Raw genomic sequence first — 49167 nt, forward strand, 5'->3', positions numbered from 1 at the left:
TTGAAAAGGTCGCCGAGGTCGAGCAGGTCCTGTTGAACAGACATAAAAAATCCGATGCCAGAGGTCTGGCATCGGATTTTCGGATAAGCCCGGCTTTGACTCAAATGCTTAAGTGAACAGCATTACGCAGTGATGCGGGCCTTTTTTTGTCTGCTGATTTTTGTGGTGTGCTTGAGGGCCTCTTCGCGAGCAAGCCCGCTCCCACATTGGAATGCATTCCCCCTGTGGGAGCGGGCTTGCTCGCGAAGGGGCCAGCACAAACAACACCTTTTACCGGCTGGAAACCCGATAAACCCGCTCTTCAAGCCGCGTAACACCGCTTTCCAGGAACTTCCAGCTTTCGCCCAGAACGTCCTGGTCCTCCAGAATCTTCAACTCCCACGAAGCACCGAACAACCGCTGCACTTCGTCATCCAGCACTGCAAAGGGCGGTCCCTCCATTTGCGCCTGGTCGTAATCCAGGGTAATCAGCAGCCCCAGCGAATCCTTCGGCACAATCCGCTTCAGATGCTCGGCGTATTGCTCCCGCATCTTCGGTGGCAAGGCGATCAACGCAGCGCGGTCGTACAGCGCACTGCAATCGGCGACATCGCCGGCCGTCAACGCGAAGAAATCACCACACCAGATCTCGATCGAGCCCGCCCGATAGACGGTGAAGGGGCCTTGGTCGCTGACGTCCGGATCAAATTGATGCTCGTGGAAAAAGTCTTCCACCGCTTTTTCCGACAACTCGACGCCCAGCACCTCGTGACCGCATTTCGCCAGCCACAGCAGATCCAGGCTTTTGCCACATAGCGGCACCAGTACGCGCGCCCCCTCTTCCAGGCCCAGCTGCGGCCAGTACCGTTGCAGATATGGATTCACTTCCGGCAGGTGGAAGCCGATCTGATTCGACGTCCACCGCTTGTGCCAAAACTCCGGCTGCATAATTAATCCCGAAAATTCGATCAAAAGACCCTAAAACTTATATTAGATTTAGATCAATGATCTGACTGAAGATGATGCCATCTTACCCCTCAGGAGCTCATTCATGTTCCCCAGCCTGTACATATCCCATGGCTCGCCCATGTTGGCACTGGAACCGGGCGCCAGCGGGCCCGCCCTCGCTCGCCTGGCTGCAGAATTGCCGAAACCCAACGCCATCGTAATTGTATCTGCGCATTGGGAAAGCAATGAGTTACTGGTCAGCGGCAATCCCCAGCCTGAAACCTGGCATGACTTCGGCGGCTTTCCGCAGGCGCTATTCGACGTGCAATACCCGGCGCCCGGCAATCCACAATTGGCCGCAGAGGTTGTCGAACTGCTGAAGAGCGATGGCCTGCCCGCACGCATCGACGCCGAACGGCCGTTCGACCATGGTGTCTGGGTGCCCTTGTCATTGATGTATCCACAAGCCGACATCCCCGTGGTGCAAGTTTCGCTACCCACCCGCGGCGGCCCGGCCCTGCAAACCCGCGTCGGTCATGCCTTGGCCAGTCTGCGCGAACACGGCGTGCTGCTGATCGGTTCCGGGAGCATCACCCACAACCTGCGCGAACTGGACTGGCACGCAGGCCCGGAAAGCGTCGAACCCTGGGCCCAGGCATTTCGTGACTGGATGATCGAAAAACTCGCTGCCAACGACGAAACCGCGTTGCACGATTACCGTCAGCAAGCACCGAATGCCGTACGCAACCATCCAAGTGATGAACATTTGTTGCCTTTGTATTTTGCCCACGGCGCCGGAGGACATTTCAGCGTGGCCCACAAGGGATTCACCATGGGGGCCTTGGGCATGGACATATACCGCTTCGGATAACGTAAAAACTCACAGTGTGTGGCGGCCAGGTTCAGACGACATCGACCCCGACATGAATCGCATCGTGCCGCCAAAACTCCAGATCACAATCGATCAACCGCTCATGTTGATCGTAATTGACCCGAGCTATGCGCAACCCAGGACTCCCCACCGACACCCGTAAAGCCGCCGCCGCATCCACCGACAACGCCGTTGGCACAATCTCGAAACGCACCCGCCCATAGTGCAAGTCGTAATGCCGCGCATACAGCTCGGTAATCGACTGATTCAAATCGAAATCCAGAATCCCCGGAAAAAACTGCGGATTCAAATAGTGCTCCACATACAACACCAGCCGCTCATCAATCCGCCGTGCCCGGCAAATCTGAATCACGCTGGACAACGCCGGCAACTGCAACCAGGCACAGACCGCTGCCGACGCCGGTTGCAACCGCGCTGAAATCACCTCGGTGGACGGCACTCGCCCCTGTGCACTGACCATTGCGTGAAAGTGACTGCGCTGCATCAGGTTGTAGGCCAGTCGCGGTGGCGACACGAACCAGCCACGGCGCTCCTCCCGATAAATCTGCCCCTGGGCTTCCAACTGTAACAACGCTTCACGCACGGTGATCCGCGTGGTCCCGAACAACTCACTGAGCTTGCGCTCGGCCGGCAGTTTGCTCCCGGGCGCCAACAGGCCATGGTCGAGCTGTTCCTGCAGAACCTGCCCGATGGCTGTCACCGCTTTGGTTGTCTCGATGCGCATCAACGTTACCTATCTGGACTAGACCAGCACTGTTTCGGGGCGGAACCGCGATTCAAATCGGTTCCCTCAACTCCCGACAAGCCTAGGCACTGCACATGACTGACAGATGACAAAGCCGCCGAACGGTTGATCCAGACGCCTGCAATTTCACGGCCAAGTCCTTTTATATCAGCCTTTTAGCCATGGTCTACGCTTACTCCGAAGCCTGAGCATTGCAGCTCAAAAAATATAGGCCGACCAGTCGTCGACATCAAAATGTCATCAGAGGCGCCTAAATTGGCTCAGGTATTGCTGACCTAGACCAACACAACCGCAATCGCAGCGTTGAAAACGCCCAAAGGAGCTTCGGATGAAACAGCTTTTCCTGGCCTCACTGTTAGGCTCGACCATTGCCATGTGCACCGCCGCGATGGCGGCTGATACCGATTTGAAAACCCTGGAAGCCGCGGCCAAAGCGGAAGGTGAGGTCAACAGCGTCGGCATGCCCGACAACTGGGCCAACTGGAAAGGCACCTGGGATGACCTGGCCAAGAACTACGGCCTGAAACACATCGACACCGACATGAGCTCGGCCCAGGAAATCGCCAAGTTCGCCGCTGAAAAAGACAACGCCACTGCCGATATCGGTGATGTCGGTGCCGCGTTCGGTCCGATCTCGGTGAAGCAAGGCGTTGTACAACCTTACAAGCCAAGCACCTGGGATCAGATCCCGAGCTGGGCAAAGGATAAGGACGGCAACTGGGCGCTCGCCTACACCGGCACCATCGCGTTCATCGTCAACAAAAAGTTGCTGCACGGCTCCGACGCTCCGACCAAATGGGCTGACCTCAAGGACGGCAAATACAAAGTGTCCATCGGTGATGTGAGCACCGCGGCCCAAGCCGCCAACGGTGTTCTGGCTGCCGCGCTCGCCAACGGCGGCAATGAGAAAAACCTCCAGCCAGCGCTGGATCTGTTTTCCGAGATCGCCAAGCAAGGCCGCCTGTCGATGGCCAACCCGACAATTGCCACCATGGAAAAGGGTGAAATCGAAGTCGGCGTGGTCTGGGACTTCAACGGCCTGAGCTACAAGGCCAAAATGGCCAACCCGGATGACTACACCGTGCTGATTCCATCCGATGGTTCGGTGATCTCCGGTTACACCACCATCATCAACAAGTACGCCAAGCACCCGAACGCCGCCAAACTGGCCCGCGAATACATCTTCAGCGACGCCGGCCAGATCAATCTGGCGCGCGGCAACGCCCGTCCGATCCGCGCCGAGCATCTGACCCTGCCGCCTGAGGTTCAGGCCCAGTTGCTGCCTAACGAGCAGTACAAAAAGGTCACGCCGATCAAAGACGCCGACGCATGGGAAAAGACCTCCAAAGCCCTTCCTCAGAAGTGGCAGGAAGAAGTCATCGTCAATATGAAGCAATGATGCAACCCTCGTAGGAGCAAGGCTCGCCCGCGATGGCTTCACCTCGGTCACCAGACAGACCGGGTTGCCTGCATCGCGAGCAAGCTTTGCTCCTACAGGTGTTTCGAATTTCTGTTTAGCGGAGTTCCAGCCCTATGAAGCACAACGTCATCCTTGTCGTGCTCGACGGCCTCAATTACGAGGTCGCCCGTCACGCCATGGGGCACCTGCAGGCTTACGTTGGCGCAGGACGCGCGGCGCTCTACAAACTGGAGTGCGAACTGCCTGCCCTGTCCCGACCACTTTACGAGTGCATCCTGACCGGCGTCACGCCGATCGACAGTGGCATCGTTCACAACAACGTCTCGCGCCTGTCCAACCAGCGCAGCATCTATCACTACGCCAGCGATGCCGGCCTTGTAACCGCGGCCGCGGCCTATCACTGGGTCAGTGAGCTGTATAACCGTTCGCCGTTTGTGGCCGCGCGGGATCGACACACCGACGCCCCGAACCTGCCAATCCAGCACGGTCATTTCTACTGGAGCGATCACTACCCGGACTCGCACCTGTTCGCCGACGCCGAAAACCTGCGCCTGCGTCATGCGCCGAACTTTTTACTGGTCCACCCCATGAACATCGACGACGCCGGGCACAAGCACGGCCTCGACACCCCGCAATACCGCAACAGCGCCCGTTTCGCCGACATTTTTCTGGCCGACTATCTGCAAACCTGGCTTGACGGCGGGTATCAGGTGCTGGTGACCGCCGACCATGGCATGAACAACGATCGCTCCCACAACGGCCTGCTGCCGGAAGAACGCGAGGTGCCGCTGTTCGTCCTCGGCGATGCCTTCAGCTTCAATGCCAACGCCGCACCGAAACAGACTGAAATCTGCGGCACCGTCTGCGAACTATTGGGTGTGGCCCACGACAAACCTGTGTGCCGGGAGCTGCTCAAGTGAACACCATGACGCGCGGAAAATGGCTGGCAGCCTTGTGTCTGGTGCCTTTTGCACTGTTCTTTATTGTGTTCCAGATCGCCCCGCTGTCCTGGGTGATGATCAACAGCCTGCAATCGGAAGAGTTCGGCTGGGGCATTGCCAATTTCACCAGGATCTTCAATTCGAAGTTCTATCTGCAGGCGATCCAGTTCAGCCTCGAGATCAGCTTCTGGTCCAGCGCGTTCGGGATCATCATCGCGGTGCTCGGCGCCTACTCCCTGCGCCGGGTCGACTCGAAGCTGCGCAACTTCGTCAACGCCTTTGCCAACATGACCAGCAACTTTTCCGGCGTGCCTTTGGCCTTCGCGTTCATCATTCTGCTGGGCTTCAACGGCAGCTTCACCATCATGCTCAAGCAGGCCGGGATCATTCAGGACTTCAACCTGTATTCGAAAACCGGGCTGATCATTCTCTATACCTACTTCCAGATTCCGCTGGGCGTTCTGCTGCTCTACCCGGCCTTTGATGCCCTGCGCGAAGACTGGCGTGAATCCGCCTCGCTGCTCGGCGCCAACGGCTGGCAGTACTGGCGGCACATCGGTTTGCCAGTGCTGACCCCGGCGCTGCTCGGTACGTTTGTGATCCTGCTGGCCAACGCCCTGGGCGCGTACGCCACGGTGTATGCCCTGACCACCGGCAACTTCAACGTGCTGACAATCCGCATTGCGGCGATGGTTTCCGGCGACATTTCCCTTGATCCGAACCTCGCCAGTGCCCTGGCTGTGGTGCTGGTGGCGTTGATGACCCTGGTGACCATCGTGCATCAGCTGCTGTTGAAGAGGAGCTACCATGTCTCGCGCTGAACTGGGCCCCGTCGGCATCTACCACCGGGTGGTGGTGTATTTGCTGTTTGGCATACTGTTGCTGCCGTTGCTCGGGACGCTGATCTACTCGATCTCCAGCAGTTGGTCGGCGACCATTATGCCCAGCGGCTTCACCGTTAAATGGTACGTGGAGCTGTGGAGCGATCCGCGGTTTCTCCATTCGTTCGGCCAATCGCTGCTGGTCTGCGTCGGCGCGCTGATTCTGTCGGTGGTGCTGATTCTGCCGTTGCTGTTTGTGGTGCATTACCACTTCCCGAAACTCGATGCGCTGATGAACATCCTGATCCTGTTGCCCTTCGCGGTGCCGCCGGTGGTGTCGTCGGTGGGTCTGTTGCAGCTTTACGGTTCCGGGCCGTTCGCGATGGTCGGGACGCCGTGGATTCTGATCGGTTGCTACTTCACCGTGGCGCTGCCGTTCATGTACCGGGCAATCACCAACAACCTGCAAGCGATCAACCTGCGCGACCTGATGGACTCCGCCCAACTGCTCGGTGCCAGCACCTGGCAAGCGGCGTTCCTGGTGGTGCTGCCAAACTTGCGCAAAGGTTTGATGGTGGCGTTGCTGCTGTCGTTCTCGTTCCTGTTCGGTGAGTTCGTGTTCGCCAACATCCTCGTCGGGACCCGCTACGAAACCCTGCAGGTCTACCTCAACAACATGCGTAACAGCAGCGGCCACTTCACCAGTGCGGTGGTGATTTCCTACTTCTTCTTTGTGCTGGTTCTGACCTGGGCTGCCAATATCTTGAACAAGGACAAAAGCGAATGAGCTATGTCAGCGTCCAACACCTGCAAAAAAACTATTCAGGCACCCCTGTATTCAGCGACATCAACTGTGAAATCCATAAGGGCGAGTTCGTCACTCTCCTCGGCCCGTCCGGTTGCGGCAAGTCCACACTGCTACGTTGCATCGCCGGGCTGACCTCGGTGGATGGCGGCAAGATCCTGCTCGATGGCGCCGACCTCGTGCCATTGAGCCCGCAGAAACGCGGGATCGGCATGGTGTTCCAGAGCTACGCACTGTTTCCGAACATGACTGTTGAGCAGAACGTTGCCTTTGGTTTGCGCATGCAGAAGGTCAACGCAGACGACAGCCATAAGCGTGTTGCCGAAGTACTGAAACTGGTGGAACTCAACGATTTCGCCGCGCGTTATCCGCATCAACTGTCCGGCGGCCAATGCCAGCGAGTCGCCCTCGCCCGCTCGTTGGTGACCCGACCTCGCCTGTTGTTGCTGGATGAACCGCTGTCGGCCCTGGATGCGCGGATTCGCAAGCACTTGCGCGAACAGATCCGTCAGATCCAGCGCGAACTCGGCTTGACCACGATCTTCGTCACTCACGATCAGGAAGAAGCCCTGACCATGTCCGACCGAATTTTCTTGATGAATCAGGGAAAGATCGTACAAAGCGGCGACGCCCAGACCCTTTACACCGCACCCATCGATTTCTTTGCCGCAGGTTTCATCGGCAACTACAACCTGCTGGACGCCGACAGCGCCACAAAACTGCTGCAGCGACCGATTACCCACCGCATCGCGATTCGCCCGGAAGCCATCGAGCTGAGCCTCAACGGCGAACTCGACGCACAAATCCGCAGCCACAGCCTGTTGGGCAACGTGATTCGCTACCGGGTCGAAGCCCGGGGCGTGGAATTGGTGGTGGATGTGCTGAACCGCTCGGCGGCCGATCTGCATCCCGATGGTCAGCGTCTGGCGCTTTCCATCGATCCTACGGCCCTGTGTGAGGTAGCCTGATGACTTTGCTGATGTTGAAGAGAGAACCGCACTGATGGCCCTGGCAATTTTTGATCTGGATGAAACCCTGATCCACGGCGACTGCGCCACCCTCTGGAGCGAGCAAATGGGCCGCCTGGGTTGGGTCGATCCCGAGTCGTTCATGCGTCAGAACAACGAACTGATGGACGCCTACAGCCACGGCAAACTACGGATGGAGGAGTACATGACCTTCAGTCTGGAGCCGATGATCGGGCGCACACCCGAAGAGGTCGACCATTTGGTCGGCCCCTGGGTGGAAGACTTCATCGAGCCGATCATTTTCAGTGACGCCACCAAAGCCATTGCGGCCCATCGCAAGGCTGGCGACCGGATTTTGGTGATTTCGGCGTCGGGCACGCACCTGGTCAGGCCGATTGCCGATCGTTTGGGCATTGACGAGATTCTCGGCATCGAGCTGGAAGTTGCACACGGGGTGTATAGCGGCAACACCGTTGGCACGCTGACCTACCGCGAAGGCAAGATCACGCGTTTGCTGGAGTGGCTGGATGCGGAAGAGGAAAACCTCGAGGGCGCCAGTTTCTACTCCGACTCACGCAATGATTTGCCGTTGCTGCTGAAGGTGGATTTCCCACACGTGGTAAACCCGGATCCGGTGCTGCTTGAGCATGCCCAGAAGGCCGGCTGGCCAATCCACCTCTGGAAGTAACCGAAAATCAATTGTGGGAGCGGGCTTGCTCGCGAAAGCGGACGTACATTCAACACATTTGTTGAATGACACACCGCCTTCGCGAGCAAGCCCGCTCCCACAGGGATCAAACCAGGCTTTCGTCGATCACCAACACCAACTTTCCCGACACCTTATTAGTCGCCAACTCCGCAAACGCCGCTTCGGCGTCCTTGATCGGAAAGGTCTTGGCCAATTGCGGGCTTAAACGTCCTTCAGCAAACAACGGCCAGACATGTTGGCTGAGATCGCTGAACAGATCCGCCTTGAACTGCTCGTCGCGACTGCGCAAGGTCGAACCCAGCAATTGCACGCGCTTGGCCAGTACCTGCGCCAGATCCAGCTGCGCCTCACGACCGCCCATCAGGCCGATCAGCACCCAACGGCCATCGAGCGCCATCAGTTTCAGATTCAGCGCGGCGTAGTTGCCGCCCACCGGGTCGAGAATCACATCGAACGGCCCCAGGTCGCTCAAGCTGTCCAGATCCCCGTTGCGCACAGCCCCACCTTGGGCTCCCAGCGCTTCGCAGTAAGCCAAACGCTCGGCGGAACCGACGCTGACCCAGCACGGGTTACCAAACGCCTTGCACAGCTGAATGGCAGCTGAACCGATTCCACTTGCTCCGGCGTGCAGCAGAACTTTCTCACCCGGCTTGAGCGCAGCCAGTTGAAACAAATTTAGCCAAACGGTTGCATACACTTCTGGCAACGCTGCCGCCTCAGCCAGGGACAAACCTTCGGGAACCGGCAACACATGCCGTCCGTCGACAACTACCTCCTCGGCCATCCCGCCCCCGGCCAGCAAGGCGCAAACCCGATCCCCGACTTGCCAGGACGAGCCCGGCCCCACCTCGCTGATTACCCCCGAACACTCAAGACCCAGTACCTGACTGGCTCCCGGCGGTGGCGGATAAAGACCCGCCTTCTGTAACAAATCAGCGCGATTGAGACCCGCAGCCGCCACTCGAATCCGAACTTGTCCTACATCGCATGTAGGACTGGGCTCTTCAAGCCACTCCACTCGACCTTCAACGCCTTGCAATGCTTTCACAGTGCCTCCATAGTGAGTCTGGACTGAGCCCGTAGCTGTAGCGCCGGGCTTTCTTGCATTATGCGACCGGCCCTGGGGCCTATACGAAAGTTAGCAGGCAGTTTTCGTACAGAGCCTAGTGGTACCGGCGACTTCAAAGACGGCCTAATATGCGTGATCAATTGTCCCCGCGTCGAATCAGCATGAAGCATTTTTTCCCCAGCACCGCCCTAGCCCTATTCATTGGTATCGGTCTGTTGCCGATGTCGACCAATTCGTTTGCAGCCAATAGCTGGGACAAGCTTCAGCCTGATCGTGACGAAGTGATCGCCAGCCTGAACGTCGTCGAGTTGCTCAAGCGCCATCACTACAGCAAGCCGCCGCTCGATGACGCGCGCTCCGTGATCATCTATGACAGCTACCTCAAGCTGCTGGACCCGTCGCGCAGCTACTTCATGGCCAGCGACATTGCCGAATTCGACAAGTGGAAAACCCAGTTTGACGACTTCCTCAAAAGCGGCGACCTGAACGCCGGGTTCACCATCTACAAGCGCTACCTGGACCGCGTCAAGGCGCGTCTGGACTTCGCCCTTGCCGAGCTGAACAAAGGCGTCGACAAGATCGACTTCACCGCCAAGGAAACCTTGCTGATCGATCGCAAGGACGCCCCTTGGCTCAAGAACACTGCAGAGCTCGACGACCTGTGGCGCAAACGCGTCAAGGACGAAGTCTTGCGGCAGAAGATCGCGGGCAAGGACTCCAAACAGATTCAGGAAACCCTGACCAAGCGCTACAAGAATCAACTGGCGCGTCTGGACCAGACCCGTGCGGAAGACATCTTCCAGGCGTACATCAATACCTTCGCCATGTCCTACGACCCGCACACCAACTATCTGTCGCCGGATAACGCGGAGAACTTCGACATCAACATGAGCCTGTCCCTCGAGGGCATTGGCGCCGTGTTGCAGAGCGACAACGACCAGGTGAAAGTCGTGCGTCTGGTGCCTGCCGGCCCGGCCGACAAGACCAAACAAGTCGCACCGGCCGACAAGATCATCGGCGTTGCCCAGGGCAACAAAGAAATGGTCGACGTGGTCGGCTGGCGCCTGGACGAAGTGGTCAAGTTGATCCGCGGGCCGAAAGGCACCGTGGTGCGCCTGGAAGTGATCCCGGCCAGCAATGCGCCGAACGACCAGACCAGCAAGATCGTCCCGATCACCCGCGAAGCGGTGAAGCTTGAAGACCAGGCGGTGAAGAAGTCGGTCCTCAACCTGAAACAGGACGGCAAGGACTACAAGCTCGGCGTCATCGAGATCCCGGCCTTCTACCTGGACTTCAAGGCTTTCCGTGCTGGCGATCCGGACTACAAGAGCACCACTCGCGACGTCAAGAAACTGCTGACCGAGTTGCAGAAAGACAAGGTCGACGGCGTGGTCATCGACCTGCGCAACAACGGCGGCGGTTCCCTGCAGGAAGCTACCGAGCTGACCAGTCTGTTCATCGACAAAGGTCCGACCGTTCTCGTGCGTAATGCCGATGGCCGGGTCGATGTGCTGGAAGATGAAAACCCGGGCGCCTTCTACAAAGGGCCGATGGCGTTGCTGGTCAACCGCTTGTCTGCCTCGGCTTCGGAGATTTTTGCCGGCGCCATGCAGGACTATCACCGCGCGTTGATCATCGGCGGCCAGACCTTCGGTAAAGGCACCGTGCAGACCATTCAGCCGCTGAACCATGGCGAACTGAAACTGACCCTGGCCAAGTTCTACCGGGTTTCCGGCCAGAGCACCCAGCATCAGGGCGTACTGCCGGACATCGATTACCCGTCGATCATCGACACCAAGGAAATCGGCGAAAGCGCACTGCCTGAAGCCATGCCGTGGGACACCATCCGCGCGGCCATCAAGCCTGCGGTCGACCCGTTCAAGCCGTACATCTCGCAGCTTAAATCCGAGCATGACGTACGCTCGGCCAAAGACGCGGAGTTCGTGTTCATCCGCGACAAACTGGCCCTGGCGCAGAAACTGATGTCGGAAAAAACCGTCAGCCTCAATGAAGCCGATCGTCGTGCCCAACACGCCGATATTGAAGCCAAGCAACTTGTCATGGAAAACATCCGTCGCAAGGCCAAGGGTGAAGAGCCGCTCAAAGAACTGAAGAAAGAAGACGAAGACGCGATCGCGGCCGAGCCAGACAAGACCAAACCAGAAGACGATGCTTACCTGAGCGAGACCGGGCGGATTCTGTTGGACTACCTGAAACTCAATACCGCGGTAGCCAAGCACTAAGTTGTTACAAGCAAGATGATGGCGATTTAATGCTGTCGCTCCCCGGAGCGTCATCAAACAGTCATCATTCTGTCGTGAAATAAAGGACTGGGAGCCCTCTTAATCCAAGAGAATGCTCCCAGTCCTTTTTTTATCGCCAGAGAAAGCCATGACCACCACAGAACAGCTGAGTGCCTTGAGTTCCATACTGGCTCAAAGCGGTTTGCACAGCCTGTTCCAGCCGATCATTTCCCTCTCTGAGCGACGTATTGTCGGCTACGAAGCCCTCACCCGCGGCCCCTCCAATAGCCCGCTGCATGCCCCCCTCGCACTGTTCGCCGTGGCCCGCCAGGCCGGTCGCCTGAGCGAGCTGGAAATCGCTTGCCGTCAAAGCGCCTGCCGACGTTTCAATGATCAGCAACTGCCCGGCAAACTGTTCCTCAACGTTTCCCCTGAATCCCTGCTCGAAGCCGCCCACCAACCCGGGCGCACCCTGCAACTGCTGCAGGATTTCGGCATACCGCCGAGTCAGGTGGTGATCGAACTGACCGAACAAACCCCGACCGACGATTTCGAGCTGCTGCAAACCGCTCTGCATCACTATCGAGCGATGGGGTTTTCCATTGCTCTTGATGATCTGGGCGCAGGCTATTCTAGTTTGCGGCTGTGGTCTGAATTGCGTCCGGACTACGTGAAGATTGATCGACACTTCATCGACGGCATTCACCAGGACGCCCTCAAGCGCGAATTCGTCGGCTCGATCCTGCAAATTGCCAAGGCCTCACGGGCACAAGTGATCGCGGAAGGTATCGAGCTGCCGGAAGAACTCGCGGTGTTGACCGAGATGGGCGTCGATCTGGTTCAGGGTTATCTGCTCTGCCGCCCCCAGGAACATCCACCTCGTGATGCCCGATCCCTGATGCCCAAACGGGAGAGCACAGCGGTGGCGTTAAATGATGAAGTCAGCGACCTTAGCGCTTTGCTCAACGACCAACCGGCAGTGGGTCGCGATACCCCGACCGCCACGGTGCTGGAAGCCTTTCGCCGCCAGGCCAACCTGAACTCCCTGGCGGTACTCGACGAGCAAGGCCAGCCCTGTGGCATCGTCCACCGGCATTCGCTCTCCGATGCACTGCTCAAGCCTTTTGCCACCGACCTGTTCGCCCGCAAGCCGATCAGCCGTTTAATGAGTGATGACTTCCTCGCCGTTGAGATGAGCCAGTCGCTGCAACAAGTGAGTCGCCTGATCACCAGCCGCGCGCGACAGCGCATCGAAGAAGACTTCATCATCACTCTCAACGGCGGTTACCTGGGATTGGGCCGAGTGATCGACGTACTCAAACTGATTACTGAACTGAAGATCCAGCAAGCCCGCTACGCCAACCCGCTGACCCTGCTGCCGGGCAACGTGCCGATCCAGCAATGCCTGACGCGACTGCTGCAACAGCAACGGGAATCGGTGATCTGCTACGTGGACATCGACAGTTTCAAACCCTTCAACGACATCTACGGCTACGGCCGTGGGGACGAAGTCCTGCTATGCCTGGCGCAATGCCTGAATGATCGCGTAGACCCTTCCCGCGACTTTGTCGGCCATATCGGCGGCGATGACTTCCTGCTGGTACTCGGCCCGGAAGACTGGCGCAAACGCTTGAACCAGCTGCTGGACGACTTCCAGAGCCAGTGCAGACGCTTTTATCGCAGCGAACATCTGGAAGCCGGCTGCTTCATTGCTCCAAACCGTCAGGGCGTGCGTCAGGAGTTTGCGTTGCTGTCACTGTCGATCGGCGTGGTGCATTTACATCCACAGGCCTGTGGACAACTCGATGCAAGCCAACTGGCGGAGATGGCATCGCAGGCCAAGCATCACGCGAAGAATATGCCGGGGTATAGCGTGCATGTGATTGATAGTCTGGCGGTGCCGGGTGAGGATTTGCTCGTAGGACAGCGGTGATTGATCTGACGCCTTCGCGAGCAAGCCCGCTCCCACATTCAATCCCATTTCTTCTGGAGGAACTCGGTCAAATGTGGGAGCGGGCTTGCTCGCGAAGACGCCAGTCCTGCCAACTCAGATTGAGGGCGGTGCCTCGGAACCGCGAGCCGCCAACTCTTTCAGTTTAAGCTCGGCCAGCGGATGCCCAGCCTTCGCAGCAATCTCCCAAAACCGCGCTGCTTCAACCGCATCCGGCGCCTTGCTTGGCGTTCCGGCGAGACTGATCACGCCAACTTGATACGCCGCCTTGCCATCCCCCGCCAACGCCGCCAGGCGCAGCAATCGCACTCCCTCTTCGCGAGCCCCAAGGCCGACGCCGCGAAAGGTCAGGATGTGGCCATAGAAGCTCTGGGCGCCGACATCTCCCAGGTTCGCCATGCGTGCGAACTGGCCTTCGAGCCAGCTCCAGCCACGCGGCTGACGCATAAACCATGACCAGTGAAACAAGCGGCGAGCCAGCCAGTAGTTGGCCCGCGCCTTGAGTTTTAAAAACACTCAGGCCTCCGCAGATTCCGGGTACTCATATTCGAACACCCGCACCACTTCCGAGGCATGCCAGGACGCTGCGGCCACCCCATCGGACGGCCCGGAGAAACGCCCCAGACGCTCGACACACTCAAAGAACCCGGTACGCGGCAGGCGACTGGCGCCCTGGCTGATCACCAGCGAACTGCGCAGTGGCTGCTCGGCCTTGGCGTCCAGCGCGGCCAGATGCTCCAGGGCCGCCGTGAGGGTTAGCATGGCCGGCGTCGGCAATTGCAAACGCTCCAGCAGCGCCCGATAGGTCAAAAGATGTCGCTGACGGCGCGCCTGATCCAGTTCCCCCAGCAAACCGTCCCAATGTTGACGACTGATGCGTACGCTCACGATTCATCCCTCCACCCTGGCACCGTCAATTCCCAGGCCAGGCTGCGGCGAATCGCAGCGTCGGGCAGACGCTCGCCACTTTCGATCAAGGCCAGATAAGACGGGCTGATGCCTACCGTGCGGGCCAGCGCCTCGATGGCGATGCCCTTCCCTTCGCGCAAACTGCGTAGTTGATCCAGACCCGGAAGAATCTGGCCTGGTGTTGCCGCTTGACGCTCTGGGGCGACCCGCGGCGGTTGTTCATTGATGCCTGCTGCTTTTAGTAGAGCCTGATATTGAGCCCATGGGAGAACCGCATACTCGGGCTCTCCTTCGCGTGTAATTATCTGAATATCCATGACTACCCCGTAGGACAACAACACTTAGCGAGTCGGCACTTTTCCCTAGAAGTGTAATCCTAACAGCGGCCAAGGTCGCGGGGGTATCAATCTATGGATGAGACTGAATCAGTTCAGTTTTTTTTCGGCCCCTGAAGTTGAAGTTGTTCAGGGGAATCGGGCAGCCGCTCGACCACCGCAAGCTTTTCCGGCAACTGACGCTTGCGCCAGGCGCGGAAGGCGTTGAGTTCATCGTCGAGAACTTTCATCAGCCAGGCCAGCACCGCGATGTCATCGAGCATGCCGAACACTGGAATGAAGTCCGGAATGGCATCCAGCGGACTGAGAAAGTACATCAGGCCTGCCACCACCGATATCAGGGCTTTGGGGCTGATGGCCCGATACTCACCGCGCCAGTAAGCCAGGCAGAGTGCCTGCAACAGGCGCAGATCATCCTTGAGTTTGCCCAGCCGGTTACCCTGGCTGGCACCTTTACTGGCCACCGCAAAGAGCAAGGTCGGCAAACGTCCACGCGCGAGCAGGCGTCCGGCCAGAGGCAGGAAACGAGCGAAATTCCAAGGCGTTTTCATCATTCCTCCCACTGAAATGTTATCCACACAAATTGTGGATAACCTTGTGAACAGAGCTGCATTTCACGGCTGAAAGCCCCGTTTCATAAGGGCCCAACTCAGATCGGGCGTTTTTTACTCACATAAAAAAACCCAAGATTTCATTGACTTGGCGCTCAGGCGCGGCTAGCGCGGGCGTCCTCAATGGCTATGACTCCAGCCTACAGCATCCGTTCGCTTTGTTTACCTTTGCGGAACGCCAGATGCAACAACGCCCCGCATAAGCGAGGCGTGGTTTTTAGAGCAGACGCTGATTACTTGGTAACGGCGTCTTGTTTTGCTGGATCCTTGATCGCCAGCAGTTCCAGGTCGAATACCAGCACCGAGTTGGCTGGAATCGCCGGGCTTGGGCTTTGGGCGCCGTAGGCCAGCTCGCTAGGGATGTACAGTTTGTACTTCTCGCCAACGTGCATCAGTTGCAGGCCTTCGACCCAACCCGGAATCACGCCGCTGACCGGCAGATCGATCGGGCTGCCACGGTCGACGGAGCTGTCGAAGGTAGTGCCGTCGGTCAGCTTGCCGGTGTAGTGAACAGTCACTACGTCGGTCGGCTTAGGCTGTGCGCCATCCGCTTTCTTGACCACTTCGTATTGCAGGCCCGAAGCAGTGGTGGTGACACCGGCTTTCTTGGCGTTGTCTTCGAGGAATTTCTTGCCGGCAGCTGCCGACTCTTCGCTCATTTTGGCCATACGCTCTTCAGCACGCTTTTGCAGTGCTGCGAAGGCTTCGACCAGTTCGTCATCCTTCAGCTTCTGTTCTTTCTTGCCGACGGCATCTTCGATGCCTTGGGCTACGGCTTTGGAGTCCAGATCATCCATGCCTTCCTGAGCCAGGCTCTTGCCCATGTTCAGGCCAATCCCGTAGGAAGCTTTTTGCGCCGGGGTTTTCAGCTCTACGCTGGTCTGCGAATCACAACCCGCAAGTACCAGGCTAACCAGGGCCACCGCCGCCGCCAACCGATGCTGTTTCATGCTATTTCCTTGTTCATGCGCCTAAAGGGCAATCGAGTAAAGCCGCGAGCTTATCAGGCGGCCACGACCAATGGCTACCGGCATGAGAGCAGGAAACTTCTGATAAGTTCAGGTGTTTTAACGCATTTCGGGAATGGGAGGATGAAGCTTCTGTCATCTTGCGCCCACAGAGACCGATAGCAGAACCCCAGCATCTGGCGCAATGGCCACTTGCCGCACCTCAGGTGCTGAGGCATAAGGGAGCTTCAAATCGACAAGGATGTTTATCTTGCGCCTCTTCTTTCGCTTGCTGGTTCTGTTCGCAGTCCTGCTGGGGCTGGGCCTCGCCGTGGTTCTGTATTACGTTGCCAACCCTAAACTGCCGGCCTGGTCACCTGTGCAGCAGGTGCATTACCTGGAGCAATGGAGCGCCAGCGACCGCGAGATTTACTACTTCACGCCCCAGGGCACTCAGGTCAAAGGCTTGCGCTATGACTGGTTCAAGGCCCTCGAATTACCGTTCTCGCAACAGCGATTCGCCGCTCCCGAATACCTCGCCCGCTTCGGTTTTCTGATCGACCCCAGCCAGAGACCCACGCCGAACAACCCCGGTAATCTGCCAGTGGGCTTTGCCCGTCATCAGAACCCTGGAAGCCAGGACGAGTTTCTGGACATTACCTGCGCCGCCTGCCACACCGGCGAACTGCGCTTTAACGGCCAGGCCGTGCGCATCGATGGTGGTTCGGCGCAGCACGTTCTGCCATCCAGCGTTCCTACATTGCGCGGCGGCAGTTTCGGACAAGCGCTGGTAGCAAGTCTGACGTCGACTTACTACAACCCGTGGAAATTCGAACGTTTCGCACGCAACGTATTGGGCCAGGACTACGATGCCCGGCATCAACAACTGCGCAAAGACGTCAAAGTCTCTCTCGACACCTTCTTGAAGGTGGCCTGGAACGACACCCATCGCGGGCTCTATCCCACCGAAGAAGGCCCCGGCCGCACCGACGCTTTCGGGCGCATTGCCAACGCCAGTTTCGGCGATGCGATTTCCCCCGCCAACTACCGTGTAGCCAACGCTCCGGTCGACTATCCGCAACTGTGGGACATGTGGACCTTCGACTGGGTGCAGTGGAACGGTTCGGCGCAACAACCGATGGCCCGCAACATCGGTGAGGCCTTGGGTGTAGGTGCGACGCTGAATTTCTTCGACGCTAACGGCCAACCGCTTAAAGGAGACGCCCGTTATCCGTCCAGTGTCCGCTTGCGCGATCTGCACCTGATCGAACAAACCCTGCAACGGCTCAAACCGCCAGCCTGGCCGGAGGAACTGCTGGGCGCCATCGACAAGACCCAGGCAGCAAAAGGTCGCGAATTATTCACCGAGAACTGCGCCGGCTGCCATGTACCTCGATCGGTCCAGAGCGACGGGCGCTGGGTGCAACATTTGAAAATGCTGCCCGTGGAGTTCATCGGCACAGACCCGGGCGCGGCCAATAACATCGCCGACCATCGCTTCGATCTCACAGCCTTGCAATGGGACCCGGCAGAGCTGGCGCAACTGGATGTGCAATTGCAGCCGACGCCCACTGAATCGCTGGATTTGAGCAAACTCTCATCAGCTAAAGGGTTGGCCTACATCACCGCTTTCGTCGGAAACCGGGCCTACCGTGAAGCAAACATTCCTGCGGCCGAACGACCGGACATGGATGGCTTCGGCCTGCCGATTGGCGTGCGCGAATTGCGCGCCTACAAGGCTCGACCGTTGGCGGGAATCTGGGCCACCGCACCGTTTTTGCATAACGGTTCAGTGCCGAGCATTTATCAGTTGCTCTCGCCCCAGGATGAACGCACAACCACCTTCTACAAAGGCACTTTCGAGTACGACCCCAGGCACCTGGGTTATCGCACCGAGGCCTTCACCAATGGCTTCATGTTCGACACACGCATCACCGGCAATCACAACAGCGGCCACGAGTTCCGCGCTGGCAAGCGTGGTGACGGCGTCATCGGTCGCCTGCTGCAACCGGAAGAGCGCTGGGCGCTGCTGGAGTATCTGAAAGTGTTGGGCGGCCCGCTGGAGGCGCAATTGCCATGAGTAGACTCTGGACGCGTTTTGGCGCCTTTCTCGGCAAAACCCTGCTGTGGTCGTTGGGTCTTGGATTGCTCGGCTGGGCGCTGGCCACGGCGTGGTTCGCCTGGCAGCACAGCGGCCCGGTTTCGGCAGAAGAACTGATTCCTGATGGCGAATCAGCGATGACCCAAGACATCATCCAGACGGCCGTGCGCATCGTCGATCAGCACCGTGAAAGCACCCGCTACCTGCGCGACGCCCATGCCAAGGCCCATGGCTGCGTGAAGGCCGAGGTTCAGGTGCTGCCGGATCTGGCGGGCGAACTGCGTCAGGGTGTGTTCAGCGAACCCGGCAAAACCTGGCAAGCGACGATGCGGCTGTCCAACGGCAACGCCTACCCGCAGTTCGACAGCATCCGCGATGCACGGGGCATGGCGATCAAATTGTTCGATGTACCCGGCAAACAACTGCTGAACTCTCAGCAGAGTCGTGGCGAACAGGACTTCGTGATGTTCAACCATCCGAATTTCTTCGTCAGCGATGTCGCCGAGTATCGTCAGAATGTGTCCGCACAGGCTGACGGCAAGAAGGTGATGGCGTTCTTCCCGGGTTGGGACCCACGGACCTGGCAGGTTCGCCATCTGTTTATCGCGCTGGCGACACTTTCTCCCGCTCCGGAAAGCCCGACCCAGACGACTTACTTTTCGGTTTCGCCCTACAAATTCGGCGAAGCCAATGCCAAGTTCCGCGTCATGCCCGATCCGGCAAGCTGCCCGACTTACACCCTGCCTGCGCAAAACCAGAAGTTGCCGAACTTCCTGCGCAATGCGCTGAACCAGCAACTGTCGACCGACCGGATACCGGCCTGCTTCGTCCTGCAGATACAGCGCCAGGACCCGGCCAAGTACATGCAGATCGAAGACACGAGCATTGAGTGGCAGGAAAGCGATGCTCTGTTCGAGACCGTCGCGCGGATCAACGTACCCGCTCAGGACTTCGATACGCCTGCACTGAACGTGCAATGCGATAACCAGTCGTTCAACCCGTGGTTTGGCCTTGAGGCTCATCGCCCCATTGGCGGCATCAATCGGTTGCGCAAAGCCGTGTATGAAGCCGTGAGCGACTACCGACACAGCCGCAACGCCGAACAATAAGAAGGCAGAACGAAAAAAAGCGACCCGAAGGTCGCTTTCTCGGTGAAGCCTCAGCAGAAGCCAAACCCCAGACAGCAAAAAGCCCGCACTAAGCGGGCTTTCTGTGGTGACCTGGCGTTCAGCGTTCCAGGTAACCGAATATGGCGCAGCGGACGGGACTCGAACCCGCGACCCCCGGCGTGACAGGCCGGTATTCTAACCGACTGAACTACCGCTGCGCGTAGCGTTGAAAGTAAGTGGTGGGTGATGACGGGATCGAACCGCCGACATTCTGCTTGTAAGGCAGACGCTCTCCCAGCTGAGCTAATCACCCTTTACCTTCGTTGCGGGGCGCATTGTGCCACAGATTTTCATAAAGTGTTGATTTAATTGATTAATTTTTCAAAAAAATCTGAAAACCGATAAAACGACGCGACCTGCAGGAACAACTTACAAACGTTGGACAGAAAAAAACCCGCGTTAAGCGGGCTTTTCCGTGGTGACCTGGCGTTCAGCGTTCCAGATAACCGAATATGGCGCAGCGGACGGGACTCGAACCCGCGACCCCCGGCGTGACAGGCCGGTATTCTAACCGACTGAACTACCGCTGCGCGTAACACTGGAAGCGAATGGTGGGTGATGACGGGATCGAACCGCCGACATTCTGCTTGTAAGGCAGACGCTCTCCCAGCTGAGCTAATCACCCTTCACTTTCGGTGTGGCGCGCATTCTACGGAGCGACCACATCTCTGGCAAGCACTTTTTAAATTAATTTTTTCAGGCCTTCCAAAGGCTTAGAGAAGGGTTGGCCTATGGCGCCGCGAAGAGAATAATGCCCCCCTTTGTATAAAGGAGAGACTCGCCCCATGTGGTTCAAAAACCTGCTTATCTATCGCCTGACCCAAGATCTGCCTTTTGATGCCGAGGCGTTGGAAACTGCACTGGCCACCAAACTGGCGCGTTCATGTGCAAGCCAGGAGTTGACCACCTACGGTTTCGTCGCGCCATTCGGCAAGGGCGAAGATGCTCCGCTGGTGCACATCAGCGGCGACTTCCTGCTGATCGCCGCCCGTAAAGAAGAACGCATTCTGCCGGGCAGCGTCGTGCGTGACGCGGTGAAGGAAAAGGTCGAAGAGATCGAAGCCGAACAAATGCGCAAGGTCTACAAAAAAGAACGCGATCAGATCAAGGATGAAATCATCCAGGCCTTCCTGCCGCGCGCCTTTATTCGTCGTTCGTCGACTTTCGCTGCTATCGCGCCGAAACAGGGCCTGATCCTGGTCAACTCGGCCAGCCCGAAACGCGCCGAAGACATGCTCTCCACCCTGCGTGAAGTGATCGGTACGCTGCCGGTACGTCCGCTGACCGTGAAGATGTCCCCTACCGCGACCATGACTGAATGGGTCACCACCCAGAAAGCCGCGGACGACTTCTTCGTGCTGGACGAGTGCGAGCTGCGTGATACCCACGAAGACGGCGGCATCGTGCGTTGCAAGCGCCAGGACCTGACCAGCGAAGAAATCCAGCTGCACCTGAGCACCGGCAAAGTGGTCACTCAGCTGTCGTTGGCCTGGCAAGACAAGCTGTCTTTCGTGCTTGACGACAAGATGGTGGTCAAGCGCTTGAAGTTCGAAGACCTGCTGCAAGACCAGGCGGAACAGGACGGTGGCGAAGAAGCCCTCGGCCAACTGGACGCCAGCTTCACCCTGATGATGCTGACCTTCGGCGACTTCCTGCCGGCGCTGGTTGAAGCGTTGGGCGGCGAAGAGACTCCGCAAGGCATCTAAATACCTGTGCTATCTACTGTGGGAGCGGGCTTGCTCGCGAATAGGGACTGACATTCAACACTAATGTTGACTGACACTCCGCTTTCGCGAGCAAGCCCGCTCCCACATTGGTTTTATGGTGTTACTCAAGAACAAGGATCAGGCCATGCGCGCACTGGCTGCATTGAGTCGTTTTGTCGGCAACACCTTCGCTTACTGGGTCCTGATTTTCGCCGTCGTGGCGTTCCTGCAACCGACCTGGTTTATCGGCCTGAAGGGCGCGATCGTGCCGCTGCTGGGACTGGTGATGTTCGGCATGGGCCTGACCCTCAAACTCGAAGACTTCGCCGAAGTCGCTCGCCATCCATGGCGCGTGGCCCTGGGCGTGGTTGCGCATTTCGTGATCATGCCCGGTGTGGCGTGGTTGCTCTGCCAGGTTTTCCACTTGCCGCCGGAGATCGCTGTCGGCGTCATCCTGGTCGGCTGCTGCCCTAGCGGCACCTCGTCGAACGTGATGACCTGGCTGGCCCGCGGCGATCTCGCGCTATCGGTGGCCATCGCCGCTGTCACCACCCTCCTCGCCCCGCTGCTGACCCCGGCGCTGATCTGGCTGCTGGCCTCAGCCTGGTTGCCGGTGTCGTTCATGGAGCTGTTCTGGTCGATCCTGCAAGTGGTGCTGTTGCCGATCGTGCTTGGCGTGGTTGCCCAGCGTCTGCTGGGTGATCGGGTTCGCCACGCGGTGGAGGTGCTGCCGCTGATTTCGGTGGTGAGCATCGTCATTATCGTCACAGCCGTGGTGGCCGCCAGCCAGGCGAAGATAGCCGAATCCGGCCTGCTGATCATGGCCGTGGTGATGCTGCACAACAGCTTCGGCTATCTGCTGGGTTACTTCACCGGGAGGCTGTTCAAGTTGCCACTGGCCCAGCGTAAATCCCTGGCGCTGGAAGTCGGCATGCAGAACTCCGGGTTGGGTGCAGCGCTGGCCAGTGCGCACTTCTCACCGCTGGCGGCGGTGCCGAGTGCGTTGTTCAGCGTCTGGCACAACATTTCCGGGGCGCTGCTCTCGACTTATTTCCGCCGGATGAGCGAGAAAGAAGATCGGGAAACTGCGGCTCAACAGGCCACCGACTGATCCGAAAACTTGATCCCAGGGTTAATGATGGGCACTCTATTGCAAAACGCGAGGACGACCTCGCGGCTCGATCGAGTCATTAATCTGGGGACGACCCCGTCAATCGATGGAGGTCTCTCATGTCCTGGATCATTCTGTTTTTCGCCGGCCTGTTCGAAGTTGGCTGGGCTGTCGGCCTGAAATACACCGATGGCTTCAGCCGCCCTCTCCCCACCGCATTGACCGTTGCCGCCATGGCCATCAGCCTTGGCTTGCTGGGCCTTGCCATGAAGGAATTGCCGCTGGGCACGGCCTACGCGATCTGGACGGGCATCGGTGCAGTCGGGACGGTGATCGCCGGGATCATTCTGTTTGGTGAATCCATGGCGCTGTTCAGGCTCGCCAGTGTGGCGCTGATCATTTCCGGGCTGGTCGGACTGAAGATCAGCGCCTGACTGTTTGCTGCCATTACGAAAAAGCCCGCCCCCTTTCGATACAGACAGAGGGCGGGCTTTTTCAATGGTGTGGTTTAACGGATCAACTTTCGGCCAGCTCCCTGCGCTCACGCGCGACCGGGGCCTTTTCCGCACGCTCAAGCTGCATACAACGCTCCAGGAACAGGAACATGTAGTCGTAGCTCTTGCAGACGGCCTGACGCAATTCCACTTGCAGGGATTTGCTTGGGTTCATGCCCGCCAGCGTGCAGATGATTTCCAGGGCTTCCCACGGATGGGCATCGTCGTACTGGGCATGCATCTTCAACCACTTCATGGCCCGCTTGCGATCTTCCTCCGGGAACGATGCCGCGTAGACGCCACTGGAACAGACCAGCGCCGACCACTCCCCGGTCGCACCTTCAATGGCGTAGTTGGTGGCGGCAATGGCAACGATCAGCGAATCCGACGAACTGGTGTGCCAGCACCAGTGGCTCAACGCGTGAAGTTCAGGGGCAACCTTTTGCGCTTGCAAATCTTCCAGGCTGACACCGTGAGCACGGCTCCAGTGCACCCAGTAATCGGCATGGTTCAATTCGACGCGTATGTTACGCATCAGCCAGCGACGCGCCATATCTTCACCTGGATGGCGGGCAAAGCGAGTCTTGGTCAGGTTCTGTGCCATATATAACGCGAACTGTTCGACTACCGGCCAGCCACCAACAAGGTACTGACGCATGGTCTTTGCACTGAGTTTGTTATCACGCAGACGCTTATACAGTTCGTGTTCGACAACCCGGCGTTTGCTCTCGCTGCAATCCTGGATCAGGCTTTGAGCCCAGGCGGGATAACTTGCAGCTTCCATGAGTGGTCCGGTTCGGTTGAATGTGTCGATCACTGTCGAGCTCCTTTTGATTGTGATTATAAGGATCGGCAAGAGATTTCAACGGAACGTGCCAGGCGCCTTGAATAACAAAGGCCGAGGCCTGGCTGGACGACTTTGTAAACTGTCGCGGGTAAACAAATGCGGGCGTTCAATAACATACCCTTGAGCGTAATCCACCCCGATCTCCAGCAATGCCTGCTCGATCTGGGGTGTTTCAACAAACTCGGCAATCGTACGCTTACCCATAACATGACCGATGTGATTGATCACTTCGACCATGGCGCGGTTAATCGGGTCGTCCAGCATATCCTTTACGAAACTCCCGTCGATCTTCAAGAAGTCTACAGGTAAATGTTTCAAGTATGCGAATGAGGACATTCCGGCGCAAAAGTCATCCAGTGAAAAGTGGCAACCTAAACCTTTGAGTTCATTAATAAATCTGGTTGCACTTCCGAGATTGGAAATAGCACTGGTTTCAGTGATTTCAAAACAAATCATTTCAGGCGGTATGGAGTAAGTAACAAACTGTTCACGCAGGAAGTGCAGAAACGCGTCATCTCCGATAGTTGTGCCTGACAGATTAATCGCACACATGGCCAATGGTCCTTTGTGCTGTTCGGCGATGCATTGGGCAATAATTTTGAAAACGTTCTGTACAACCCAGCGGTCAAGGGACGTCATCAGACCATAACGCTCAGCAGCCGGAATAAAACTGTCGGGCAAAATCATGCGTCCGGCTTCGTCATGCAGGCGCAACAGAATTTCGATATGTCCACCGCCCTTCTCAATATGACCAAGGGGCGCGATTTCCTGTGCGTACAGACAGAAGCGGTTTTCTTCCAGCGCCATGTGCAAGCGCTGCACCCAAGCCATCTCGCCGAAGCGCAGGGACAGTTCCGAATCGTCGGCGTGATAGACCTGAACCCGATTGCGGCCCTTTTCCTTGGCCATGTAGCAGGCCATGTCGGCAGCGCGCAGCGAAGCTTCGAGCGTGGTCGGATTCTGAGTGACGTGAACCAGTCCGATGCTCACAGTGGTCACGAACGGTCGGCCTTTCCAGACGAAGTGCAGGTTCTGCACGGTCTGACGCAGGCCCTCGGCGATTTTTTCTGCGGCTTCCGGGGCGCAGTTCTCCAGCAGGATGCCAAACTCGTCGCCACCCAGGCGGGCCAGGGTATCGCCTTCGCGCAAACCGGATTGCAACAGAGCGCAGATATGCCGCAGCAACTCGTCACCCGCCGCGTGGCCGCAGGTATCGTTGACCAGTTTGAACTGATCCAGATCGAGGAACATCAAGGCATGGCGCCCCGACTGCCGCACCAGGTTGTGCAGCGCCAACTCCAGGCGATATTCGAATTCGCGGCGGTTGGCGAGCCCGGTCAAGGCATCATGGGTCGCCTGCCAGGACAGATTGGCAATGTATTGCCGCTCCTGGGTCATGTCGTGCAATACCAGCACGGTACCGCTGACCTTCCCGGCGTTGCGAATCGGCGCACCGACCAGGGTGACCGAAACCGTGCTGCCATCGAGGCGCTGGATCAGTTTTGAGTGTTCGCTGCCACCGCTCAGCTGTCCGCTCAAAATGTGCTCGATCAACGTGAAGCCATCGGCCTGAGCGTTCTCGTCCAGCAGATTGAATAGCGCCGCCAGCGGCAAACCCGTCGCCTGCTCGGCCTTCCAGTGGGTCAGTGCCTCGGCGGCCGGATTCATATAGGCGATCGCGCCGTCGACATTCGTGGTGATCACGCCATCGCCAATCGATTGCAGGGTGATCTGCGCTCGGTCCTTCTCCAGCTGCAGGGCCTCGGCGAACGCATTGCGGTGCTTGAGCAGTTTGTGAGTACGCATCAGTGCTAATGCAATCAAGCCCAGGGCGGTGGCGAGGTTGGTCACCAGCAACACCCGCAGGATCATCCGCGAGCCTTCGCCCAAGGCATCGCTGAAGGCCTTCGCTGCCGGTGTCACACTTTCGTTGATGACGAATATCTGATCCTTCCAGCTCTTGATATCGGCATCGGTGGCCTGATCGGTGGTGATGCGCTGATGCATCTCCCGCGCAATGGCATCGAGTTGCACCAGATACGCATCGCCCACCGTCCAGAGGTCGATGGCTTTCTTGTGGTAAGTGAAGTTCCGAAAATTCAGGTACAGCCAGATCACACTATTAATGTCATCCGGGTGGTTGCCGCCCTTGAGGATCGCCACGCGCGCGGCTTCGATATTCGGCGGCCGATGATCCAGCGCCACACGCAACTCGTGGCCACCCTGAGGTACGGCAATGGCGTTCTGGTATTTGAGGAAAATCGTCTCGTCGCGGTTGTCGGCGTAGAGATTGAGGTAATAGATGGCGTCTTTTTGGCCTTTGGACCACAGGCTTTCACCGGCAACGTAGCCGCGAACCGCCGACAGAACATACAGGCTGACACCGCCCAGCAAGGCTTGAAATAACACGACGGCAATAAATGGCCAGACGATGCCCAACAACCGTGGCGTTCCGAGAGTCCGCGCTTGATTCATGAGGTCCCTTGTTTTAGCACTGCCAGATCAGCATCCCGACGTGATCGCTACAGCTAGACTAGGGTGCGTTCTTGATCCCGGCAAGCGAGTAGCCGCTTCCGCTGCGGGGTAGTGTGGCTAGTGCTGCTGCAAATGCCCATAAAGCTTGGCATACAACCCCCCATCAGCAATCAATTGCTGATGGTCGCCATCCTCGGCAATCTGCCCGCCATCAAACACCAGCACCCGGTCGGCCTGTTTCACTGCCGATAACCGGTGCGCAATGATCAGCGTGGTGCGGTTACTCAGGAACCGCGCCAGCGCCTGGTGCAGGTTGTATTCGGTGGCGGCATCCAGCGCCGAGGTGGCCTCGTCGAGGATCACTACTTTGGGATCGGCCAGCACCATCCGCGCAATCGCCAGGCGTTGACGCTGGCCGCCGGACAAGCGCACGCCGGAACGTCCGACGATGCTGTCCAGGCCGTTGGGCAGCTCTCGAACGGTCTGGTGCAATTGCGCGATTTCCAGCGCTTGCCAGCAGGCTTCGTCGCTGCGTTCGCGGCCCATGGTCAGGTTGGCGCGGACGGTGTCGTTGAACAGCGCCGGATGTTGCAGGACCACGGCGACATTTTCGCGCACGGTTTCCAGGCCGATCTCTTGCTGAGTCGAGCCGCCGAAACGGATGGTCCCGGCGAGCGGCGTGTACAAGCCCAGCAGCAACTGCACCAGGGTACTTTTGCCGCCACCGCTGGCGCCGACAATCGCGACCTTTTCGCCGGGGGCGATCGACAGGTTCATCTGGTTCAACACCAGCTCGTCGCCGTAACCGAAACTCAATCCCTGGACTTCGATGCCCACGGTTTCGCGACCGTTGAACGGGTCGACACCGCCCGGGTATTCAGGCTCATCGGCCCGGGCCAGCAACTCGTTGATCCGCGACAGCGCGCCGCCGGCCGCGTAATAGGCGTACTGCAGATTCAGCAGCTGTTCCACCGGACCGATCATGAACCACAGGTAGCTGAACACCGCGAGCATCTGGCCGATGGACAGGTCGGAAAACAGCACGGTGAGCATCGCCGCCGCACGGAAAATATCGATGCCGAACTGGAACAGCAAGCCACTGGTACGGTTCGACGCATCGGTTTTCCACTGCGAGTTCACCGCGTAATCGCGCACTTCCCGGGCGCGCTGCCCCAGGCGCCCAAGGAAAAAACCCTGACGGTTGCCGGCACGCACTTCCTGAATGGAGTCGAGGGTTTCGGTCAGCGCCTGGGTAAAGCGCGAGGTGCTGTCGTTCTCGAGTTTCTTCAGGTGCTTGACCCGTTTGCCCAGCAGTACCGTGGCGTAGATCACCAGTGGGTTGAACAGCAGGATCAGCAACGCCAGCTTCCAGTGCATCCACATCAGGATGGAGGCGGTGCCGACCAGGGTCAGCATGGCCACAAGGAAACGACTGAGGGTTTCGCCGACGAATTTGTCCACGGTGTCCAGGTCGGTGACCAGATGCGTGGTGACCGTGCCGCTGCCCAGGCTTTCGTATTCGCCCAGGGAAATACGCTTGAGCCGTTCGATCAGCCGTGTGCGAATGCGATACACGATGTCTTTGGCCAGTGCCGCAAACAACTTTGCCTGAACCACGTTGAAGAACAAGGCGCCACAGCGTAGCAACAAGGTCACCAGCAGCATCAGGCCGATGTAGCCCGCCGCTTTTTGCCAGTCGTCGGGCAGCGCGTGGTTCATGATCTTCAGCGCGGCGTCACCGTGACCCAGCAGCACTTCGTCCACCAGCAACGGCAGGAGCAAGGGAATTGGCACGCTACACAGGGTTGCCAACACCGCCACGCCGTTGGCGATCCACAGGGATTTTTTGTGATGCAGCGCCAGGCGACGGATTTCCGCCCAGCTCAGACGGTCGACACGTGAAACAGGTGGCTCGTCGTCGGGCAGATCATGCACAGGCAGCGCGCTCCAGCCAGCGGCCGAGCAACGGAGACAATACGCTGAGCGGCTGATAGCCATTGGTCAACAGCGCCAATTGACCATTACGCTCAGCCAGTAAGGTAGGGAAACCGGCAATGCCCAGGTCCTGGACCCAGGTGAAATCGGCCGCCGTCGCGGCGTGCTGATCGGCACGGTCGAACGCGGCGGCGAATTCGATGCGCGGCAGACCGGCTTGCTCCGCCAACTCCACCAGAACACTGGCGTGGGTGACGTCGCGACCTTCGGCGTAAAACGCGTGCTGAATCAGCCCGAGCAGTTTCCACGCGCAATCCGGCGCCAGGCTGCGCGCGGTCACCAGCGCCCGACAGGCAGGTTCGGTGTCGTAGACAAACCCGTCGGGCAACGCGCCTTCCAGCTTGAACGGTTGGCCAGTTGCCTCGTTGACCGCCTGCCAATGCTCAAGGATGTAGCGCCGGGTGGTCGGCTCCAGCGCGGAACCGCTGCCGGTACGCAAACCGCCCACCACCAGGTGCACGTCCACACCCGCTGCTTGCGCCTGCTCGACCAGCGCGTTGGCCACCGGCGCGAAGCCCCAGCACCAGGAACACATCGGGTCCATCACATAGAGCAGGCGTTGCACAGACATGGTTCAAGCCTCGGAAGGAGTTTGCTTGTAGTTGTAACCGATCGGGTGAGGCAAGTTGCGAGCCTTGGCCAGTTCGATCTGCTTTTGCCGGTCGATGGCACTGCGACGGGTCTTCTCGCTCAGCTTATCCCAGCAATGCGGGCAGCTGATGCCGGCCACGTAGTGCTCGGACGCGCGGTCTTCGACGCTGATCGGTGTACGACAGGCATGACATTGATCGTAGTCGCCTTCGCTGAGGTCGTGGCGCACGGTCACGCGGTTATCGAACACGAAGCAGTCGCCCTGCCATTTGGTTTCTTCCTGCGGCACCTCTTCGAGGTACTTCAGAATGCCGCCCTTGAGGTGATAGACCTCGTCGAAGCCTTGGCTGAGCATGTAGCTCGACGCCTTTTCACAACGAATGCCGCCGGTGCAGAACATCGCGACTTTCTTGTGCACGGCCGGGTCGAAATTGGCTTTGATGTAGTCGGGGAATTCGCGAAAACTGGTGGTCTTCGGGTCGATGGCGCCTTCGAAGGTGCCGATCGAGACTTCGTAGTCGTTGCGAGTGTCGATCAACAGCACTTCCGGATCGCTGATCAGCGCGTTCCAGTTCTCTGGATCGACGTAAGTGCCGACCTTCTTGTTCGGGTCCACGCCTTCGACGCCGAGGGTGACGATTTCTTTCTTGAGTTTGACTTTGGTGCGATAGAACGGCTGGTCGTCGCAGTACGACTCTTTGTGGTCGATGTCGTCCATGCGCGGGTCGTTCTTGAGCCAGGCCATCAGCCCGTCAATGCCTTCGCGGCTGCCGGACACGGTGCCGTTGATGCCTTCTTCGGCAATCAGCAGCGTGCCTTTGATGCCGTTGTCGACCATCGCTTGCAGCAGCGGCTCGCGCAGGGCGACGTAATCTTCCAGGGTGACGAACTTATACAGTGCCGCCACGACAATCTGTTGTGTCATGGGTGATTCTCCAGGTGGCTACCCTCGTAAGGGGTGAACCGGATGCGAAAAAAAACGCGCCGGGTGAGCGGCGCGTTGTGCAGTCTAACAAAAATAAACCTTCCTGTAGGAGCCTGGCTTGCCAGCGATGGCGATCTTGAGTACGCCATCGCGGGCAAGCCTTGCTCCTACCTGCCGCCAGCACAGGTCGGCGAGGCCGGAGCCGCGTCGATCTGTGCCCATTCCTCTGGCGTGTAGGTATGCAGCGCCAACGCATGGAACTCGCCCATCAGCTCGCCGAGCGTGCCGTAGACTTTCTGGTGACGCTTGACGCGGTTGAGCCCTTCGAACTGCTGGCTGACCACCACGGCCTTGAAGTGGGTCTGCAACCCACGGCTGTGCATGTGGCTTTCATCCAGCACTTGCAGATGCTGCGGCTGCAACAGGCCCAGCGTCGATTCGATGCGTTGTTGCATGGTCATACCGAACTCCGCTTAAGGCTTTTTCTTGGCAGGAGCGGCGCCTTTAGGCTCCAGCTCGGCCGTCATGTCAGCCAGCAGTTTGTTGACCACAGGCACGGCGCTTTCCAGCTTGGCTTGAGTCATCTGGGCCGATTGCTGAGTCAGCTGCGGCATTTTTTCCAGGACTTTCTTGCCCAGTGGCGACTGGTAGAACGCGACCAGGTCTTTCAGCTCGGATTCGCTGAAGTTGGTGGTGTAGAGCTTGACCATGTCCGGCTTCAGCTTGTTCCAGCCAATGGCTTGGTCCAGCGCGGCGTTGGCTTTGGCCTGGTAGGTTTCCAGCAAGGCCTTTTTCGATTCAGGGGCTTTGGTCTGAGCAAAGCGCTGAGCGAACATTTGCTGCACTTGCATGTACACCGGAGTGCCCAATTTGTCAGCGTGCGCCAGGGTCAGGAAAGCTTCGGCACTGGCGTTGTGGCTGGCGGTATCGGCAAAAACAGGGCCGCTGGCGCAAACCAGTGCAACCGCGGTACAGATGGCACGAAGACGAGTCATCGAGTTTCCTTTTCTAGCAGGCGAGGTAAAACCCCAAGGGCGTCCATTCTGCGCCTAAAAAACTGTGTGGCTCAACCCCAAGCCTTGTCGGGCCTGATTTAGAGGGGTTGAATGGTCAAAAAACAGACTGATGGAACCACGGCCGGCGATCACGGCCTAAACTGCGCTATCGACCCACAGGAGTGTGCATGATGAGCCGTATCGAAACCGACAGCCTTGGCCAGGTGGAAGTCCCGGATGAAGCCTACTGGGGCGCTCAGACGCAACGCTCGCTGATTAACTTCGCGATCGGCAACGAACGCATGCCGCTGGCGGTGCTGCATGCCCTGGCGCTGATCAAGAAAGCCGCTGCGCGGGTCAATGACCGCAACGGTGACCTGCCCGCCGACATCGCCCGGCTGATCGAACAGGCCGCCGACGAAGTGCTCGACGGCAGTCATGACGACCAGTTCCCGCTGGTGGTCTGGCAGACCGGCAGCGGCACCCAGAGCAACATGAACGTCAACGAAGTGATCGCCGGTCGGGCCAACGAACTGGCGGGTAATGCTCGCGGCGGCAAGTCGCCGGTTCACCCTAACGATCACGTCAACCGCTCCCAGAGTTCCAACGACTGTTTCCCGACCGCCATGCACATCGCGGCGGTCCAGGCAGTGCAACAGCAACTGCTGCCGGCGATCAGCGAACTGTCGGGCGGATTGGCCGAGCTGTCCGCGCGGCACATGAAACTGGTCAAGACCGGCCGCACCCATATGATGGACGCGACACCGATTACCTTCGGTCAGGAACTGTCGGCGTTCATCGCGCAACTGGATTACGCCGAACGAGCGATCCGCAGCTCGCTGCCGGCCGTCTGTGAATTGGCCCAGGGCGGCACCGCGGTCGGCACCGGGCTGAACTCGCCCCACGGTTTTGGCGAAGCCATCGCTGCCGAGCTGGCCGCCCTCTCCGGCCTGCCATTCGTCACCGCCCCCAACAAATTCGCCGCCCTGGCTGGCCATGAGCCGCTGACCACGCTGTCCGGCGCGCTGAAAACCCTCGCCGTGACCCTGATGAAAATCGCCAACGACCTGCGCCTGCTGGGCTCCGGGCCGCGAGCAGGTTTCGCCGAAGTCAAACTGCCGGCCAACGAACCGGGCAGCTCGATCATGCCCGGCAAGGTCAATCCGACTCAGTGCGAAGCGCTATCGATGCTGGCTTGTCAGGTATTGGGCAACGACGTCGCCATCGGGTTTGCCGCGAGCCAGGGGCACCTGCAGCTGAACGTGTTCAAACCGGTGATCATCCACAACCTTCTGCAATCGATCCGCCTGCTCGGCGATGGCTGCAGCAACTTCCAGCAGCATTGCATCGCCGGCCTGGAACCGGATGCAGAGAAAATGGCTGAACATCTGGAGCGTGGGTTGATGTTGGTGACAGCGCTGAATCCGCACATTGGTTATGACAAATCGGCGGAGATCGCCAAAAAGGCTTACGCAGAAGGGCTGACCCTGCGTGAGGCGGCGTTGCAACTCGGGTATCTGACGGACGAAGAGTTTGATGCGTGGGTAAGGCCGGAGAATATGCTGGAGGCTGGCGCCAAGGGCTGAGTTTTGTAGCGCCTGACAGTCAGCCATCGCGGGCAAGCCTTGCTCCTACGGGTTTTGCGTCGATCAAAATATCCGGTATCGACATAAAACCCGTAGGAGCAAGGCTTGCCCGCGATGAACGATGACGCGGTCTAACCTGCCGCAATCCGCACCTTTCTAGCTCTGAGCCCCGCAATCAACGACGGCCCCAACGCCACCAGCGCCGACCCCAGCACCACCAGCACCGCCCCGCCATAACCCAGACCATTGATCGTCTCGGCATGCACATACTCCGGCCACAACCACGCAGCCACTGCCACCGCAGCAAACGTCACCAGCGGCGTGATTGCCAGCGTTGCACTAACCCGCGATGCCTCCCAATGAGCCAAAGCCTCGGCAAACGCGCCATAGGCGATCAGGGTGTTCATGCAGCACGCCAGCAGTAGCCAGCCTTGCAGCGGACTCAATTGCAGCGCTTCCAGCGGATGCACCCACGGCGTCAGCAACAGCGCGCAGAACAGGTAGATCACCATCATTACCTGCAGCGAATTCCACACCGTGAGCAATTGCTTCTGGCCCAGGGCGTAGAACGTCCAGACCGTGGACGCCAACAGCACCAGCAGCACGCCGGCGGTGTAATCGGTCAGCGAGGTCAGCAACTCGGCCAGCCGCTGATTGAAAAACAGGGCAAAGCCGATCAACAGCACCAGCAGGCCGATCCCCTGCCCCACGCTGAACCGTTCCTTGAACACAAACAGACTGGCGATCAGCAACATGATCGGGCCCATCTGCACCACCAGTTGCGCGGTGCCGGGGCTAAGCAGGTTCAGACCCATCAGGTACAGCACGTAGTTGCCCACCAGGCCGAGCACCGCCATCAACACCAACCAGCCACCACGCGGCCCCAGCACCTTGCGGCTCGGCAGGCGTTTGGTCGCCGCCAGATAAATGAACAGGCACCCGCCGGATACGATCAGGCGAAACCACGTCACCGTCACCGGGTCCATCACCAGCAGCACTTGCTTGAGTTTGATCGGCAGGATTCCCCACAGCAGCGCGGTCACCAAGGCCAGGAACAGACCGTTAACCCAGCGACCCGATGAAATGTGCATTGCGAACCCCGAAGCCAAGTGGCGAGAACGGTCATTCTAGGCTTAGAGCCGTTCGGCACACAGGGACAGTTGGGCGTTGGCCGCGAATGAAACTGTGCAGGTCGCACCATTAAATTGGCGCTATGCCGTCGATCGGTCGGCCAGGCGTCGCAAGTGGTTCGTGCATAAGCTCATGGGATTCGCCAACAGGAACATTCCTCAGGAGATCGCCATGTACGGCAAGCGCGCCCAGGACAATGCCCCCGCCACGCACTTTCGCTGTGACCGGGTGTGTCGTGTGAATGGGGATTTGTATTTCAGCACCCGGGAAAACACCCTGGAGGGGCCGTTTGAAAATCCGGAGAAATTGGCGCGGGAGGTACAGGCTTACATTGAGCGGATGCTGCTTTTGCGTATGAGCCTGTAGACAGCGGCGCCGCCATTCGCGAGCAAGCCCGCTCCCACATTGGATCTATGCCGCACATCAGATCATTGTGGGAGCGGGCTTGCTCCGGGCGGCGATCCGACGAAGGCGGTTAATCAGCCAATACAAATCTTCCGGATTTAACGCACAGCTTCAAACAACCCGGTCGCACCCATCCCGCCACCCACACACATGGTGACGATGCCGTAACGCACGTTGCGGCGCTGCAATTCACGCACGAGATGCCCGACCTGACGCGAGCCGGTCATGCCGAACGGATGGCCGATGGAAATCGAGCCGCCATTGACGTTGTACTTGTCGTTATCGATCTCCAACCGAATACGGCTGTACAAACATTGCGAGGCGAACGCTTCGTTGAGTTCCCACAGATCAATGTCGGAAATCCGCAACCCCTTGGCCTTGAGCAATTTCGGCACCGAAAACACCGGGCCGATGCCCATTTCATCCGGCTCGCAACCGGCCACGGTGAAACCACGGAAGAACGCCTTGGGCTTCAACCCCAGTTCCAGTGCTTTTTCCAGGCTCATCACCAGCGTCATCGACGCGCCATCGGACAGCTGCGAAGAATTGCCCGCCGTCACCGAACCGTCTTCGGCAAACACCGGTTTCAATCCCGCCAGGCTTTCCAGAGTGGTGCCCGGGCGATTGCAGTCATCGTGATCGACGATGCCGTCAAGGATCTGCACCTGACCGGTGGCCTTGTCTTCAACCCGATACTTCACCGCCATCGGAACGATTTCATCGTCAAACAATCTATCGGCCTGAGCCTGAGCGGTACGTTGCTGACTTTGCAGCGCGTACAGATCCTGTTCTTCACGACTGACGTCGTAACGACGAGCGACGATTTCGGCCGTCTGGCCCATCGGAAAATAGATGCCGGGCACCTGCTCTTTAAGCAGCGGATTGATCAGGTTGTCGGTGTTGATGCTTTTCATGGTCAGGCTGATGGACTCGACGCCACCGGCGACGATGATGTCGCTGCAACCCGAGGCGATCTGGTTGGCGGCGATGGCAATCGCTTGCAAGCCCGACGAGCAAAAACGGTTGAGGGTCATGCCGGCAGTGCCGGTGCCCAGGCGCGACAGCACCGCGATGTTGCGACCGATGTTGAAGCCCTGGCCACCTTCGTTGGAACCGGCACCGACGATGCAATCCTCGACGCTGGCCGGATCGATGCCCGAGCGCGCCAGCAGCGCATTGACGCAATGAGCCGCCATGTCGTCCGGACGGGTCAGGTTGAACTTGCCGCGAAAGGATTTGGCCAGGCCGGTCCGCACGCTGTCGACGATCACCACTTCACGCATGGCATACCTCATTGTTGTTGTCGGTTGAGAGTGGACCGAGCATAAGTCCACTGCATTACCAACCGCGACAATCATTCACCCCGCGTATGCGTAACCATCGCTCACTTCTTGTGCTGTTTCGCTTTTCTGTTGTGTTTATCGGACTTTTCGAACGCCTCTTCCAGCGCCAGATTGATGGTGCGCAGGACTTTGACCCGCGCCCAGCGCTTGTCATTGGCCTCCACCAGCGTCCAGGGCGAGATCTCGGTGCTGGTGCGATCGACCATGTCACCGACTGCCGCGCGATAGGCGTCCCATTTATCACGATTGCGCCAGTCATCTTCGGTGATCTTGAAACGCTTGAAAGGGATTTCTTCCCGCGCCTGGAAGCGCTCCAGTTGTGTCTGCTTATCGATGGCCAGCCAGAACTTGACCACGATCAGCCCGGCCTCGGCGATCAGCTCTTCAAAATCATTGATTTCACTGTAGGCCCGCAACCAGTCCGCCGGCGGGCAGAAGCCTTCGACGCGCTCCACCAGCACCCGCCCGTACCACGAACGATCGAACACCGTGAACTTGCCCTTGGCCGGGATATGCCGCCAGAACCGCCACAGATAAGGCTGCGCCCGCTCCTCTTCGGTGGGCGCGGCAATCGGCACGATGCTGTACTGACGCGGATCGAGGGCCGCCGCGACCCGGCGGATCGCCCCGCCCTTGCCTGCCGCATCATTGCCTTCGAACACCGCCACCAAGGCGTGCCGACGCATGCGTTTGTCGCGCATCAGGCCGGAGAATCGCGCCTGTTCGGTAATCAACTGTTCTTCGTAATCGTCCTTGTCCAGCCGCTGAGTCAAATCCAGGCTGTCGAGCAGGTTCAGCTGATCGACATGGATGGGCAACGGCGCGGCATTGACCTTGGAAGGATGGACCTTGTGTCGCTTCAAGGCACTTTGCAGGCCTTCGAGCAGGATCTTGCCCACCGCCAGGCTGCGGTAATGAGGGTCCACCCCTTCGATCACATGCCAAGGCGCGTAGTCGCGACTGGTACGGCGCAACACGTGTTCGCCGTGCTTCACGAATTTGTCGTAGGTTTTCGATTGTTGCCAGTCCAGCGGACTGATGCGCCAACTGTGCAGCGGGTCATCCGCCAGGGCCTTGAGCCGCGCCTTCATTTGCTTCTTGGAGAGGTGGAACCAGAACTTGAAGATCAGCGCGCCTTCATCGCAGAGCATTTTTTCAAAGCGCTCAGACTGGTTGATCACCTGATCCAGCACCGGATCCTTGAACAACCCATGAACCCGGCCTTGCAGCATCTGGCTGTACCAGTTGCCGAAGAAAATCCCCATGCGGCCCTTGGCCGGAAGCATCCGCCAGTAGCGCCAGGCCGGTGGCCGCGCCAGCTCTTCGTCGGTCTGCTGATCGAACGTGCGGACCTCGATCAGGCGTGGGTCCATCCATTCGTTAAGCAACTTGACCGTCTCGCCCTTGCCGGCGCCTTCGATGCCATTGATCAGAATGATCACCGGAAAGCGGCGCTGCTGGTGAAGTTCGAACTGCGCTTCGAGCAAGGCTTCACGCAGGGCCGGTTCTTCGGCGTCGTAGGTTTCTTTGTCGATGGCGTGACCGATTTCGGCGGATTCGAACATGGGACGGCTCCTTCCAGGATTGAGCAAGACTAGCGGATTGAGTTGTTTTCCGTGGGAGAAATCCCTTACTTCGCAGCAACGATAGTTTCTTGTAGCAGCTGCCGAAGGCTGCGTTCGATCGCGCAGCGGTCGTAAATCCTGAGTTCACGTTTTACCTGAAAAAATACATTGGCTGATTTTGCGACCGCTGCGCGATCGAACGCAGCCTTCGGCAGCTGCTACAGATTTTCAGCGAATCTGCGAACGCACGCGTTGCCATGGATCAAGCACCGCTCCGGCGATCGGCTAGAATGGCCGCCTTGCCGTTGCCGAGCCTGCCATGAAACCTGTATTGCCCCACGCCCAGCTCGACTGGGACGACCAAGGGCTCCCGCGTTCGCGGGTGTTCGATGATGTGTATTTTTCCGATCTGTCGGGGCTGGACGAAACCCGCTACGTATTCCTCGAACAGAACGCTTTGCGTGAACGCTTTGCCGCGTTGCCGGCCGGCGGTCGACTGGTGATTGGCGAGACCGGTTTCGGCACCGGGCTGAATTTCCTTTGCGCCTGGCAGTTGTTCGAACAGCACGCGGTGATCGGAGCGCGGCTGCATTTTGTCAGTGTCGAAAAGTACCCGCTGAGCCTGCCCGATCTGCAGCGCGCCTTGGCCTTGTGGCCGGAACTCAAACCGTTTGCCGATCAACTGCTGACGCAATACATCGCAATCCACCCAGGCTTCCAGCGCCTGGTGCTGGACAACGGCCGCGTGACCCTGACCCTGCTGATCGGTGATGCGCTGGAGCAATTGCCACAACTGGACGCGCAGATCGATGCCTGGTTTCTCGACGGTTTTGCCCCGGCGAAAAACCCCGACATGTGGACCGCCGAACTGTTCGCCGAACTGGCGCGCCTGGCGGCCCCCGGTTCGACCATCAGCACCTTCACCAGCACCGGTTGGGTGCGCCGTCTGCTGAATGCGGCGGGCTTCAAGATGAAGCGCACGCCCGGCATTGGCCACAAATGGGAAATCCTGCGGGGCGTGTTTCTCGGCTGGCCAGAGGAAGTCCCGGTGCCCGCTGTGGCAAAACCGTGGTTTGCTCGGCCGACGCCACTGAACGGCGAGCGGCGTGCGATGGTGATCGGCGCCGGCCTGGCCGGTTGCGCCAGCGCCGCCAGCCTGGCGGCGCGGGGTTGGCAAGTGAGTCTGCTGGAGCGTCACAATGCGCTGGCGCAGGAAGCCTCGGGCAATCCTCAGGGCGTTTTGTATCTCAAGCTTTCAGCCCATGGCACCGCGTTGTCGCAGTTGATTGTCAGTGGTTTCGGTCACACCCGGCGCTTGCTTGAACATCTGCAACGTGGCGTCGACTGGGACGATTGCGGGGTCTTGCAACTGGCCTTCAACGCCAAGGAAGCCGAGCGTCAGGCGCAATTGGCCGCCGCCTTTTCACCAGACCTGGTGCACTTGCTCGATCAACCGCAAGCACAGACTCAGGCCGGGATCGCCCTGGAACACGGCGGATTGTTTTTCCCGGAAGGCGGCTGGGTTCATCCGCCGGCGCTGTGCCATTGGCAGGCATCTTCGGCGAACATCCAGTGGCTGCCCCATCGCGACGTACTGGAACTGCGCAAGGTTGATGATCAGTGGCAGGCCTGGGACGGTGATGATTTGCTGGCCAGTGCCCCCGTGGTGATCCTCGCCGGCGCCGCCGAGATCAAGCGTTTTCCACACAGCGCCGAGCTGCCCCTCAAACGTATTCGTGGCCAGATCACCCGACTGGCGCAAACCCCTGAAAGCCAGAGCCTGGCCACCGTCGTCTGCGCCGAAGGCTACGTGGCGCCGGCGCGACTGGGCGAACACACCCTCGGCGCCAGCTTCGACTTCAAGAGCGATGACCTGACCCCAACCCTCGCCGAACACCTCGGCAACCTGGCCTTGCTCGAGGAAATCTCCCCTGACCTGGCCACGCGACTGCATGCTCAGGCACTGGACCCGCAGCAGCTTGAAGGACGCGCCGCGTTCCGCTGCACCAGCCCGGACTACCTGCCGATCGTTGGCCCGTTGGCCGAACCAGCAGCCTTCGTCGACGCCTACGCCGTACTGAGCAAGGACGCCCGGCAAGTACCGGACATTCCCTGCCCCTGGCTTGAGGGTTTTTACGTCAACAGCGGCCACGGTTCTCGCGGCTTGATCACCGCGCCACTGTCGGGTGAATTGCTCGCGGCATGGATCGAAAACGAACCGCTGCCCCTGCCCAGAACGGTTGCCGAGGCCTGCCATCCCAACCGTTTCGCCGTGCGCCAGTTGATCCGCGGAAAAGTCTGACGGCGCGCCTTATAACTTATCGGTCTAAAACTCCGGGGATTCAGCCGGGTCAGTTTCTGAGTACCCGCCGTTTTTGGCGCGGTATCGATTGACCCTCCCCAACGGAAAAACCGGTAAGGAATTTATGTGCGGATTAGCTGGCGAGTTACGTTTTGATCATCAACCTGCAGACCTTGCAGCCATTGAACGAATCACCCATCACCTGGCCCCGCGTGGCCCTGACGCATGGGGCTTTCATGCCCAAGGGCCGATTGCCCTGGGCCATCGTCGCCTGAAAATCATGGACCTGTCGGACGGCTCGGCGCAGCCGATGGTCGACAACCAACTGGGCTTGTCCCTGGCCTTCAACGGCGCGATCTACAACTTCCCGGAACTGCGCACCGAGCTTGAAAGCCTTGGTTACGCGTTCTATTCCGGTGGTGACACCGAAGTGCTGCTCAAGGGTTATCACGCCTGGGGCGAAGCATTGCTGCCCAAGCTCAACGGCATGTTCGCCTTCGCCATTTGGGAGCGTGACGCCCAACGCCTGTTCATCGCCCGCGACCGTCTCGGCGTGAAGCCCCTGTACCTGTCGCGCACAGGCCAGCGCCTGCGCTTTGCCTCGGCGTTGCCGGCGCTGCTCAAGGGCGGCGACATCAACCCGATCCTCGATCCGGTGGCACTCAATCATTATCTGAATTTCCACGCAGTGGTCCCGGCGCCGCGCACCTTGCTGGCCGGCATCGAGAAACTGCCACCGGCGACCTGGATGCGCATCGAAGCGGATGGCACCACCGAGCAGAAAACCTGGTGGACCCTGCCCTACGGCCCACACGCCGACGAGATGAATCTGACACTCGAAGACTGGCGCGACCGTGTACTCGATAGCACCCGCGACGCGGTGGCGATCCGTCAACGTGCAGCGGTCGATGTGGGTGTTCTGCTTTCGGGCGGTGTGGATTCAAGCCTGCTGGTCGGTCTTTTGCGTGAAGTCGGTGTTGAAAACCTGTCGACCTTCTCCATCGGTTTCCAGGATGCCGGCGGCGAGCGCGGCGACGAGTTCCAGTATTCGGACCTGATCGCCAAGCACTACGGCACCCAGCATCACCAATTGCGCATCGACGAAAAAGAGATCATCGAGCAACTGCCCGCAGCGTTCCGCGCCATGAGCGAGCCGATGGTCAGCCATGACTGCATCGCCTTCTATCTGTTGTCCCGCGAAGTGGCCAAGCATTGCAAAGTGGTGCAGAGCGGCCAAGGTGCGGACGAGTTGTTCGCCGGTTATCACTGGTACCCACAAGTCGACGGTGCCGATGATCCGTACGCGGCCTATCGCGATGCGTTTTTCGACCGCAGCTACGACGACTACGCCGCCACCGTGCAGCCGAAATGGCTGACAGCAAATGACGCCGCTGGCGACTTCGTGAAGGAACATTTCGCACAGCCCGGCGCCGATGCTGCGGTGGACAAAGCCTTGCGTCTGGACAGCACGATCATGCTGGTGGACGACCCGGTCAAACGCGTCGACAACATGACCATGGCCTGGGGCCTGGAAGCGCGCACACCGTTTCTCGACTATCGCCTGGTGGAATTGTCGGCCCGCGTGCCGGGTAAATTCAAACTACCGGACGGCGGCAAGCAAGTCTTGAAAGAAGCCGCGCGCCTGGTCATTCCGAGTGAAGTGATCGATCGCAAGAAAGGCTACTTCCCGGTGCCGGGCCTGAAGCATTTGCAGGGCGACACGCTGAACTGGGTGCGCGAACTGCTGCTCGATCCGAGTCAGGATCGCGCCCTGTTCAAGCCAGAGATGCTCGATCGCCTGCTGACCGACCCACAAGGTCAATTAACCCCATTGCGCGGCTCCAAGCTGTGGCAATTGGCGGCGCTGAACCTGTGGCTCAGCGAACAAGGAATCTGATCGATGAAACCCCACGCCACGGCCTACAGCCAACGCTTGTTGCGCGGTCAGGCACCCTCATACGAACGCTTGCAGGCGCGTCTGGCCGAAGACGGCAGTGAATTGGGCGCCGCACCGATCGCCGTGCATTGCGGTTGGGGGCGGTTGCTGATCGGTCATACCTTCCCGGATGCGGCGAGCCTGGCCCAAGAGCTGCTCAACGAGCACACCGGTGAGCGCGACATCGCCCTGTACGTGGCTGCGCCTCAGCAAGTGCTGGGGCTGGAGCCAGCCCAGCTATTCCTCGACCCGTCCGACACCTTGCGCCTGTGGTTCAGCGACTACCGCCAGTCCACTCGGGTGTTTCGTGGCTTTCGCATCCGCAGGGCCCAGAGCGATCCGGACTGGCTGGCGATCAATCAGCTGTATCAGTTGCGCGGCATGCTGCCGATCGACGCGAGTCTGCTGACCCCACGCCATGAGGGCGGCCCGGTGTATTGGCTGGCCGAAGATGAGGACAGCGGCGCGATCATTGGCAGTGTCATGGGCCTCAATCACCACAAGGCGTTCAACGATCCAGAAAATGGCAGCAGCCTGTGGTGCCTGGCGGTCGATCCGCAATGTTCGCGACCGGGCGTCGGTGAAGTGCTGGTGCGGCATTTGATCGAGCACTTCATGAGCCGTGGGCTGAGTTACCTGGACCTGTCCGTGCTGCACGACAACCGGCAGGCGAAAAGTCTTTACGCCAAGCTGGGGTTTCGCAACCTGTCGACCTTCGCGATCAAGCGCAAAAACTGCATCAATCAGCCGCTGTTTCTTGGTCCGGGTCCTGAAGCGGAGTTCAATCCTTATGCACGGATCATCGTTGAGGAAGCGCACCGTCGCGGCATCGAAGTGCAAGTCGATGACGCCGATGCCGGCCTGTTCACCTTGATCCATGGCGGACGCCGCGTACGTTGCCGTGAATCCCTCAGCGATCTGACAAGCGCCATCAGCATGACGTTGTGCCAGGACAAAAGCCTGACGCACAAAGTGCTCAAGGCCGCCGGCCTGAACTTGCCGTCGCAGCAACTGGCCGGCAACGCCGATGACAATCTGGCGTTTCTTGATGAGCACGAACGGGTGGTGGTCAAACCGCTGGATGGCGAACAGGGCCAGGGCGTCGCGGTGGATTTACGGACCATCGAAGAGGTCCAGCAAGCCATTGAATCCGCCCGTCAGTTCGACAGTCGCGTGCTGCTGGAGAGTTTCCACGAAGGTCTCGATTTGCGAATTGTGGTGATCGGTTTTGAGGTGGTCGCCGCGGCCATTCGCCGACCGGCTGAAGTGGTCGGTGATGGTCAGCATTCCATCGGTGCGCTGATCGAAGCCCAGAGCCGGCGTCGTCAGGCGGCGACCAGCGGTGAAAGCAAAATCCCGCTGGACCATGAGACCGAGCGCACCTTGCACGCGGCGGGTTATGACTACAGCAGCATTCTGCCGGCCGGTGAGCATCTGTTCGTACGGCGTACGGCGAATCTTCATACCGGCGGGATTCTTGAGGATGTGACGGCGATCCTGCATCCGACCTTGGTGGATGCGGCGGTGCGAGCGGCGCGGGCGCTGGACATTCCGATGGTCGGGCTCGACCTGATGGTGCCCGCTGCCGATCAACCGGAATATGTGTTTATCGAAGCCAATGAGCGCGCCGGCCTGGCCAACCATGAACCGCAACCGACGGCCGAGCGGTTTGTGGATTTGTTGTTTCCGCACAGTCAGCCGGCGGCTTAGCCCCCCCTTCCTGATCGTTCCCACGCTCCGCGTGGGAATGCAGCCAGGGACGCTCTGCGTCCAAAAAGCGGACGCGGAGCGTCCGGTGAGGCATTCCCACGCAGAGCGTGGGAACGATCAACGCTTACCTCATCAGGAGTTTCCATGACCAGCAAAATTCCAGAACCGGATCTGATCTACCTGCAAAAAGTCCTGCTGGAAATGCTCGCCATTCCCAGCCCGACCGGGTTCACCGACACCATCGTGCGTTACGTCGCCGAACGGCTTGAAGAGCTGGGCATTCCCTTTGAGATGACCCGCCGCGGCACCATCCGCGCCACCCTCAAGGGCAAGAAAAACAGCCCCGACCGTGCGGTCTCCGCTCACCTCGACACCATCGGCGCGGCGGTTCGCGCGATCAAGGACAACGGCCGTCTGACCCTGGCGCCTGTCGGTTGCTGGTCCAGCCGTTTTGCCGAGGGCAGCCGGGTCAGCCTGTTTACCGACAATGGCGTAATCCGAGGTAGCGTGCTGCCGCTGATGGCTTCCGGGCATGCGTTCAATACCGCCGTGGATGAAATGCCGATCAGTTGGGATCACATCGAATTGCGCCTGGACGCCTATTGCGCCACGCGTGCCGATTGCGACTCGCTGGGGGTCAGCGTCGGTGATTTTGTCGCCTTCGACCCTTTGCCGGAGTTCACCGAAAGCGGCCACATCAGCGCCCGTCATCTCGACGACAAGGCCGGTGTGGCGGCATTGCTGGCGGCGCTGAAAGCGATCGTCGACAGCGGCGAAGAGCTGATGATTGACTGTCATCCGCTGTTCACCATCACCGAGGAAACCGGCAGTGGCGCGGCGGCGGCGTTACCGTGGGACGTCAGCGAATTCGTCGGCATCGACATTGCCCCGGTCGCGCCGGGTCAGCATTCCAGCGAACACGCGGTGAGCGTGGCAATGCAGGATTCCGGCGGACCTTACGACTATCACCTGTCGCGGCATCTGCTGCGCCTGGCCAGTGACAACGAGTTGCCGGTGCGCCGCGACCTGTTCCGCTACTACTTCAGCGATGCCCATTCGGCGGTCACTGCCGGGCATGACATTCGCACCGCCCTGCTCGCCTTCGGCTGCGACGCCACTCACGGATACGAACGCACCCACATCGACAGCCTCGCTGCGCTCAGTCGATTGCTCGGCGCCTACATTCTGAGCCCGCCGGTGTTTGCCAGCGATGCACAACCAGCCAAAGGGTCACTGGACCGGTTCAGTCATCAGATCGAACATGAGACGCAGATGGAAAGTGATACGCGGGTGCCGTCGGTGGATAGTCTGGTGGGGCAGCGGTCCGACAGCTGAGTGTTACCTTTGATCGTTCCCACGCTCCGCGTGGGAATGCAGCCCGGGACGCTCCGCGTCCCTTTCGAGAGCTGGAACGCGGAGCGTCCCTTGAGGCATTCCCACGCGGAGCGTGGGAACGATCAACGATCACCACACAGGGCCAGCAGGCTAGCCGCAACCCTACATTCGCCGTAGCATCGCGCCATTGTTTAGCCGAGGTGCCTATGCTGATTCCCCACGACCAACTTGAAGTCGACACCCTCACCCGCCTGATCGAGGATTTCGTGACCCGTGACGGTACGGACAACGGCGATGACACGCCACTGGAAACCCGTGTTCTGCGTGTTCGCCAGGCATTGACCAAGGGCCAGGCGCTGATTGTCTTCGACCCGGAAAGCGAGCAATGCCAGCTGATGCTCAAGCACGATGTGCCCAAGCACCTGTTTGACTGAGGTCTTCAGCGTCCTTTGTTTTTCGCCAGTTTGAGCTGGATGCGGTCGTAGACCTCGGCCCGGTGCACATTGACGTTTTGCGGCGCTTCGACACCGAAGCGCACACTGCCTCCGTTGACGGCAAGAATGCGCACGGAAATGTTGTCACCGATGGAAATCAACTCGCCCACAACGCGACTGAGTACAAGCATGGCATTAGTCCTTCAGGGTTATCGAACCCTGAAGATGCCCTGCACTCAGCGGGCCTACAATGCGACAGCAGCAAATCAGTCCCGCCCTACAGCGCCCCCCGAACAGATCCTATGGAAACGTCCGACAAACCCATTGAATGAAGGACCGATCCTTCAGGAAGCGGCGAAACGCGGGCCGAAAAGGATGACGCTGGCCCCGATCACACACAGCGCCACGCCGAGCCAGTCCGAGCCCAGCGGACGAATCCGCTCGACCACCGCCAGCCAGCCGATCGACGCGATGATGTAGATGCCACCGTAAGCGGCATAGGCGCGACCGGCGTAGGTCGCTTCGATGCGGGTCAGCAGCAGCGCGAACAAGGTCAGACTGAGCAGAGCCGGCACGACCCACCAGGCGCTTTTACCCTGGCGCAACCACATCCAGAAGGCAAAACAGCCGGCGATTTCAAACAGCGCGGCGAGGAAAAACCACAAATAATTGAGCATGCAAACGTCCCGTGAGGATGGCCGATGGCGGCCACCCTAACGACGGTGTTGCGTACGGGCAAGTTCAGCCTGCGGTTTGTTTGGCCTTGGCGCGCATTTTGTCGGCCATTGCGGTCATTTCGTCGTAGAGCAATTGCGGGTTCTTCTGCTTGAGCGCCCAGGCCATACGGCCCTGTTCGTGAGGCAGAATCATGAATTCGCCAGCGGTAACGTGCTGATAGATGTAGTCGGCAATGTCGGTCGCGGTGATCGGCGAGCTTTCCAGCAACTTGCCGACCTGGGCTTTCATGGCCGGCGTCGGGCCACGGAACGAGTCCAGCAGGTTGGTCTGGAAGAACGACGGGCACACCACATGCACGCCGATTTCCTGCTGCGCCAGCTCGACCAGCAGGCTTTCGGACAACGCCACCACACCAGCCTTGGCGACGTTGTAGTTGCTCATGGCCGGGCCTTGCATCAGGGCGGCCATCGACGCGATGTTGATGATCTTGCCTTTGCTTTTTTCCAGCAGCGGCAGGAAGGCCTTGCAACCCTTGACCACGCCCATCAGGTTGATCGCGATCTGCCAGTCCCAGTCTTCCAGCGACAGTTCACTGAAGAACCCGCCCGAGGCAACGCCGGCGTTGTTGACGATGACATCGATGCCACCGAGTTTCTCGTCGCAGGCTTGGGCGAAAGCGGTCAGCTGACTGTAATCGCGCACGTCGCAACGCTGGATAAAACCGTCGCCGCCGGCTTCGCGAACCAGTTTCAGGGTTTCCTGCAGACCGGGTTCGCTGACATCCGACAAGGCCAGCTGCCAGCCTTCACGCGCCCAGCGCAGCGCGACTTCGCGACCTAAGCCCGAGCCCGCGCCAGTGATCATCATGCGATTTTGCATAGCAAACAGCCTTGTTGTTCCGGGGAAGATGCATCGAGTGTAGCGAAGGACAATGCCCGACCCACGCTCCATCAGATTGCTGAATGGCCCGAGCAAACCGGGAGAGTGCCTGAACCAACTTGTGCAATAAAAAACGGAATAAGCCTTTCTTCGAAAAACATTAAAAAAACTTGGAATTTTCTTTCATACGCCACAGTCGGATTTTGTAAGCAGCCCGGTTTTATAGCAGCCCGGCTGACCATTAAACGCCAGGTAATTCCAGAACACTTCCAACAAGGAAATAGACATGGGCACAATTCTAATCATTATTCTGATCCTCCTGCTGGTAGGTGGTTTACCGGTCTTCCCGCACTCCAGAAGTTGGGGTTATGGCCCGTCGGGTATCATCGGCGTGGTGTTGGTGGTGCTGTTGATCCTGCTGTTGCTCGGCAAGATATGAAGGTTTAACAGGCAAAAAAAGAGGCCCTTTTCAAGGGCCTCTTTTTTATTGCAGCAAGACTTAGTCCGGCTGGCCATCAACCACACCGGCGGTGTTGTCGATCAGGCTCTTGGTCGCCGTTTGCAGGAACGCTTCGAGCTTGAGCTTCAGCTCAGCGGTACGCGGTGCATCCGGAACGATCTCGGCGTGAGGTGTCGCACCCAGTTCGTACTGGTACATCTTCGGCGCCATTTCCTTTTCCTTCGGCAACACCAGAATCTGATCAGCCGTGATGATGGCGGTGGTCTGCTCGCTACCCGACGGTTTGATCACGCCGAAACCGGTGTCGCCTTCAGGCAGGTTGAGCAAATCGCGGCCCCAGCACTGATGACGCACTTCGCCACCAATACGGCCCATGATGGTCGGCACGATGTCGATCTGAGTGCCCACGGTATGGTCACGCTCGCCGAACTTTTCCTGGATGCCCGGTGCGATCATCAGCATCGGCACGTTGAAGCGGCCCAGGTCCATTTCGGTGATCTGACGCTCGTTGCCAAAACCGTGGTCGCCGACGATCACAAACAGGGTTTCCTTGAAATACGGCTCCTTGCGGGCCTTTTCAAAGAACTGGCCCAGCGCCCAGTCCGCATAGCGCATGGCGGTCAAATGCTCGTTCAGGCTACCGCGATCGGTCACGCGCTCAACCGGCAATGGTGTCGGCAAGGCGTATGGCGTGTGGTTGGACAGGGTTTGCAGCAGCGCATAGAACGGCTTGCCGTTTTCCCGTGCCTTGAGCTCTACCAGACCACGGTCGAACATGTCCTGGTCGGACACGCCCCAGGTCGGATCGGAGAACACCGGGTTCACGAAGTCGTTACGACCAATGAAGTTGGTCATGCCCTGGTTGCTGAAGAAACCCGACTGGTTATCCCAGGCGAAGTCGCCGTTATAGACGTACACGTCGTCATAGTCGCGGGCACTGAGCAATTGCGGCAGGCCGGACAACTTGTGGCTGCCTTCCGGCGTCTGCATCAGGTATTCGAAACCTGGCAGGTTCGGGAAACAGGCCATGGTGGCGAACATACCCTGGTGGGTATGGGTGCCGTTGGAGAAGAAGCGGTCGAACATCAGGCCTTCCTTCGACAGTTTGTCGAGGTACGGCGTGATGTTGCCCGGTGCGCCCAAGGCGCCCACCGAGTGACCGGCCATGCTTTCCATCAGGATCACGACGACGTTCTTGATCGGCAGAGTCTTGTCGGCCGGCGGCGTGTAGTCGCGACGCACGGCTGCGGTTTCGGCATCCACCAGTTTGTCGTCCGCCATCACCAGCATGTCACGCACGACTTTCTGCGCTTCAGGCTGTGGCAGGGTGGCCTTCCAGATGTTGTCGCGATCTTCGGACATCCGGCTCTTGGCCGCGGCGACCAGCGACAAGGTGCCGTTGAGGCCCAACTGGTTGGCGAAGTTCGAGTCGGTGGTGTAGACGTCACCCCAACGCATCGGCGGGCCCTGACGCAGGGTGCCACGAGCGGCGACCACGCAGACCAGCAGGCAGACGACAAACACCGCGATGCGTGAGTACCACGGGGCGACCTTGCGCGTGCCGATGCTGCCGCCGCTGAAGGGACCACGAGGACGGGTGGCGCGATCGGCGCCCTTGAACGCCAGGGTCAGGATCAACGTGCCCACGGCCCAGGCCAGCAGGTAGCGAACCACCGGAAAACCGTACCAGAGCATGCTCATCACGGTTTTCGGGTCTTCCTTTACATATTGGAAGACCAGGCCGTTGAGGCGCTGGTGGAACTCGCGGTAGAAGTCCATCTCCATCAGGCCCAGGAAAAGCGCGATGCTCGAGGCAATGGTCAGCCAGAACCGGAAGAATCCGCGTGCAGCCATCGCTCGGGCGCTGAACAGCGCCAGCAGCAATGGAATGCTGAGGTAGACCACCAGGCGCAGGTCGAAACGCAGACCGTTGGCGAACGCTTCGAGAAAGGTCGAGGCCGGGGTGTCGAGGATCATCTCGCGGTTGTAAACCAGCAGCGCAACGCGCAGCAGGCTGAACATGACCATCATGACCAGGGCACACAGCAGCGTGTAGGCCAGATGCGATTTGACGGTCGGTTGCAGCAGGCGACTAGAAGCTCGCTGCTGACTCAGGGCGTCCGGGTTTGCCATGTCGTTTTAGGACCCATTGGAAGTTGAAGTTTCAAAAATACAGCGGCGCCTTGCCCTCTGTTGGCCAGTACTCGGCCCCGGGGCTTGCGCGGTGCGCAAATGTTGCACGATCAACAGCGGCATTGCCATTGATTACTGTCCGGCATGTTTGGCGCGGGCGAATTGTCTTGGAGGCTTTGTGAAAATTTCGTGCAACGTATATTCGGAAACAAAATAAAGTCCGCCCCTGCTTCTGATGCCGGTTAGTTCGGGGGCGTATTCGTTTCGGCTGTGCTCTTTGATCGGGGGCATATCCGTTTCTGCGGTTACGGCGACTGGCGGTTTCGCTCTTACAGCGAGTCACTTGGAAAAGCCCCAAGTAACCAAGGGCTCCTGCCCCGCCATTCGGTGCCTCGCCCAGGCTCGGCATGCCCTCACTCCGGCATTGCTCCGGGGGCCCGCCGCCATCGGCCATCCATGGCCGGGGGCGGCTACCGCGGCATCCTTGCCGCGGTGCCCCCTGCGCAACGCCTGCGTTCGGCCTCTGGGAAAGGGGCAGTAGATCAAAATCAAAAGCCACAGCCACAGC

General features: G+C 59.1%; 44 protein-coding genes and 4 tRNA genes. 22 read left to right on the forward strand and 26 right to left on the reverse strand.

The features are described from left to right. Window positions 1–270 precede the first annotated feature (270 nt). A complete protein-coding gene (locus tag CKW16_RS29670) occupies window positions 271–927 on the reverse strand; it encodes a thiopurine S-methyltransferase (protein WP_008145864.1) in 657 nt (218 codons plus the stop codon). A 103-nt stretch (window positions 928–1030) separates the two neighbouring features. Between CKW16_RS29670 and CKW16_RS29675 the strand changes: the two genes are divergently transcribed. Beyond that, window positions 1031–1798, forward strand: a complete 768-nt coding sequence (locus tag CKW16_RS29675) for a class III extradiol ring-cleavage dioxygenase (protein ID WP_095133004.1) — start codon at window positions 1031–1033, stop codon at window positions 1796–1798. Window positions 1799–1829: 31 nt separating this feature from the next. On the opposite strand, the gene CKW16_RS29680 is transcribed toward CKW16_RS29675, so the two are convergent. Then, entirely contained in the window at window positions 1830–2543 is a 714-nt protein-coding gene (locus CKW16_RS29680; protein ID WP_008145862.1) for a UTRA domain-containing protein, read from the reverse strand. Window positions 2544–2892: 349 nt separating this feature from the next. Between CKW16_RS29680 and CKW16_RS29685 the strand changes: the two genes are divergently transcribed. The 6 genes from CKW16_RS29685 to CKW16_RS29710 all read left to right on the forward strand — a co-directional run bounded on the left by CKW16_RS29685 (window position 2893) and on the right by CKW16_RS29710 (window position 8207). Then, window positions 2893–3963, forward strand: coding sequence for an ABC transporter substrate-binding protein (locus tag CKW16_RS29685; protein WP_095133006.1), 1071 nt, complete (start codon window positions 2893–2895; stop codon window positions 3961–3963). 134 nt (window positions 3964–4097) lie between these two features. Beyond that, entirely contained in the window at window positions 4098–4904 is an 807-nt protein-coding gene (locus CKW16_RS29690) for an alkaline phosphatase family protein (RefSeq protein ID WP_095133008.1), read from the forward strand. Window positions 4905–4909: 5 nt separating this feature from the next. Beyond that, window positions 4910–5746, forward strand: coding sequence for an ABC transporter permease subunit (locus CKW16_RS29695; RefSeq protein ID WP_176471619.1), 837 nt, complete (start codon window positions 4910–4912; stop codon window positions 5744–5746). Further along, on the forward strand, window positions 5733–6533 hold the full coding sequence (locus CKW16_RS29700) for an ABC transporter permease (protein ID WP_095133011.1): 801 nt from the start codon (window positions 5733–5735) through the stop codon (window positions 6531–6533). The genes CKW16_RS29695 and CKW16_RS29700 overlap by 14 nt, the downstream gene beginning before the upstream one ends. Then, window positions 6530–7519, forward strand: a complete 990-nt coding sequence (locus CKW16_RS29705) for an ABC transporter ATP-binding protein (RefSeq protein ID WP_095133012.1) — start codon at window positions 6530–6532, stop codon at window positions 7517–7519. Before CKW16_RS29700 ends, CKW16_RS29705 begins: the two co-directional genes overlap by 4 nt. Before the next feature lie 34 nt (window positions 7520–7553). Further along, on the forward strand, window positions 7554–8207 hold the full coding sequence (locus CKW16_RS29710) for an HAD family phosphatase (protein ID WP_095133013.1): 654 nt from the start codon (window positions 7554–7556) through the stop codon (window positions 8205–8207). 106 nt (window positions 8208–8313) lie between these two features. Here CKW16_RS29710 and CKW16_RS29715 read toward each other — a convergent pair whose 3' ends face one another. Beyond that, a complete protein-coding gene (locus tag CKW16_RS29715; protein WP_095133014.1) occupies window positions 8314–9276 on the reverse strand; it encodes a zinc-binding dehydrogenase in 963 nt (320 codons plus the stop codon). Between the two features lie 182 nt (window positions 9277–9458). On the opposite strand from CKW16_RS29715, the gene CKW16_RS29720 reads away from it, so the two are divergent. Together CKW16_RS29720 and CKW16_RS29725 are read left to right on the forward strand one after the other, a co-directional pair. Further along, on the forward strand, window positions 9459–11540 hold the full coding sequence (locus tag CKW16_RS29720) for a carboxy terminal-processing peptidase (RefSeq protein ID WP_176471618.1): 2082 nt from the start codon (window positions 9459–9461) through the stop codon (window positions 11538–11540). Window positions 11541–11688: 148 nt separating this feature from the next. Further along, on the forward strand, window positions 11689–13473 hold the full coding sequence (locus CKW16_RS29725) for a bifunctional diguanylate cyclase/phosphodiesterase (RefSeq protein WP_095133016.1): 1785 nt from the start codon (window positions 11689–11691) through the stop codon (window positions 13471–13473). 114 nt (window positions 13474–13587) lie between these two features. On the opposite strand, the gene CKW16_RS29730 is transcribed toward CKW16_RS29725, so the two are convergent. The 5 genes from CKW16_RS29730 to CKW16_RS29750 form a co-directional block, all read right to left on the reverse strand. Then, entirely contained in the window at window positions 13588–14007 is a 420-nt protein-coding gene (locus CKW16_RS29730; protein ID WP_095133017.1) for a sel1 repeat family protein, read from the reverse strand. Beyond that, window positions 14008–14379: a hypothetical protein gene (locus CKW16_RS29735; protein WP_046049139.1), complete on the reverse strand. Its 372-nt coding sequence runs from the start codon at window positions 14377–14379 to the stop codon at window positions 14008–14010. Next, window positions 14376–14717 carry a helix-turn-helix domain-containing protein gene (locus CKW16_RS29740; protein ID WP_095133066.1) on the reverse strand — a complete coding sequence of 114 codons (342 nt, stop codon included), beginning with the start codon at window positions 14715–14717 and terminating at the stop codon, window positions 14376–14378. Before CKW16_RS29740 ends, CKW16_RS29735 begins: the two co-directional genes overlap by 4 nt. A gap of 113 nt (window positions 14718–14830) precedes the next feature. Further along, window positions 14831–15286: a YkvA family protein gene (locus CKW16_RS29745; RefSeq protein ID WP_095133019.1), complete on the reverse strand. Its 456-nt coding sequence runs from the start codon at window positions 15284–15286 to the stop codon at window positions 14831–14833. Between the two features lie 293 nt (window positions 15287–15579). Continuing rightward, window positions 15580–16296 carry an FKBP-type peptidyl-prolyl cis-trans isomerase gene (locus CKW16_RS29750; RefSeq protein WP_095133021.1) on the reverse strand — a complete coding sequence of 239 codons (717 nt, stop codon included), beginning with the start codon at window positions 16294–16296 and terminating at the stop codon, window positions 15580–15582. A 268-nt stretch (window positions 16297–16564) separates the two neighbouring features. On the opposite strand from CKW16_RS29750, the gene CKW16_RS29755 reads away from it, so the two are divergent. After that, window positions 16565–18373: a di-heme-cytochrome C peroxidase gene (locus CKW16_RS29755; protein ID WP_095133068.1), complete on the forward strand. Its 1809-nt coding sequence runs from the start codon at window positions 16565–16567 to the stop codon at window positions 18371–18373. After that, on the forward strand, window positions 18370–19503 hold the full coding sequence (locus CKW16_RS29760; protein WP_095133023.1) for a catalase family protein: 1134 nt from the start codon (window positions 18370–18372) through the stop codon (window positions 19501–19503). The genes CKW16_RS29755 and CKW16_RS29760 overlap by 4 nt, the downstream gene beginning before the upstream one ends. 141 nt (window positions 19504–19644) lie before the next feature. Here CKW16_RS29760 and CKW16_RS29765 read toward each other — a convergent pair. The 4 genes from CKW16_RS29765 to CKW16_RS29780 all read right to left on the reverse strand — a co-directional run bounded on the left by CKW16_RS29765 (window position 19645) and on the right by CKW16_RS29780 (window position 20188). Further along, a tRNA-Asp gene (locus tag CKW16_RS29765) sits at window positions 19645–19721 on the reverse strand. A 19-nt stretch (window positions 19722–19740) separates the two neighbouring features. After that, a tRNA-Val gene (locus tag CKW16_RS29770) sits at window positions 19741–19816 on the reverse strand. 200 nt (window positions 19817–20016) lie between these two features. After that, a tRNA-Asp gene (locus CKW16_RS29775) sits at window positions 20017–20093 on the reverse strand. Window positions 20094–20112: 19 nt separating this feature from the next. Next, window positions 20113–20188, reverse strand: a tRNA-Val gene (locus tag CKW16_RS29780). A 160-nt stretch (window positions 20189–20348) separates the two neighbouring features. Between CKW16_RS29780 and rdgC the strand changes: the two genes are divergently transcribed. From rdgC to sugE, 3 genes are all read left to right on the forward strand, one after another. After that, window positions 20349–21269, forward strand: a complete 921-nt coding sequence (gene rdgC, locus CKW16_RS29785; protein ID WP_095133025.1) for a recombination-associated protein RdgC — start codon at window positions 20349–20351, stop codon at window positions 21267–21269. Between the two features lie 145 nt (window positions 21270–21414). Next, window positions 21415–22380, forward strand: a complete 966-nt coding sequence (locus CKW16_RS29790) for a bile acid:sodium symporter family protein (protein ID WP_095133027.1) — start codon at window positions 21415–21417, stop codon at window positions 22378–22380. Between the two features lie 119 nt (window positions 22381–22499). Further along, on the forward strand, window positions 22500–22814 hold the full coding sequence (gene sugE, locus CKW16_RS29795; protein ID WP_095133029.1) for a quaternary ammonium compound efflux SMR transporter SugE: 315 nt from the start codon (window positions 22500–22502) through the stop codon (window positions 22812–22814). A gap of 82 nt (window positions 22815–22896) precedes the next feature. Here the strand turns inward: sugE and CKW16_RS29800 are convergent, their stop codons facing one another. From CKW16_RS29800 to CKW16_RS29830, 7 genes are all read right to left on the reverse strand, one after another. Beyond that, window positions 22897–23658 carry a TenA family transcriptional regulator gene (locus tag CKW16_RS29800; RefSeq protein ID WP_371918062.1) on the reverse strand — a complete coding sequence of 254 codons (762 nt, stop codon included), beginning with the start codon at window positions 23656–23658 and terminating at the stop codon, window positions 22897–22899. Between the two features lie 78 nt (window positions 23659–23736). Beyond that, window positions 23737–26196, reverse strand: a complete 2460-nt coding sequence (locus tag CKW16_RS29805) for an EAL domain-containing protein (protein ID WP_095133033.1) — start codon at window positions 26194–26196, stop codon at window positions 23737–23739. Between the two features lie 117 nt (window positions 26197–26313). Continuing rightward, window positions 26314–28131: an ABC transporter ATP-binding protein gene (locus tag CKW16_RS29810; protein WP_095133035.1), complete on the reverse strand. Its 1818-nt coding sequence runs from the start codon at window positions 28129–28131 to the stop codon at window positions 26314–26316. After that, window positions 28124–28726, reverse strand: coding sequence for a DsbA family protein (locus CKW16_RS29815; RefSeq protein WP_176471620.1), 603 nt, complete (start codon window positions 28724–28726; stop codon window positions 28124–28126). The genes CKW16_RS29810 and CKW16_RS29815 overlap by 8 nt, the downstream gene beginning before the upstream one ends. Before the next feature lie 39 nt (window positions 28727–28765). After that, a complete protein-coding gene (locus tag CKW16_RS29820; protein WP_095133037.1) occupies window positions 28766–29707 on the reverse strand; it encodes a rhodanese-related sulfurtransferase in 942 nt (313 codons plus the stop codon). A 167-nt stretch (window positions 29708–29874) separates the two neighbouring features. Further along, window positions 29875–30168, reverse strand: a complete 294-nt coding sequence (locus CKW16_RS29825) for a BolA family transcriptional regulator (RefSeq protein ID WP_095133039.1) — start codon at window positions 30166–30168, stop codon at window positions 29875–29877. 12 nt (window positions 30169–30180) lie between these two features. Next, window positions 30181–30702 carry a DUF2059 domain-containing protein gene (locus CKW16_RS29830; RefSeq protein ID WP_095133041.1) on the reverse strand — a complete coding sequence of 174 codons (522 nt, stop codon included), beginning with the start codon at window positions 30700–30702 and terminating at the stop codon, window positions 30181–30183. A gap of 191 nt (window positions 30703–30893) precedes the next feature. Here CKW16_RS29830 and CKW16_RS29835 point away from each other — a divergent pair, with 191 nt between their 5' ends. Further along, entirely contained in the window at window positions 30894–32288 is a 1395-nt protein-coding gene (locus CKW16_RS29835) for a class II fumarate hydratase (RefSeq protein WP_095133044.1), read from the forward strand. Between the two features lie 131 nt (window positions 32289–32419). Here the strand turns inward: CKW16_RS29835 and CKW16_RS29840 are convergent, their stop codons facing one another. Next, window positions 32420–33379 carry a DMT family transporter gene (locus tag CKW16_RS29840; RefSeq protein ID WP_095133046.1) on the reverse strand — a complete coding sequence of 320 codons (960 nt, stop codon included), beginning with the start codon at window positions 33377–33379 and terminating at the stop codon, window positions 32420–32422. A 211-nt stretch (window positions 33380–33590) separates the two neighbouring features. On the opposite strand from CKW16_RS29840, the gene CKW16_RS29845 reads away from it, so the two are divergent. Beyond that, window positions 33591–33785, forward strand: coding sequence for a DUF6316 family protein (locus CKW16_RS29845; protein ID WP_033055288.1), 195 nt, complete (start codon window positions 33591–33593; stop codon window positions 33783–33785). A 137-nt stretch (window positions 33786–33922) separates the two neighbouring features. Here the strand turns inward: CKW16_RS29845 and CKW16_RS29850 are convergent, their stop codons facing one another. Together CKW16_RS29850 and pap are read right to left on the reverse strand one after the other, a co-directional pair. After that, window positions 33923–35107, reverse strand: coding sequence for a thiolase family protein (locus CKW16_RS29850; protein ID WP_095133048.1), 1185 nt, complete (start codon window positions 35105–35107; stop codon window positions 33923–33925). Window positions 35108–35208: 101 nt separating this feature from the next. Then, entirely contained in the window at window positions 35209–36732 is a 1524-nt protein-coding gene (pap, locus tag CKW16_RS29855; RefSeq protein ID WP_095133049.1) for a polyphosphate:AMP phosphotransferase, read from the reverse strand. 319 nt (window positions 36733–37051) lie between these two features. Between pap and mnmC the strand changes: the two genes are divergently transcribed. From mnmC to CKW16_RS29885, 5 genes are all read left to right on the forward strand, one after another. Then, window positions 37052–39034 (forward strand): bifunctional tRNA (5-methylaminomethyl-2-thiouridine)(34)-methyltransferase MnmD/FAD-dependent 5-carboxymethylaminomethyl-2-thiouridine(34) oxidoreductase MnmC, encoded by a 1983-nt coding sequence (mnmC, locus tag CKW16_RS29860; RefSeq protein ID WP_095133050.1) that lies wholly within the window; start codon window positions 37052–37054, stop codon window positions 39032–39034. Window positions 39035–39158: 124 nt separating this feature from the next. Beyond that, the gene (locus CKW16_RS29865; protein WP_095133052.1) at window positions 39159–40931 is read left to right on the forward strand and encodes an N-acetylglutaminylglutamine amidotransferase; all 1773 of its coding nucleotides are present in this window, start codon (window positions 39159–39161) and stop codon (window positions 40929–40931) included. A 3-nt stretch (window positions 40932–40934) separates the two neighbouring features. Then, window positions 40935–42680 (forward strand): N-acetylglutaminylglutamine synthetase, encoded by a 1746-nt coding sequence (ngg, locus tag CKW16_RS29870; RefSeq protein ID WP_095133054.1) that lies wholly within the window; start codon window positions 40935–40937, stop codon window positions 42678–42680. Window positions 42681–42824: 144 nt separating this feature from the next. Beyond that, the gene (locus CKW16_RS29880; RefSeq protein ID WP_095133055.1) at window positions 42825–44015 is read left to right on the forward strand and encodes an osmoprotectant NAGGN system M42 family peptidase; all 1191 of its coding nucleotides are present in this window, start codon (window positions 42825–42827) and stop codon (window positions 44013–44015) included. A 206-nt stretch (window positions 44016–44221) separates the two neighbouring features. Then, on the forward strand, window positions 44222–44449 hold the full coding sequence (locus CKW16_RS29885) for a YheU family protein (RefSeq protein WP_003199186.1): 228 nt from the start codon (window positions 44222–44224) through the stop codon (window positions 44447–44449). Between the two features lie 5 nt (window positions 44450–44454). On the opposite strand, the gene csrA is transcribed toward CKW16_RS29885, so the two are convergent. The 3 genes from csrA to CKW16_RS29900 all read right to left on the reverse strand — a co-directional run bounded on the left by csrA (window position 44455) and on the right by CKW16_RS29900 (window position 46006). After that, entirely contained in the window at window positions 44455–44640 is a 186-nt protein-coding gene (gene csrA / locus CKW16_RS29890; RefSeq protein ID WP_046049117.1) for a carbon storage regulator CsrA, read from the reverse strand. Between the two features lie 153 nt (window positions 44641–44793). Then, entirely contained in the window at window positions 44794–45126 is a 333-nt protein-coding gene (locus tag CKW16_RS29895) for a YnfA family protein (protein WP_095133057.1), read from the reverse strand. A gap of 64 nt (window positions 45127–45190) precedes the next feature. Beyond that, entirely contained in the window at window positions 45191–46006 is an 816-nt protein-coding gene (locus CKW16_RS29900) for an SDR family oxidoreductase (RefSeq protein WP_095133060.1), read from the reverse strand. 280 nt (window positions 46007–46286) lie between these two features. On the opposite strand from CKW16_RS29900, the gene CKW16_RS29905 reads away from it, so the two are divergent. After that, the gene (locus tag CKW16_RS29905; protein ID WP_174602692.1) at window positions 46287–46445 is read left to right on the forward strand and encodes a DUF3309 family protein; all 159 of its coding nucleotides are present in this window, start codon (window positions 46287–46289) and stop codon (window positions 46443–46445) included. A 60-nt stretch (window positions 46446–46505) separates the two neighbouring features. Here CKW16_RS29905 and CKW16_RS29910 read toward each other — a convergent pair whose 3' ends face one another. After that, window positions 46506–48599, reverse strand: a complete 2094-nt coding sequence (locus CKW16_RS29910; RefSeq protein ID WP_095133062.1) for an LTA synthase family protein — start codon at window positions 48597–48599, stop codon at window positions 46506–46508. Window positions 48600–49167: the final 568 nt, after the last annotated feature.

It is taken from the genome of Pseudomonas sp. Irchel s3h14, from assembly GCF_900187425.1.
Classification (GTDB): domain Bacteria; phylum Pseudomonadota; class Gammaproteobacteria; order Pseudomonadales; family Pseudomonadaceae; genus Aquipseudomonas.

Coding starts and splice junctions, on each gene's coding strand:
- CKW16_RS29745 (WP_095133019.1), bottom strand. CDS start 15,286: ATGAAAACGCCTTGGAATTTCGCTCGTTTCCTGCCTCTGGCCGGACGC.
- CKW16_RS29720 (WP_176471618.1), top strand. CDS start 9,459: ATGAAGCATTTTTTCCCCAGCACCGCCCTAGCCCTATTCATTGGTATC.
- CKW16_RS29705 (WP_095133012.1), top strand. CDS start 6,530: ATGAGCTATGTCAGCGTCCAACACCTGCAAAAAAACTATTCAGGCACC.
- CKW16_RS29845 (WP_033055288.1), top strand. CDS start 33,591: ATGTACGGCAAGCGCGCCCAGGACAATGCCCCCGCCACGCACTTTCGC.
- CKW16_RS29880 (WP_095133055.1), top strand. CDS start 42,825: ATGACCAGCAAAATTCCAGAACCGGATCTGATCTACCTGCAAAAAGTC.
- CKW16_RS29710 (WP_095133013.1), top strand. CDS start 7,554: ATGGCCCTGGCAATTTTTGATCTGGATGAAACCCTGATCCACGGCGAC.
- CKW16_RS29750 (WP_095133021.1), bottom strand. CDS start 16,296: ATGAAACAGCATCGGTTGGCGGCGGCGGTGGCCCTGGTTAGCCTGGTA.
- CKW16_RS29885 (WP_003199186.1), top strand. CDS start 44,222: ATGCTGATTCCCCACGACCAACTTGAAGTCGACACCCTCACCCGCCTG.
- CKW16_RS29820 (WP_095133037.1), bottom strand. CDS start 29,707: ATGACACAACAGATTGTCGTGGCGGCACTGTATAAGTTCGTCACCCTG.
- CKW16_RS29790 (WP_095133027.1), top strand. CDS start 21,415: ATGCGCGCACTGGCTGCATTGAGTCGTTTTGTCGGCAACACCTTCGCT.
- ngg (WP_095133054.1), top strand. CDS start 40,935: ATGAAACCCCACGCCACGGCCTACAGCCAACGCTTGTTGCGCGGTCAG.
- CKW16_RS29685 (WP_095133006.1), top strand. CDS start 2,893: ATGAAACAGCTTTTCCTGGCCTCACTGTTAGGCTCGACCATTGCCATG.
- CKW16_RS29900 (WP_095133060.1), bottom strand. CDS start 46,006: ATGCAAAATCGCATGATGATCACTGGCGCGGGCTCGGGCTTAGGTCGC.
- CKW16_RS29680 (WP_008145862.1), bottom strand. CDS start 2,543: ATGCGCATCGAGACAACCAAAGCGGTGACAGCCATCGGGCAGGTTCTG.
- CKW16_RS29695 (WP_176471619.1), top strand. CDS start 4,910: ATGACGCGCGGAAAATGGCTGGCAGCCTTGTGTCTGGTGCCTTTTGCA.
- CKW16_RS29825 (WP_095133039.1), bottom strand. CDS start 30,168: ATGACCATGCAACAACGCATCGAATCGACGCTGGGCCTGTTGCAGCCG.
- CKW16_RS29740 (WP_095133066.1), bottom strand. CDS start 14,717: ATGGATATTCAGATAATTACACGCGAAGGAGAGCCCGAGTATGCGGTT.
- mnmC (WP_095133050.1), top strand. CDS start 37,052: ATGAAACCTGTATTGCCCCACGCCCAGCTCGACTGGGACGACCAAGGG.
- CKW16_RS29850 (WP_095133048.1), bottom strand. CDS start 35,107: ATGCGTGAAGTGGTGATCGTCGACAGCGTGCGGACCGGCCTGGCCAAA.
- CKW16_RS29865 (WP_095133052.1), top strand. CDS start 39,159: ATGTGCGGATTAGCTGGCGAGTTACGTTTTGATCATCAACCTGCAGAC.
- rdgC (WP_095133025.1), top strand. CDS start 20,349: ATGTGGTTCAAAAACCTGCTTATCTATCGCCTGACCCAAGATCTGCCT.
- CKW16_RS29895 (WP_095133057.1), bottom strand. CDS start 45,126: ATGCTCAATTATTTGTGGTTTTTCCTCGCCGCGCTGTTTGAAATCGCC.
- CKW16_RS29835 (WP_095133044.1), top strand. CDS start 30,894: ATGAGCCGTATCGAAACCGACAGCCTTGGCCAGGTGGAAGTCCCGGAT.
- csrA (WP_046049117.1), bottom strand. CDS start 44,640: ATGCTTGTACTCAGTCGCGTTGTGGGCGAGTTGATTTCCATCGGTGAC.
- CKW16_RS29800 (WP_371918062.1), bottom strand. CDS start 23,658: ATGGAAGCTGCAAGTTATCCCGCCTGGGCTCAAAGCCTGATCCAGGAT.
- CKW16_RS29700 (WP_095133011.1), top strand. CDS start 5,733: ATGTCTCGCGCTGAACTGGGCCCCGTCGGCATCTACCACCGGGTGGTG.
- CKW16_RS29725 (WP_095133016.1), top strand. CDS start 11,689: ATGACCACCACAGAACAGCTGAGTGCCTTGAGTTCCATACTGGCTCAA.
- CKW16_RS29830 (WP_095133041.1), bottom strand. CDS start 30,702: ATGACTCGTCTTCGTGCCATCTGTACCGCGGTTGCACTGGTTTGCGCC.
- CKW16_RS29815 (WP_176471620.1), bottom strand. CDS start 28,726: ATGTGTTCCTGGTGCTGGGGCTTCGCGCCGGTGGCCAACGCGCTGGTC.
- CKW16_RS29670 (WP_008145864.1), bottom strand. CDS start 927: ATGCAGCCGGAGTTTTGGCACAAGCGGTGGACGTCGAATCAGATCGGC.
- sugE (WP_095133029.1), top strand. CDS start 22,500: ATGTCCTGGATCATTCTGTTTTTCGCCGGCCTGTTCGAAGTTGGCTGG.
- CKW16_RS29760 (WP_095133023.1), top strand. CDS start 18,370: ATGAGTAGACTCTGGACGCGTTTTGGCGCCTTTCTCGGCAAAACCCTG.
- CKW16_RS29690 (WP_095133008.1), top strand. CDS start 4,098: ATGAAGCACAACGTCATCCTTGTCGTGCTCGACGGCCTCAATTACGAG.
- CKW16_RS29840 (WP_095133046.1), bottom strand. CDS start 33,379: ATGCACATTTCATCGGGTCGCTGGGTTAACGGTCTGTTCCTGGCCTTG.
- CKW16_RS29675 (WP_095133004.1), top strand. CDS start 1,031: ATGTTCCCCAGCCTGTACATATCCCATGGCTCGCCCATGTTGGCACTG.
- CKW16_RS29910 (WP_095133062.1), bottom strand. CDS start 48,599: ATGGCAAACCCGGACGCCCTGAGTCAGCAGCGAGCTTCTAGTCGCCTG.
- pap (WP_095133049.1), bottom strand. CDS start 36,732: ATGTTCGAATCCGCCGAAATCGGTCACGCCATCGACAAAGAAACCTAC.
- CKW16_RS29805 (WP_095133033.1), bottom strand. CDS start 26,196: ATGAATCAAGCGCGGACTCTCGGAACGCCACGGTTGTTGGGCATCGTC.